This is a genomic window from Deltaproteobacteria bacterium (assembly GCA_016208165.1).
Taxonomy (GTDB): domain Bacteria; phylum Desulfobacterota; class Desulfarculia; order JACQYL01; family JACQYL01; genus JACQYL01.
Window position 1 is genome coordinate 1 of sequence record JACQYL010000027.1, and the last position, 50,704, is coordinate 50,704.

A 50,704-nucleotide genomic window follows, 5' to 3' on the forward strand; every position below is an offset into this window, starting at 1 on the left:
GACTCAAACAGATACAGAAATGGAGGCTTGCGGCTTATCTACGCCACGTACTCAAAGGCAGAAGGTTGGGTACAGTCTCACAAGCCTCCCCACCCGGGTAGCTAATCCGGATGGTTTAAATATAATATACAAGGTTGGGTTGAGCAAAGCGAAACCCAACAATTTCGAGCACATAGGCCGCTGGATGCCGTGTCATAGGACACGTTGGGTTACGCTCGCGTTGCTCGCTAACCCAAGGTTTTCTTGACTACCACCAGGAGATGTTCTTGTCGTTTTCAAAAACGAGGCGGATGATTTTTGTGTAGTCCGGCTCGCCCTCGTACATCTTTTCAACCGTGGTTTCGTTACCTTCGGAGACGGCGTCCATCAACTTTTGGGTGGTGTCATCCGGCTCCGACTTGAGTAGATGCAACAGTTTCATGAGGTCCCTCGTCTAGAACGGAATGATCAGGTCCATTTCTTTGAGCTTTTGGCCCAGTTCATCCATGGTGATGGGCTGGAAGCCGTTCTCGATGTTCTTGGGGTGATTCGAATAATAGACGCAATCCATGTCTTCGAGCCATTCGAGGTTCTCTTTCATGGCTTCCGTCATGTCCACTTCGTGATCCAGGACAAAGGTGTGCACCCAGAAATTCTCGACGGAGAGTCCCAGGCTCGAGCGAACGCCTTCCCAGTCGTTCTTCTTCTCCCGGATGATGAATGCTACGTGTTTGATGTCTTCCATTACATTCGTCCCCCGTCTACATCACGACATAGCGGTCGCATTCTTCGATCATGGCCCCATTTCTGGCTTGCGTGGCAAAGCCTGTTTCGGGGACCCCAGGGGCCGGTTTTCCTTTCAACCCCTGAGCTTCGTATCCTACGTTGCACAGCGACAGATTGGCTTTCGTCTTTGACAGTTCAATGAACTCGGGAACCTGGGTGAGCAAGACGCCGGTATGCGTCAGGAACACATTAACGTCGATACCTTCTTTTTCCGCCGCTTTGACCAGGCCGATGACGTGGCGCAAGTACTTGTCTGAACGGACGAGAATGCCCAATGTCTTGGCCATGCGATCCTCCTTAACCTACCTTGAGGTAAAAACGAATGAATCCCTCGTCCTCTTTGGTTCCCAGCAGTTGGTGCCCGCCCTTTTTCACGAATGCGGGTATGTCGTTTTTGGTACCGGGATCGGAGCTGAGGAGTTCCAGGATCTCTCCGGATTTCATCTTCTGCATGGCCTTTTTCGTTTTCAGAATCGGCATGGGGCAACTCAGCCCACGGCAGTCCAGCGTTTCGTTCGGCTTAATGTCTTCCGCCATTATGTGTACCTCCTAGTAAATGATCTATTTTGACCCGAAGAGGGTCCGGCATGGCAGCCCTGTTCTCACATGCGGACTTCGCCGCCGGGACCCGTTCATCCGACCGTTAGAAAACTGTAAATTTGTCCGTCTCCTCGTTCCAGGTGACCAGCAGATAATAAGCGATCACAACGGCCAGAAGGAGAAGAAAAGCCCATACATAACCCATGGATGCCGGCAGGAACACGGACAGTCCGATCCTGTTGACGAGCCCCGTGACGTTGAGAAACTTGGAAAAAAGCGAACCGACCAGGGTGAACGCGATCAGGGCGCACATGAGCTTTACGTGGCCTTCGCCGACCCGCCAAAGTGTTCCGCTGCCGCAGCCTCCGGCCACCACCATGCCGACGCCGAAAATGACGCCCCCAAGGAGTCCTCCGAGCCAGAAGCGGTTCATTATATAGGCGCTTTCCGGACGGAAGCCGTTCCACTTGATGAGAGCGAATCCGACGATGCTGATGAGGAGACTGACGGCGATGGCGCGTCCCATCACGCCTTCACCCGTCATGAACGGGTCTCGAAAGCCGCGAACAAAGCAAAACCGCGTCCGCTGAATCACCAGACCGAAGGCCATTCCGAACAGAAGCAGTCCTCCCAGGTTGATAAAGGCTCGTTTGGAGTACATGTAGGCCATGAAGATGCCTGCGGCGAACACGAGAACACCGATCCACGGTTGAGTCACTTTCCAGTCAAACTTGCCCTCCGTGGAGCCTTTGGAAACCGTCGCTCCGGATTTGGCCGGGAACTTCTCGAGTTCCCAGAGCAAGTACCTCAGACCGAGGTAGGCTCCGGCCAAGAGGCCCACCATCATGGCCAAGCCGCTGGCGGAAAAAGCGCTCACGGACGTATAGAATCCGCCCACGTTGCACCCGCCGGCAAGGCTGGCCCCTACGCCCATGAATGAACCGCCCACGAATCCCTTGATAATCTCGAGTCCGGGCGCCATGCGTATGGCGAACTGTTTCGAAAGCAATGCGGATCCCAAGGCGCCAAATACCAAACCGAAACTCAGGATGGATGAGGTCGATAAAACAGGATCCAGACCCGGCGTGCCGTACAGCCCGAGGGAGCTGAATACCCAGTCACCCCAAACGCGAATTCCGCCGAACACGCCCCAAGGCCTGTCCCACGCGAAACATAGCACGCTTAAAATCCCGATCCAGATGCCGCCTGTCATAGGAGGCCATTGTTCAGCAAAAACGAGATCGTATCCTTCTTTGAACTTCTGTTTCATAACACCCGACATGCGAGGCCTCCAGAGTTAACAACCTTCATCTTGACCAATCTTGAACTTGGGCGCCGGCTGGGGGGCAGCGGGAGGAGCGGCAGGCGGCTGAGGAGCAGCCGGAGCAGTCATGGTTTCCTTTTCCGACGCACCAGGCGCGAGAGCAGGAGTTTCGGCGGGCTGGGTCGGACGAACCATGTATTTGCCTTCTTTCTTCATCTGGTCCGCAGCAGCGTAAAACGAGGCCAGGTCGTACCAGTTCCATGGTTTCGGGTTGTATGGGTCCGTCTGCACGGCGGTCTGAAAGTAGTATTTCGCTTCCTCGTAGCGAGCGCGATCGAGGGCGTCTTTTCCATAGCGGATCAGCAGGGCGCATTTCTCTTTGTCCACCTTGTACGTTTCGGCCTCCTGGGCTCGAGCCTGGAATTCGAACAACACCGCTCCGCAGGCTAAGGTGAAGCAGAACAGAAGCACCAGCGCAACCTGTTTCTTCATAAGTGGTCCTCCCAAAAGATAAAAAGTGCGTTTTTCAAACAGTGAGTTACTATAAACATCGCCAGGGAGAATATCAAGAGGGGTTTGTGAAAATGGGAAAGCAAGAGGTTTTGGCGCGCGGAGACGTCAAACTTGAAATACCCAGGGGCGCGCCTGCCTTTGAGGCCGTCTCATAATTTCAGAAACGTCCTTCCGGACGAATGCAGCAAGATCCGGAGTCCAGGCGATCCCGGATCCTGGCTCGCGTCCCGTTTTGCGGGGCGTGGCCGGGATGACGAATTATGAAACAGTCTCGTTTGCCGGAAGCCCGGCCCAACGCCTGAATGAGCGGGTACTTGTTTCGATGCCGGTGCGAACGTCGGCGGCGCGTTCAAGCCTTGAGGCGGAGACTGAGATCTCCGCACAGCACTCGATGCTGCATTCCGCTCTCATCCTCGAGAATGAGGGCGCCTTCGTCGTCTATGGTGAGGGCCCTACCCAAAAGGGCCTGATCCGCCGAACGAACTTCCACCTGCCGTCCGATGACCGTAGAGTAGGAGTTCCAAAGCGCTTTCAGTCCGTGGTCTTCTCCCCGGATTAATCTGTCATACCACACGTCCATGCGGGACAGGATTTTTCCCAGGAGTTCGAGCCTGGAAACGGTATGGCCCACCTCGGCCCGGACGCTCGTGGCCACATTCCGGATCTCGGGATACTCTTCCGGATCCATGTTCACGTTCAGTCCGATGCCTACCACCACGTATTCCACGGCTTCTCCTGCGACGGAGAATTCCGTCAGCAGGCCGGCCAATTTTCTAGGGCCCAAGTATACATCGTTGGGCCATTTGATGCCGGGATCGAGTGAAGTCAGGTCGCGTACCGCCTCCACTATGGACACCGAGGCGGTCATGTTCAGCCGGAACACTCTCTGGGGAGGGATATTGGGTCTTAAGACCATCGAGAACAACAGGTTGGCGCCCTTGGGAGACAGCCAGGTGCGATTCAGCCTTCCGCGGCCTCCGGTTTGGCTTTCAGCAACGACCAGGGCGCCGTCCCGGGCTCCCTCGATGGCGGCCTCCTTGGCCGTAAGATTGGTCGAGTGGAGCGAATCGAAGTACCGGATGTCTCGGGCGAGGATACGCGTGTCGGAATGACGGCGAATCAGCGCCGGGAAGAGAAGGTCGGGCGTCCGAACGACGCGGTAGCCGCGCCTGGGCTCGGCCTCGATACCGTATCCCATCCGTATCAACTTCCGGATGGCCTTCCACACGGCGGTACGCGATATGCCCAAGGTCTCGGCCAAAACGTTGCCGGATACCGGCGCGGACCGATCCAGGAGGACCTCGATAATCTGCTCGTGTCGTTCCATATCTGGAATGCCTACTTGATTTGTTGAGTTCATATCAAGCCTTTTTGCGCGATCGGCGGGCTTCGTCGAGGGTGCATCCTGAAGTTTCCGCTATCGACACAGGATGCATTTTGCAACATCTCAAAAGGAATAAACATATGCCGTGTGAAAAAGTCCTTATAAAATTCATAGGTTGAGTCTTGATGAAGAAGCAGATTTTTTTGGCACATATGTTGCTCTGCCTGAGTGCGGCTCCGTTTCGGGAGCCTCAGGCGCTGGGACTGATGGGTATGAAATAACCCGTCCAGCGCCGGAATACGCCAAAAAGGCATAAAGGAGAAACGCCTATGCAAGGAAAAGTTGCAATACCTTCAATGGCGCCGGGGGGACTGGACGCCGTTCGTTCCGGACATTTTGGACACTGCGATGCCTTCACATTGGTTCACGTGGAAGGGGATTTCATCAAAGAAGTCCAGATCGTCGCCAACCAGGAGCACGTTCAGGGCGGATGCATGGTGCCCGTCAATCTGCTCGCTTCTTATAGTGTGAATGCGATCATCGTAGGCGGTATCGGTATGAGGCCCCTCATGGGGTTTCGTCAGGCGGGCATCCAGGTCTATTTTGATGCCGAAGAACCTAACATTCGGCCGGTGGTCGAGCAATGGATGAAGGGGATGCTGCCCGAAATCTCGGACCAGCAGGTCTGCGGCGCCCACTTATAGAGCCTTCTCTCGTCGCGGACGCGCCGTTTGTATCCTCGGGAGCGAAAAATTGGAATTGCAAACGCGGACATGAGGGGGTAGTTTTAGGTCCATGGGACTGATAGGTCTCGGCTGATTTCTCATAGGGACAAATGGATGGAAGAGTATGGAGAGTGCAAAGAAGATGGACCCTGATATGGCCCGAATGCTTTCGGAAACCGGCTATTCGGATAAAGCGATCCGATACCTCGAAGATACGCCGGGCCTGGGGATTTTGGAGAACGCGGATCACGTCACGGATCTGGTGGGACCCTGTGGAGACTCCATGAAATTGTCGCTGGACGTCGACGGGGGAATCATCCGTGACGCTCGAATTCAAGTTTTGGGATGTCCGGGAGCGATAGCGTCCGGATGCGCTCTGGTCAGCCTGGCCAAAGGCAGGTCCATGGAGGATGCGCGGAAATTGACCATAGAGGACCTTTACGCGGAAGTCGAGAGGTTGCCGGAGAAGAAGATCCACTGCGCGCGTCTGGTCCTGAAAACATTGCACAAGGCGGTAGACGAGTACGTACAAAAGCAAACCGATAAAGGTGAACGGAAATGAAAATCGCCGTATCGTCGAAGGGTCCGGATATCACATCCGAGGTAGATCCACGATTTGGCAGAGCGAAATACATACTCGTGGTGGAAACGGACTCCGGTGAAGTGGAAACGCTGGACAATTCGAAAAACGCCGATGCTCTCAGAGGGGCGGGTATTCAAACGGCCGCCTGGGTGGCGGATCGGGGCGCCACCGCACTGATCACGGGTCACTGCGGCCCCAATGCCTTCGAGGTGTTGAAAAAGGCGGGGATCAAAGTGGCCAACAATGCAAGCGGAACGGTCAAACAAACCATCGCTGATTTCCTGGACGGGAAGTTGCCCGTGGCCGATAAAGCGGACGTGGAAGGCGGATGGTAGCCGGCGACCCCGGTACATCCATGAGACCCCTCCCCTATCCGGATCGGACGCGGAGGGTATCAATCGGTCACAAGAGAATCCGCCGGCAAACTGCCGTATGCGAAAATCGGTTGACGAAATCGTTATGAAGAAAACTCCGGAGATTCGGGTTCTGGTAGTGGAACCGAATCGAGATATTGCGGACTGGATGATGCCCGTGCTGGAAGACCGCGGCTACGGGGTGGACTTCTGTACTCAGGCGGACGAAGCCGTTCAACGTATACGGAACAACAGGTACGACCTGGTGCTGGTTCACGATGAAGTCGAGATATGGCCGGGGAGAGATCTTGTGAAGGAAGTGGTCCGGGTTTCTCCTTTTACCTGTTGTGGTGTGATCACCGACATGGATGCGAACGAAATTCACGACCGTATGGAAAGCCTGGGCATCGTGGGCCACGTGGGGACGAAGCCGGACCCGGAGACGTTGAACACCCTTTTGGACGGTTTCGAGTCCATCTGGAAATTAACCGTTCCCACCGCGGGTTCGTTGGCTCGCTGAGACTGAATCCCTTCCGTATCACCCCCCTTCATTGTTTATGTTGATCTCGGCGATCCCGGGAATTTTCCTCTTGCTCCGCATACACCGCGCCGGGACGCAGTAACGGAAAGCCCCTTTTGAATCCCCTGCTAAGTATTTTCCACGCCAACCAACTTCCTTTTTTATAAGGATTCTGTGTCCGCGGGAACGAGCGGTGTGTTAGAATGTTTGATTATGCAGGATAAGACCGGAAGAATGCATTTCCAATGACTAAAAGGAGGGCGAGGCTCATGTCGGAGAAAGGCATGCCCAAGTGGTTCGACACCATACGGACAAGGCACAAAGCGTATATGGAAGCGGTTGAAGAACTAGGCAAGGCGGCGCACAAGGAAGGGCCCCTGAATGAGAAGACCGCCCACCTGATTCAACTGGGCGCTGCTACGGCCTTGCGATCCGAGGGCGCGGTCCACAGTCATGTCCGAAGGGCGCTCCAATCTGGAGCCTCCCCGGACGAAATCCGCCATGCCATTATTCTGGTGACCAGTACGATTGGATTTCCCACAGTGTCGGCTGCCTTGAGCTGGGCGGAGGATGTAATCACGTCTCAAGGAAACTGAGTCCAAAAGCCGAACTTGCGAAAGGCCGTTGTCGGTCGATTCGCAGGCCTCGCCTTGGGGCTGCGAGGGATCGCTTTCCCTCTTTTAATCAGGAAAAGGAAGAGATTTCATCCACTCTCGGACGCGCAGGCGGAGAGGTCTCATTCCGCCGAGGGAAGTCTTGAATGATCTCCCTTGGACCTTGTCCGGATTTCCTATTGAACCCCTTTCAGGTCGCCGCCGCTCCCCGAGCCGACTCCCGGGTGAGGGGTTTTCCGAAAAGGGTGGGGCGCCTCCCGCAGAGAGGTCGTACAGGCAGCTTTCGGAGGGGTGCTTCTCGCCTGCCGATCCATCGCCGTTCGTCACCGGTAACCTTCCGTTTTTGCATGTCTACCGATCCGATCCGGAGATCTGCCGCGAAGAACGATGGACAGGTGCGTGGCAAGAAATGAATGGCCATTCATGCCAAGTTCCGCTATAGTATGCATTTAAGTCTCGAAACATCCTCTCGAATTTGAAGATAGTGTTGAAGCGATGGTAAAGGAGGATTTAGTGAAAAAGAAGACAGATATAGTTTTGGTGTCGGGCGCGCGAACCCCCATAGGAAAGTTCGGCGGCGGCCTGGCCGCACTCCGTGCATTTGAATTGGCCGGATCCGGCATGCGAGAAGGCCCTCGGTCTCAACCGGGACATTGTCAATGTGAACGGTAGCGGAATCGGTCTCGGCCATCCAGTGGGATGCACCGGAGCGCGAATCATGATTTCGCTTCTTAGTGAAATGAGCAGAAGATCAAACCAATTGGGCCTGGACACGCTCTGCGTGGGAGGAGGCATGGGAGCGGCTGTTATCCTGGAGGCGGAATAGCACTGCACTCGACCGCAACGTGTTCGATGCAGCATCTGATGGAAACGTGGTCCGGTGAACCGGAGCACGTTTCAGGCGTCTCCGACGCCGAAGACGTCATCCTGGTTATTAGGAAAAGAGGATCGGGGAAGAAACGAGTAGCCTTCGAGTGAACGGCTTTCCTTCGCCGGGGGTTCACGTGAATACGTGCGACCTTTGCCTGCAGCGGCGGAGGCGTTCTTCCCTGTTCGTCGAAGGGGTGTTGAACATCCTCGAGTGAAGACAAAGGTTGTACTCGGTGAGATGAATGTCCTTCAACATGGTGAGAACCCGAGGAGGAGATCATGCAAGGAATGAAGGTGGATCTTGCAGGTAAGGTGGCTGTGGTGACAGGAGGAACCCGCGGTCTGGGAAAAGCCCTGGCGCTGGCCTTAGGCCGTTCGGGAGCCAAGGTGGCTGTTTTCGGTCGCAAACAGGAAAATGTGGACGCCGCCCTGGAGGAATTTCAAGCCGCGGGCATCGAGTCGATGGGCATGACGGCCAAGGTGGGGGACACCCAACAGATCTCGGAAGTGTTCGCGGCGGTTAGGGAGAGGTTACAAGGTATAGACATACTGGTTAACAATGTGGGAATGAACATTTTCACGCCCATGGTGTCGGAAGCGGACGAGAAGCTTTGGACCAAGACGATCGAGACGAATCTTACAGGCGTCTTCCTCTGCACCAAAGAGGCGGTAAAATCGATGAAGGAACGCGGGGGAGGCAAGATCGTCAATGTGTCCTCCATTGCCGGCCAGAGGGCCACATTCGGTCTCGGCATCTATTGCGTCGCCAAAGCGGGCGTGGATATGCTGACCAAGGTTTTGGCCAAGGAATTGGCCGCCTCGAATATACAGGTAAACGCCGTTGCCCCGAGCGTCATTCGGACGGATTTCAGCAAACCGATGTGGAGCAATGAAAACACCCTCAAACAGATACTGCAAACCCGCCCTCGCCCGCAGGCTGAACGAAAGCGGGCATGAAGTGCATATGCTCGCAAGCCGGTGGAAGTCCGAGGGTGAGAACATCCGCTTCCATCGTGTCGCGGCGCCCCGTGGACCGGCTTTTCTTCAGATTCTCTGGTTTGCGATGGCTTGTAAACGATTGACGTCCGGAAATGAGTATGACATTGTCCACAGCTTCGAGAGGACGTTGGGACAGGATGTCTACAGGGCGGGAGACGGGTGCCACAAAGAATGGCTGATTCAGAGGGCGAAAGCCGATCCTGCCCTGAAACGTGTCTCGTATGGATTTAATCCACTCCATCTGACCTATCTGTATTTGGAAAAAAGGCTTTTTTCCGAGCCGGCCCTAAAAAAGGTCATCGCGAACTCGAACCGGGGCAAGGCTGAGATTATGGCTCACTACGGAGTGGACACCCGCAGGATTCGGGTGATTCACAATGGTTTCAATCCCGACTTGTTGGACGCGCCCTCTGAACCTCTCTCCGTCGGAAACCCAGCGGATCGCTTCGCCTTGTTCGTGGGTTCCGGTTATGAACGAAAGGGCCTTGCCACGGCCATCCAATGTCTGGCTCTACTGGGGGATTCGCGAGTTAAGTTGCTGGTGGTGGGGAAAGATCGTCCCGGCAGATTTGAAAAGCTCGCTTCACGATCAGGAGTGGCGGACCGCGTGCTGTTTTGCGGACCTCAAAAGAACGTAGCGCCCTTTTACAGGCGCGCGAGGTGTTTCATTTTACCCACCCTCTATGAACCTTTCAGCAATGCTTGTCTCGAGGCGGCGGCCTTTGGGTTGCCGGTGGTGACCACCCGGATGAATGGTTTTTCCGAACTCATCAAAGAAGGCGTAAACGGGTACATACTCGAGAACCCGCTGGACATCGCGGCGGCGGCAACCGCACTCGAGAGCGCGATCGAGCAGGGTAGAGTGGCGCCGGGCGAGTTGCCTACGCTGGAGGAAAACGTCAGGAGCACGCTGGAAATTTACGAGGAGATCCTCGAAAGCACATGAAGACGCGTTCGGTCCGGGTGCCCATATTGTACTATCACCGTGTGGACGAGGGACTTCACCCGACCAAGGGAGTGTCTCCTTCGGCTTTCGCGGAACAGATGCGATGGTTGAGCATCCGCGGGTACCAAACAATATCCTTTCGCGAGTTGGCGGCGTTCTTTGACGAGCAAGGCGTTTTACCGCCCAAGCCCGTCATGGTCACGTTTGACGACGGTTATCTGGATAACTATCGAGTTGCCGCCCCCATTCTGAAACAAAACGGTCTTACCGCAACTATTTTTCTTGTTTCCGATTTTATCGGGGAAAGAAGCAGTTGGATTTCCGACCCCGACCAAGTGGTCCCTCTGATGAATCGGGACCAGGTTCGGGAGCTGCACAAGGAAGGTTTCTCCTTCGGTTCCCACACGTGCCGGCATAGTTGTCTGGTGCGCGTGCCTCCCGAGTCAGCGCGGGAAGAGATCTTCCGATCCAAGCAAGACATCGAGAACGTACTGCAGGCCGAAGTGGACGGCTTCTGTTATCCGTATGGCGATTATGACGAATCTTCGGTCGAAATGGTCCGTGATGCGGGCTACAAGGCCGCCCGTGTGGTACATACGGACAACCGGCATGCGAAAAAGGACCTGTTCACGCTTCATTGCGTTAAAGTCAACGGCGCGATCAAGTTGTTGAAATTCGCCTATTACCTTACCGAATGGTACCATCTGGAGAGTTGGCGGGAGCGACGTCGAAAAGGGTGCGCGTCATGAAACACGTCGCCATGATCGGACCCGAGCTGACCCCCATCCCCCCCATACGAGGCGGAGCTACGGAGAACTGGATAGAGAATGTGTGCCGGCGAATGGGCCGGTATCGTTGTACGGTGTACAGCCCCACCGATCCGGAGTTACCCCGTCGCGAAACCAGAAACGGAGTGGACTACGTCCGGATCGCTTCGGGACGACTGAGTCGCAGGGTGGCTGAGTTGTTTCACCGGCCGGACAACCGATACGTCAAACGAGTGTTGAACCATCTGGAGAAAACGAAGCCCGATCTGGTCCATGTTCAGAACAGACCCTTAATCGCGGCTCACCTGCGCCGTTACCTTCCCTCCCAAGTGCCCATCATTCTACAGATGCACAACCTGTACAATTACCTTGGCAAGTATGAACGTCCCGAGGGTGAGTGGTCCATTCCCGTCGATCTCTTTCTGGCGGTCAGCCGATTTGTTCTAGAGCGGGAGCGGGATCGGCTGGCAAGGGGTGCAAAGCGGTTAGCGGTCTTGCCCAACGGCGTTGACACGGACTGTTACTCGCCTTCCGGAAAAGAGGAGCGAGTTCGCGAACTGAGACGGAGGTACGGGCTCGATGGGAAACGGGTCATACTCTATACGGGGAAGCTGCGGGAAAACAAAGGAGTCAGCGTCCTGTTTCAAGCCATGCGAACCGTTTTCCAGAGCGATGCCTGCAAGGACGTGATGCTGCTGTTGGTGGGCGGCACGCATTTTGGCAGGAATCGAGCCGATCGTAAGACGGATTATTACAGGCGCCTGATGCAGATGATCTCGAACCATGAACATCGGGTCGTAATCACGGGGTTCGTCCGACCCGATGAAATGCATTTCTACTACGGCCTTGGAGACCTCTGCGTATGCCCTTCCCAGCTGGAAGAGGGATTTCCTTCGGTTCTGCTCGAAGCCATGGCGGCGCGACTGCCGGTCGTGACGACTCGTCTGGGAGGTATCCCGGAACTGGTCTCCCACGAAAGAACGGGCATACTCATGGACAGCGCCGACGATTCGAACGAACTGGCCGTGCGAATTTTGGAGTTGCTCGCACGCCGGGATGAATGCCTGCGTCTGGGCGCAAATGCGAGGGAAGAAGTGGTCCGGAATTTCTCATGGCCCGTGGTGGCTGAAAAAACGGAATCTACCTACGACGAATTGATGGAAAGCAAGAAGTGGGACTCTGGAACAAGACCGTTCTAGCGGGTACTCGAGCTTATTTCAAACGTCAAGTGAAGAAAAGGCCGCTGATTCCGCTCTCCTGTCGCAACTTGGATTCGATACGGCGAATTCTGCTCGTTTCGAATACCGCCATAGGGGATACTCTCCTTTCCACGCCTGCCATACGGGCCGTGAAGAAGTCCTATCCGGACCGCCATGTGGGACTGGTATGTGACGCGCGCTACCAGTCGCTCGTGCACCGTAATCCGCATATCGATCAGATTCATCTGTCCAGAAGCAAGTTTTACGGTATGAAAAGCCTGATCCGGGAACTGCGGGACGTCGGCTACGACGTCGCCGTAATTCTACACGGGAACGATCCGGAGTCCGTTCCCATGTGCTATCTCGCGGGAACGGAAACCATCATCGGTATGGGCACCAGCAAGTTCAGGTTTCTGACGTCCGACCCTGTCGATATCGTGGATCCGTTTCTGCACACCATCGAACGAAGGTTGGAACTGGTCCGACGCATAGGGGCGGAGGCTCACGGCGTCCACATGGATTTGGTGACTTCGCCGGAAACGGATGTCGCCGCCGCCGAGATCGTGAGACGTCACCTTGGGAACATAAAAGGACCGCTGGTTGGGCTTCATCCGGCCGGCTCCGGCTCCTACAAGTGGTGGCCCTGGAAACGGTTCGTCGAAATCGCCGACCGCTTGACGGCGGAATACGAGGCCGGCTTCATTGTATTCTGTGGCGCCCGGGAGGCCGATTTGGGCGACAGCATCGCTCGGGCCATTCGTGCTCCTTCTTTTGCCACCAACGGTCTCTATGACCTTTCCGTTGTAGCGGGAATGCTGAAACAGTGTGACTTGCTCGTAACCACCGACAGTGGGCCCATGCACATGGGGTTCTCTCTCGAGGTGCCTACCCTGGCCCTCATAGGCGCGGACCACCCTGCTCGCATCGGACCATACAGGGTTGGTCAGGTCGAAGTGTTGTATCGGAAAGAGGAGGTGTGCGCGGAACCCAAGTGTACGAATCGGAAGTGCCCGGACAACGTGTGCCTCAAGGCCATTGAAGTGGACGATGTGTGGGAACGGATTTCGACTCGTTTTCGAGCGATTCTGAACAATGGTCGGACGAAGGAGATTCTTTGATATCTTTTCCTTGATTTTCGAATCTCATTTGAATAGATAGGAGGGCGGTACAGGGAAACAGCATCAGGAGGTGAGTTTTGAGTTCGCCGCGCGTTCCGCCTCCGGCCAAGCTTGTGGCGAGTATCCTGGGGAACGCTGATGAAAACATACTGAAGGCCGGAGAGCAACTCGAAAAGGAATTCGGCCCTGCCGATTTCGTCAGCGATGTTGGTCCGTTTGAGTGGACGGATTATTATTCATCGGAAATGGGCGCCCCGCTGGTCCGAAGGTTTTTTTCTTTTGATCGGCTCGTGCAGGCGGATCGGCTGCCCGAAATTAAATGGCTGACGAACGATCTCGAACAAGCGCTTTCCCTTTCGGGAAGAAGGACCGTCAATATAGACCCGGGCCTATTGACGCAGGGAAGCTTGGTTTTGGCCACGGGCAAGGAACGCGCCCATAGGATTTATCTTGGCAGGAGCATTTTTGCGGATTTGACATTAATGTATCAGAGTAAATCATATCACCCTCTCCCTTGGACTTACCCCGATTACGCTCGCGAAGAGGTTATCACGTATATGAACCGCATCCGCAGAACGTACGGACAGCAGCTAAAGGCTCTGAGAACGGTTTCCGAATCATGAAAAGCATGACCGCGTTTTCACGAGAATCCGTTTTATTGGACGGAGTCGAGTACACACTCGAGATTCGTACGGTAAACGGTCGGTTTCGGGATATTTCAGTTCGTCTTCCTTTCCATTTGAGAGAGCTGGAGGACCAGATCCGGCAGGCGGTCAGCACGCGGATTGATCGCGGCAGGATTCAGCTTTCGCTGACCTCGGCAGGCCTGGAAACGAATAAACCAAATCTTCAGGTCAACTTGGGACTCGCCCGGCAGTATCTGGACGGATTCGCCCTGCTGAGAAAAGAATTGCAAATTCCGGGCGACATCGACCTTGCTTTGTTCGGGCGTCTGAAAGACATTTTGGTAGTGCAGCCCCCCGAAGAAGATTTGGAGAGGGTTTGGGAGAGCCTGTCCGAGGGTTTGAATCGGGCGCTGGACTCTATTAACCGGATGCGATTGCGGGAGGGGCAGACCATTTCCGAAGATCTGTCACACCGCGTGCAGATGATCTCGGACCTTACGGAGCACATCAAAGGGCGTTCGGAAGTAGTTACGCGTGTCTATGTCGAGAAAATGACCGAACGCATTAAAGAGCTTACCAGCGGTCTCGAGGCGGACAAGGACCGTATCATCCAGGAAGCGGCCTTTATGGCTGAAAAATGTGACATCACGGAGGAAGTGGTTCGAATCGGAAGTCATGTCCGCCAGTTCAAAACTCTGATGAATCGTGAAGAGCCCTCAGGGCGAAAACTCGAGTTTCTTATTCAGGAGTTGCATCGTGAAATCAACACGATCGGCTCGAAAGCCCAGGATGCGGAAATTGCTCATTGGGTCGTGGACGCTAAAAGTGAAATTGAGAAGTTACGCGAACAAATCCAGAATGTGGAATAGCTAGGAGGAATACGATGGCTGGCCGGCTTTTGAATATCGGTTTTGGAAATTCTGTTGTGGCGGATCGAGTTGTGGCTATAGTGGCGCCCGGTTCTGCGCCTATGAAGCGATTGAGAGAAGAGGCCAAGAAGGAGAAACGCCTGGTGGATGCGACCCAGGGACGAAAGACACGTTCCATTGTCATAACGGATTCGAATCATATCGTGCTTTCCGCCGTCCAGGCTGAAACCATTGCACAGAGGTTTAACAACGATCTGTTGAAGATGGCTGCGGAAGAGGACTAATGTCCCTCAAGGGCTGTCTATTTATCGTCTCGGCTCCCTCGGGAGCCGGGAAAACCACGTTGTGCCGCAGATTGATTGAGGCCGTGGACAAACTCGAGTATTCAATCTCGTATACTACACGAGAGAGGAGATCGGGAGAAGTCGAAGGGGTCGACTACCACTTCGTCTCAAAAGAGGAATTCGAGAAACTGATCAAAATGAATGCCATGGCGGAGTGGGCTTGCGTGTATGGCGAGCACTACGGAACACCCAAATCTGCCGTTGAAACGGTTCTTGACCAGGGAAAGGACCTCTTGGTGGACGTAGACGTTCAAGGAGGGGCTCAACTCAAACGGCTTTTCCCGGACGCGATTCGCGTTTTTGTGTTGCCTCCTTCCTTGGAAGAACTCGAGAATCGACTCAAAACTCGGGGACGAGACGATCCTGACGCTTTGGCCCAAAGGCTGGCTACGGCGAAGGAAGAAATTGAGGCCGCCCCTGAATACGATTATGCCGTGGTGAATGAACAGCTTCACGAAGCCTTGGGTTGTTTGGTCTCCATCGTTACAGCCTGCCGATGTCGAGCAAGAAGAAATCTGGATCTCATTTCCAGCCTGACCCGCTGAAGGAACCCTCTGAGACGGAGGAAGTCGTCTGCGGGTCCCACCCGGTATTGGAAGCGCTTCGCTCGGAATCAAACCGTCTTCAAAAAATATACATTGCGTATGGAAGGCAAGGCGCGAGCATATCGAGAATTCGCGCTCTGGCCAAGCAAGCCGGCGTGTTGGTGACGGAGAAAGATCCCGCCGAATTAAACCGACTGGCGACTGGACGGAGCCATCAGGGCGTGGTGGGAATAGTTCGCCCCTTTGAAGCGGCGTCGCTTGACGACATGCTCCGGCTGGCGAAGGCCAAATCCGAGCCGCCTTTGATCATCGTTATCGACCGCATTCACGATCCGCAGAATTTGGGATCCCTCATCAGGACGGCTAATGGCGCCGGGGCGCACGGAGTCATCGTGTCCCTGCGCGATTCGTGCCCCATTACCACGACAGTGAGCCGAGTTTCCGCAGGCGCACTGGAGCACACGCTGGTCGCCCAAGTGTCGAATCTGGTCAGATCGGTTGAGCGCTTGAAAGAATCGGGGCTTTGGGTGTACGGAGCTGCGCCCGAAGCCGACACCATCCTTTACGAAATAGACCTCGCATCACCGGTTGCTTTGGTCATTGGAAGTGAGGGAAAAGGGATTCGACCCCTTTTGAAGCGATCCTGCGACGCGCTTTTTCGGATTCCGATGTACGGTCGAGTGGCATCCCTGAATGCTTCGGTCAGCGGAGCCATCGTTTTGTTCGAGACTCAAAGGCAGAGATCGGCTTCACGAAAATCATCAACAACTCGTGCGTGATACCGAAACTGCGTTGGGATACCATATCCGCGGCAGGGACCGATGCGCGATCTGTTTCAGGCGCAAGAGCCGCCTAATGCCCATGACGGGTGCCCTTCCGACCTGCTTTCTGTAAGAGGCATAACGGACTGCAGGCGCACGCAATGCGCCTTTGAAGGATCCCTATGACAGCGAAGGTCTGGAGATATTGTTCAAAGTTCTATAGGGGTTCTCTCGGGGCCTTACTCTCGAGTATCGGCCTTTCAGTGATCCAGTCCATAATGGTGCTCCCCATCGCCTTCCTTGTTCGCCAGATATTTGATCGCATTATACCCTCAGGTGATATCGATAAGTTAGTGATTACAGGTGTGGGGGTTATGCTGCTGACGCTCGGGAGCGCTGCCGTCGACCTGATGACTCGATACACGTTTCTTCGCGTCACCAAAACGGCCATCCAACGGTTCCGCGACGAACTTCTGAAGCGGTTTTACACGTTTTCTCAACAGTACCACAGCAATGTCGATCGTAAGAAGCTGCACGCGTGTATCGTTCAGGATACCGAACGGCTGGACGCGATGGGCAATGCGGTCTTCGCAGAATTGCTGCCCGCGCTTACGGTCGCTCTCGTGCTGAGCGGAGTGTTGATCTATCTGAATTGGGTCCTGTTTTTGATGTTGGTCGGCGTCGGGCCATTTTTGCTTTACGCCAGCAAGGTTATGAGCAAGAAGCTCAAAAAGAGGGTTCGCGCTTTCCGTGAATCTTTTGAAACCTTCAGCAAAGGGATCCTGTTTGTGCTCCAGATGATGGTGCTCACTCGAATTCAGACAGCCGAAGAGTTTGAGCTGGATCGCCAGAAGCAGCATTTGGAGGAGTTAAGGCTCACGAGCAGCGCCATGGTTTGGCTGCGATCCGCCTATACCATAGTCCATCAATCCATGGTGGCCTCAACCGGGATTCTCGTGCTGATCGTGGGTGGATGCGCCGTGGCTTACGGGGCTATGACCCTCGGTGAATTGCTTTCCTTTTACGTGGCGGTGAGCTTGTTCAAGGGATATCTCAGAAGCATCCTGGCCGCCGTGCCCGCCATCATCGCGGGCAACGAATCACTGGTAACGCTCTACGAGCTTCTGCATCTGGACGATTATACGCCCTACCACGGCGCCAAGAAGATCGCGTTCAAGGGAAATGTCGTTCTGGATTCGGTCCATTTCAGGTACAAGAAGGCGCCCACCCTCCAGGATGTCAACCTATCCATTAATCCGGGAGAGATCGTGGCTCTGGCGGGCCCCAACGGGGCGGGCAAAAGCACTATTGTGAATCTGATTCTCGGGTTCTACCGTCCTGAAAAGGGGGCCGTTCTGGCGGATGGATATCCGTTGGACGAACTGGACATCGAACATTTGCGGCGCCATTTAGGCGTCGTAACGCAAAATCCATTGTTCTTTCCGGGGACGATATATGAAAATCTGACTTACGGGTGTCAGGACGTGGACGAGGGAGCACTCATCCAAGCGTCGAAACTGGCCACCTCGGACGGGTTTATTCAGAAACTTCCCGAGGGATACGATACGATGGTCGGGGAAAACGGATTGCTCATGTCCGGCGGTCAAAGCCAACGTATCGCCATCGCGCGCGCTCTATTGCGCCGGCCCAAGCTCCTCATCCTGGACGAACCCACCAATCATCTGGATGAATCCTCCATGCGTCAACTCCTGCACAATCTCAAAATGCTGGAAGGTCACCCTTCCATTCTGCTCATAAGCCAAAATGAAACCGTGATACGCGAAGCTCAAAAGGTCTATGCTTTAAAAGACCAGCATGTGGTCCTTGTGAACCAGGACGGACCCGCCAAAGAGTGCTTTTCCCTCTATCAGAGTTCTTCGGAACTTTAGCATTTGCTCGACCGAGCAGACGAGGACCTAGGTATTTGATGTCTTGATCTGTTCAGGAAGGCGTGAGGTTTACGTGGAACCGGTAAACGACATGGGAAATCTGTGGCCGACAGCAACGCAGGTGTTGCTGCTTCAAGCGTCACTTATGAAAGGGGAGAATGCCGTTGAGTCATGGGAGAAATGGAAGGCGAGCACGGATCTCAGGGATGTTGATGCAGGATCCCAGCGCCTGTTTCCTTTAGTATACTCCAACTTGGTTTCGCAGGGCCTCCGCGATCCGGTGTTGAGCGAATTCAAAGAAACTTGGTTGGGAACATGGTACGAAAACAGAATGATGCTCCAGCAATTAGCCGATCTTCTCCGCCTTTTTCACGGGGCGGGGATCAGGACGCTGGTACTCAAGGGAGCGGCCCTGACGGTCCTCTATTACGAGGATTACGGCGTTCGTCCCATGTGCGACGTCGATGTGCTGATTCCGACGGATAAGGCGGCTGTTGCCCTAAAACTCCTGAAACGGTCGGGCTGGACAGCGGAATCGAATCCGTCGGCGCCGGAACGACTGATACCGGTTCGACACTCGCTCGGTTTCAAGGGACCCACAGGTTTGAATGTGGACGTGCATTGGCACCTGTTGCTCGAGTGTAATCAAGCCGACGCGGATCTGTATTTTTGGCAAGATCCGAATGCAATACAAATTGACGGAGTGACCTCTTTTGCGCTAAATGCTACCTGTCAGCTTTTACATATTTGCGCGCATGGAGCTGCGTGGAGCAAGGTGCCGCCGCTTCGTTGGATAGCGGACGCCGTTACCGTGATGCGCAAGTCGCCAGTCGAAATCAAATGGAAGAGTTTAGTTCACTTGGCTCAGACACGATCCCTGGTTCTGCCGTTAAGAAAGACGTTGAAGTATTTGCGAGCCAATTTTGACGCACCCGTTCCTGTTTTTGTGATCGATCAACTGGAGGCTCTGCCCGTTTCGAGGCTGGAACGCATTGGGGCTAAGGTCAAGACACGTCCGCCGGACGACATCCATCCACTGCTCAGCTTTTGCTACAACTACCATCTGTTCTTGAGGTCGTCGAACCCCTCCGGATTTCATGACACATTCGTTGGGTTTACAAACTACCTCAAACATTTCTGGGCGCTGGATCGCCTCAGTCAGGTCCCTTTGCATGCGATTGGCAAAGGATTGAAACGAGCCTGGTCGAAAATGGTCTATCAAAGGGCTCAACGCAGGAGCCTCGACAGGCATGCATAGCTGTTTATTGCCGATATGACGCGTAGATGGAAGGTTTTCAGGCCGCGATTTTCCGGATTTCCCAAGAGATGGTTTTCTCAAGGTTGTGCGCCGTCACACCGCCCTGAAGTCGCGAATCTTTCGGATGGCTTCTTCCGCGGTGAAAGGGTGGTGTTGCTTCCGCCCGAGGATAGCGAGGATCTTGAGCAACCTGTCCCATTCGCACGCGTATCGTGTGATCCGTGTAACAAGAAAGGGGGCTTGTCCGATGGCTCGGAAGCGAGTTGACACCGTTCGGACGGGTAGTGAAACGGGAAGGATCTATATGGATGTGCGACTGATTGGAAGTATGGGAACCGAGTAACCGCCATGACCAAACCCCGGCTCTTTTTCGTCACATTGGAGGATTTTCAGAGAACTACGGGACAGTGTAGTCGATTGTTGTCCCTGCTGCCTCACCTATCCCGACATTTTCAAGTGACGTTGGTGGGCCGGAAGGGAGCCTCAATTAATGCCTTGAAAGAGGTTATCCACCGCCATATCGCTTTGCCCACTCCTGCGGGGATGAGACCTGCGCGGTATTTTTCCCATCCGTTCGGACCGATTCGGCTGGGATTGCTCGCATCGGCTCTGGCGCAATTGCCTTCGCAGGATTCTGTAATCTACGCCGATTCCATACTGTTGGCTCACATGGCTTCCTATTCGCCTCATCGCAGACTGGTTTGCGAGATCAACGGCATCATTTCGGAGGAATTTCGGATGAAGATGCCGATCCGCGGGGGCGCACTGCATCCGCTCATGTGTTATTGGGAGCGCAAAGGCATCCAGAGAGCGGACCATCTGGTGGTTGTGAGCCCCGGGATAGCCACCTATTTGTCTTCGCTGACCCCCGGAGTCGAAGAAAAGATTACTATTTTGGGGAACGGCGTAGACCCGCTTTTGTTCTCCCCAGCCGGCGACGGCAACGGAATGCGTATGGACTTAGGATGGGACGAGAATCCTGTTGGAGTCTTTGTTTCCACGTTTCAGGTTTGGCATGGTGCTGAGAATCTGCTAAAGGCGACTTCCTACGTGTTGAAGAAAAAACCTGATTTTCGGCTGTTGTTGGTGGGGGATGGTCCCGAAAGGAGACGTTCGGAACGACTCGCTCAGAGTCTGGGAATCCGGGAAGCCGTACACTTTACCGGAACCGTGGTCCCCGAATCGGTTCCCAAGTGGATCGCCGTGGCGGATGTGGGCCTGTATTTCCCTGTCTTTGTGAGGAATCGAGCCGGGTTCCTGTTCGATCCCATGAAATTTTATGAATACATGGCCATGGGGAAGCCCGTGGTGTCGATTCGTGTGCCCAAACTGGGGGATGCGGTTATCTCGGCACGCGCGGGAATTTTAACCGACCCGACGCCGGAAGCGTTCGCGAAGGGCTTGTTGAATGTATTGGACGATCCGGAGGCTTTGAAGGAAATGGGCCTTCGCGGCGCCGAGTTGGTGAGGAGGGATTTCTCGTGGTCTTCGATTGCCGATCGGATCGCGGAGGTGTGCTGATCTTGGCCGGAGGAAGCCGCATTGGGTTGGCGCAGGGTATGGGGCTCTCTCATGAGCGCGTTGGGGACTTCCCGGGCTGATGTAAAAAGAAGACGGATCAAGGTACAACGGACAGCGGGAATAAAACACGGAATAGAAGCGTTGACAGGATTGTCCTTTTTGAGGTATACTAGTATTATGTTTTTTGCTGCTAATAAAATAAATGAAAACTGGTGGTGGCCCTTCTGGTGAGGGCTGCTGCGCATAAATAAACAATATCGCCGCGGACGCCCTCACAGGGGTCCGCGGCTTCTTTTTTGAACCGCGGGCAAAAGCAACATTCCCCGCGGTTTTCGTTTTTAGACCTTCTGCCCGGGAGGAACATCACATGACCAATGTTATTCAGAGGCTGATTGAGGGCCGAAACTTGACGGAAGAAGAAACGTTCGAAGCGGTGACCGAGATGTTGGACGGAACAATGGGACAGGCTGCGGCTGGGGCGTTTCTTTACGCCCTTCGAACCAAGGGGGAAACGGACGACGAGTTGATTGGAGCGTTGAAGGCGTTCAGGCGGATCCTTCCGGAGGCGAAACCGGTTCCCCGTCTGCTCTCCATGGACCGACAGGAAATCCAACTGGAATCGGAGACGCGCTCTCGTGTGATGGAACATGAATCACGAACCCGCACGTTTAACGTGTCCACAGCTACGGCTTTCGTGGTGGCCGGATCCGGAATGCGGGTGTTGAAAAGCGGTATGGCCCCAGCCTCGGACTACTGCGGCAGTGAAAACGTACTGAAGGCCTTACGGATTAGCCTGAATGTGTCCATGAGTCAGGTGATCCGTTTCGTGGAAGACGTGGGGTTGGGTTTCCTGTACGCGGCTAACGGAAAGATGCGGCCCCTATACCGCCTGCTGGATCAATTGGGTTTCCGGACCGTATTCAACATCGTGGGACCTCTGGCCAATCCCGGAGGTGCGGAGACCTTATTTCTGGGAGTCTACGAGGCCGAACGTACTGAAAAGACCGCTTCTCTGTTACTGAAGCTGGGCGTTCAACGCGCGGGCATCGTTTACAGTGAGGATTCCCTGGACGAGATGAGCATATGCGGGGAAACACGGATTACGGAGCTGGAGAACGGACGGTTGCACACGTACACGGTAGTGCCGGAAGATTTCGGTCTCAAGAGGGCTCTCCCCACGAATGTTCAAGGCGGAGACGCCGGTGAAAACGCGCGTATCATTCGTTCGATCCTGGATGGGGTTCCCGGGGCGCCGGCGGATTTAGTGCTCCTGTCCTCGGGGTTCGCCTTGTACTTGGGAGGACGAGTCGGCGCCATCGAAGAAGGCATTGAATTGGCCCGAGAGGCGATTCGGACCGGTAGTGCGGCTAACGTCTTGGAAGCATTAATGAAAAAAACTGGGGAAGAAGGCTTCGTTCGAAAAGCGATTTAGGCTGAAACCGGTGAATCAAAGCTCGCGCCTGCGCAATGTATCACACAGTTGGCTCAGAACGTTAGCAAGAATGTAAACCGAGCAGCGCTTTTCGAAGTCATTCCACCAGGCGCATTGCTCTTCCTTGCATCCTTCGAATTCCTCCGGTCTGGAAATAACGGGGCACACTTTAATCATTGGTACGGTCCTTCTTGCGGTTCAACGTTGTAACGGCATCCTTTGCACTAAAGGCGGCATCGAGACCGGTCATCTCGCCCTCCCCTCCCCTCTCTTCGACTTCATTTCACAAGGAAGGGCGGGCGTTCGCACGATACTTGTCGTTGCGGTGATCTCCTACTTCCCGTCGTTCTTTCGAGGCCTGAACATGAGCCCAAGCGGATACCCGGCGTCCAACCCATGAAGACGTCCGCCGATTGTATTGGAACGATCCTCCACTTGGATCGTACACTCGCCACAAATAATAGGGAATGTACCCGAATTCTTGTTCAAACACAACCTGTTTGACCAAGCATCGCGGTTGTTCAGCCCCGGTCAACCTGAAACGATGCCCATTGGTCGACTTTAGGTCGATGCGTTTCCGGAATCCGAGATCCTGCCCGATTCCGGTCTGTAACGACGACTGCGAGGCCTGCACTTGAACCGATCTGAAAGCCTTCCGCTTTTAGCAAGCTTTCTGCTCCGGCTCAAGAACGATTTCGTTTCCTTCCGGCCCTGCTTGCGCAGTCGGCCTATTCGCTTCCATTCACCGTACTTTCCAAACCGGCCGCCCATGAATAACCATACCCTCTTCTTGCGAGCATATCGGCTTCGCTGTTGTGGGATCGCCTGCTCGGATACCCTTATTCAGCCTACTAATTAATACCTTCCGGCGCGAGTCAATTCAATTGGATCCTGTCGAAAAAAGTCGCTTCCAAGTGCAGGGAATCAAGGGCCTTCGATTCCGTCTCCGGAAATGCGCATTCACGAGTCAACGGAAGGCTCCGTTTAACTCCTTTCTGACCCCATTTTTTCTTCATGGTGTCTCCTTATTGCTTTCATAAGCTGATAAACCGGAACGGTTCATTGTTTTTTGACAAAAACAGATGCAGGGGAAAAACAGGATCGAGAAGTCCGCACCCGACGGAGCAGCTTCCGGAACTCAATTCCAACGGCGGCGGGCATGATATCGGTCCGGTAACCGGATCGTCGTCCGGCGGCTACCCTGGGTTAAGGGGAGCTTGAGTCGAAAAAGCAACCCGGAGGCTTGTCGTGAGGCCGAGGCGTCATAAAGTCGCAGGTCAAGAGTCCATCGGATACCGTCGATGAGCCTGTGCCGTGCGCAGATTCCTGTGTTTGAGGACAACCCCTATGAAAAAGCTCCTGAAATGTGGTATAAAAAAAGAAATCTTATCAAGAAAGGGGAACAGCCATGAGGAAGACGATTGTGTCATCGGTGTGTTTGTTTCTTCTGCTCTCCGTGCTGTACTGGCAACCCTCTACCTGCACTGCCTTCGAGATTGGCGCCAGGGGAAACTTCTGGATAGCGGATATAACCGGCAACCTTCAAGGCAACAACGGCGCCTCAGGCACGGTTCTCGACTTCTCGGACGATTTGGATATGGGGTTCCACGGAGTTCCGTTCGGAGAGGCTTTTGCCGGCCTGGGCCGCCATCGTTTCACACTGGGCGTCACCTACTATGACCAGGAGGGGTCCAAAGACGCCGGGAAGGATGTGGTCTTTGGCAAAACAACGTTTCCCGCCGGCACGGAATTGAGCACCAACTTCCAGTGGGCCATGTTGGAAATGGAATACGCTTTCACTTTGCTCGACCTGGAAAACGTTCTGGCGGGCTTTTCCGTGGACGCGTTCCTGGCCGGGCGTTACCAAACGGGCCAGATCAGCATAGAAGGCGGCGGGCAAAGGGCTACTCGCGCCATCTCCTGGTTCCGGCCGATGGGCGGCGTCGGCTTGCATCTGGGATTTCTCGCGGATATTCTTGAGTTTCGAATGAAAGCCGGCGGCATCTTGTTGTCTGAAGAGCATATGATCGATGCGCTCGGTGAGCTTTCACTGACGCCGTTTCCATTCATGGACATTGCTGTGGGTTACCGCTACCTCAGTATTAAAGTGGATTCGAACGGTCTGGAACAAGACTACGATCTCATGGGGCCCTATGCGGGCTTGACTTTGAGTTTCTGAGTCCCATTTGGCGTTTCAGGAAAGGTGTTTGATCATGAAGGTTAAGAAGTGGGTCTCTCTAGCTGTCCTGGTCTTTCTGACCACGATACTGTTCACCGGCGCGTCGGAAGCGGCTTTTGACGGGATATGGAAGAACGTTCGACCGGACACGCCGAACCCTACCATGAACTACTACATCCAGACCTATACGGAAGGGTCGGCCGTTGTCATTGTCACTCCCGACTTGAGCACCTTCTATGTATTCCTGGACGAAAACTATTCGGACGGAATCGATGTAGACAGCATGGAAGGAGCGGGCCACCATTTGGCGATCGTTTTTTTCGACCAGGGCGAGGGGCGCGCTACGCTCTCGATTTCGGGTGAGACTCCCGAATCGTCGTCCTCGATATTCAAATGGTACGGCAGTCCGGTGTCGGGGGGCCTGAACGGCATCTGGAAGGACGCGGAATTGAGTGAAGGCGGAGTTGTCAACATGTTCTTCCAGAACTACGACACAGGGTCCGCCATAGCGATCATTACATTCGATTTGGTGCGCTTCTACACGTTTATCGACGACACGTTCGTGAATGATTTCGCCGCACCGGACCTGTCCGGCTCAGGGGCATCGTTGACCATCACCTTCACGACCCCCACAGAGGCGGCTACGGTCTTGACGCTGCCCGCATCGGAAACGGGTAAGGCTCAGAGTGAGACGCTGTTCAAGTGGTTTGCCGCGCCGGGAGCCACCTTACTCCCGCCCGACGGCAATGTCGTCGGAGATCTGACCATACCGCAAGATTCCTTTGCGGACGAAGATACGAACGATCCTTTCCAACAGGGCGACAACGATTCCATTCCTTCGGCGCAGAGCATCTCGATTCCATCCACCGTGGGGGGGTGGGCGTCGGGTTTCGACGAGTTCCAGTTCGACGAAGACTACTACGGGCTCGGGCTCACGGGACAAGCCATTACGATTACGTTAGTCGTGTCGGCTCCGGAGAGCCTCAACCTGGACCTGTATCTTGTGGATGAGTCAGGAGAAAATATTACTCCGCCATCAACAGGCACTGGGAAGCTGGAACAAATCGTCACCGGCAATCAGACGGGAAATGCGTATATCAGGGTAACGCCCGCGGCAGGGGCCGGACTGTCGTCGAATTATACGCTGGTGGTGGGGCAATCCTCGAGCGCGAGCAAATCGGCCCCCATTCCGGCGGATGCCGAGTTCGTGCCCGGCGAGGCGGTAGTCCGTTTCAAGGAAGGCTATCTGCTCCAGGCGGCGATCGCGGGTCAGGCCGGTTTTCGGGTCAAGGCCGGCGCATTCGGCGCCGGTCCGCTCCTTGTCACGATAACCACCGTCAATACCGGCGAAAAGAAGCAATTGAGTTCTTTGGACAAGAATCGGGCCCGGGAGGAAACCATTGCAGCTATTTATCTGTTGCGCGCCCGAAAGGATCTGCTTTGGGCCGAGCCGAACTATATTCGCCGTCCGGCCTTCACTCCCGACGATTCTCTGTACGCACGCCAGTGGCACTATCCGCTGGTGAATCTTCAGGGTGCATGGAACACCACGAGAGGCAGCAATCAGGTCATTGTCGCCATCCTGGACACCGGCGTTCTCTCGGGCCATCCGGATTTCGATCCCCAGCGATTCGTCCAAGATCACGGTTATGACTTCATCAGCGACTCGGTTTCCGCCGGCGACGGGGATGGGTTGGATTCCGATCCTGAAGATCCGGGCGACAAAGACGGAAGCGGGGTCTCTTCTTTTCATGGCACGCACGTCGCCGGCACGGTAGGAGCCTGGACCGACAATGGCGTCGGCGTTTCCGGCGTGGATCATCGCTGCCTGCTGATGATCCTCCGTGTGCTGGGCAAAGAAGGGGGCACGGACTATGACATATACCAGGCCATGCGATACGCGGCTTCGCTGTCCAACGATTCAGGAAGCGTACCGGAGCAGCGCGCGGACGTCATCAACATGAGCCTGGGGGGACCGGGAATTTCTTTTCTGCTTCAAAGAGGCGTGAATGAGGTGCGCCAGGCCGGTGTGGTCGTTGTCGCGGCGGCCGGAAACCAGAATCAGGACGCCGACAACTTTGTTCCGGGCAGCCTGAACGGTGTCGTGTCCGTGTCCGCTGTTGACCTCAACAAAGAGAAAGCGTGGTACAGCAATTTTGGTGACTCGGTGGACGTTGCGGCGCCGGGGGGCGACACGTCCGTGGACATAGACGGTGACGGATATCCCGATGGCGTGCTTTCCACGCTGGGAGACGACTCGATATCCGGGTCCATCCGATACACGTACGCCTGGTATCAGGGGACTTCCATGGCCACTCCCCACGTGGCGGGGGTTCTTGCGCTGATGCAGGCCGCCTACATGGCCGCCCACGACGGGCAACGGTTTACACCAAGCGATTTCGATAATTGGCTTGCCGGAGGGCTCCTGTCGCTGGACCTGGGCGTCCCGGGGCACGATATGGTCTACGGGTATGGGCTCCTGGACGCTGCTAAGGCCGTGGAACACGCTTCAGGAGGCGGTGTCGCTTCTCCGCCGATCCCTGCAGCCAACCCATCCAGCCTCAACTTCAGCAATGACAAGACGGCTTTGCTGCTCACTGTGATCAATGTCGGCGGCAGCGACCCGTCCGGTCAGTTTAACTTCTCTGTGACGACCGACCCCACTACCTGGTTATCCGTCAGCAAATCGGAAGGAACGGCGGGTTCTTCAACACCCTCCGATGCGGAAGTCACGGTGACGGTGGATCGAGCACAGGTGTCGGATGGGACCTATACGGGAAAGGTGATCATCTCCGCCGACGCGCCGGCGGAGGGTGACGTTGAAGTGCCGGTGATCATGATAAAGCAGCAGGCCGCTTCGGCTCAAGGAGACGTCGGGCCGGTCTATGTGCTGGTGATCGACCCGAACTCCTTTACGACCTCCCATCAGCAGGTGGTCTTCAAGAAAGATGACTATTCGTACGCGTTCACCAGTATCCCGGCAGGCGCCTATTTGCTGGCGGCCGGCACCGATCGCAACGGAGACGGCTTCATCGATGACGAAGGAGAAGCCTTCGGATTTTTTCCGCTGTCTTCCTTGCCGGAGCTGGTGGTGATTGGAAACCATGAATCCACGCTCGCGAATTTCCCGGTCAACGAGCTGGTTGACTTGTCGGACGCTGCAGCGTCTGTATCCGAACACCCGGCGATCGATACGCCGGCCGGCTATAAGCGAGTCGGAGCTTCGCCGACAGGAACCGTCCAAGCGAATTAGAACCGGGAGCGAAGGAATGGGGAACAACGATTATCGGATCGATTCCCATGTGCATCTGGATCGAATATTAGAGGGAGACCCGGCACGCGTTGACTGGATGATCGAGAGAAACCTTGCACCCATCTCTTGGGCCTTCTCGGAGGGGCGCGACTCGTTTCAGGCGGTGCGATCCTATCTCGAGGAACAAAAGGAGTTGGTGCGGAGGCTGAACTTGCGGGGACTACGATGCTACCACGTTGTCGGCATTCACCCCCGATGTATCCCGCCTGAAGCGGGATGGGACCTTCCTCCGGAGGTATTTCTGACCGACCTGTTTCTGCGCTTCCGGGAAGATCCGTATTGTCTCGGTGTTGGAGAAATCGGGCTGGAGACCGGGTCGGACCTCGAAATCGCCGTGTTCAAAGCCCACCTGAAGGCCCTGAACTCTTACAGGGAAGGATGTGTTTGCGTTCACACGCCGCGAGAGGATAAGGTCCGAGTCATGCTTAAGGCGCTCGACATACTGGAACAGGCGGATCTGGATCCGAACCGGATAGTCGTCGACCACCTCACTCCCGAAACCGTGGGTTCCGCGTTGGAGAGGGGATTCTGGGCCGGGGTGACCATGTCTCCCATCAAGTGCGGCCCGGAGGATGTTCTTGCCATACTGGATCGTTTTCCCAAGGCCAGGGAAAGAGTCATGCTGAACACGGATTCCAACCACGATTTTTACGAAGATTTGTTTCGTTTTGTCCATAGCCGGTCAACACGCCAAGACTGGGCCTATCGGATCGGATTTGAAAATACGGCTCGCTTTTTCGGTATACTGGATCGATTTTGATATGACCGATTCGCTCAGAATCGCATTCGTGCATTTCGCACCCGAACATGGAAACAAGGAGAAGAATCTCGAGACCCTGCTGGCCCTGAACGCCGGGGCGGCGGAGAAGGGCGCCCGGATTCTCTTGAATACGGAGTTGGCCTGCAGCGGGTACACGTTCCGGAACCGCCAGGAGGTGGGATCGGTGACGGAGGAGATTCCAGGTTCGACAACGGACGCTTTCGCCGCGTTGGCCAGAAACTATGGCGCCTATGTGGCTTTCGGGATGCCTGAAACAACGGCTCTCACCAGGATGTATTACAATTCGGGCGTTATGCTGGATCCTGCAGGGAATTTGGCGCTGCGTTACCGAAAAATTAACACTGAGATCCGATGGGCCTGTCCGGGCTCTCCCTATCAGAAGAACGTGGTTCGAACGCCGTGGGGACGGATCGGCCTCCTGGTGTGCTCGGACGCCTACCACAGTCTGATTCCGCGAGTTACGGCCCTGCGTGGGGCTGATCTAGTTCTGGTCCCCGCCAATTGGCCGACGTCGGGCCTTGATCCGAGGCGCATCTGGAGGGCTCGGGCCCGAGAAAACGGCTTCTACCTGGCGGTCTGCAATCGGGGCGGTTACGAGCCTCATCTCGATGCTCGAAACTCGCACTCGGGTCTCTACACGCCGGAGGGCGAGGTCCTCATGGAGAACAGTGTGCCGGAATCCGGTGTGTTTCTCTGCGATCTTCCGCTGAAGCACGGACGCATCCGGCCCGGTGGCGTTAGAAAACTGAAACGAAAACGGAGGCCGGAACTGTACCATGACGTGTACCTGGACCTGAGATCCGTTCGCGACCTGACGTCTTTTTATGAACTGCCTGAACCCGGTCCGGTAACGTTTGCCGCGGTTCCTGTGCCGGGTTCGCTTGACCGATCCGAACTGTTGGAAATGGTTCACCGGAAACTGGGGGAGGTGTCCGGCAAAGTCGAAGTGGCCGTGCTGCCGGGGGCCCTCCTGCGATCGAGCCGTCTTTCGGAGACCTCGGAAATGTTCGACCGTTTCGAAGAAATGGCCGGCGAGTTCAACATGATGATCTGTTGGGGCCACGAGGAGACCCTGTCCGACGGCGTGCTACGATACGTGAACAAGGTTCGGCCCGGAGCCAAGACGGAGAGCCGCCGCGATTCACATTTTATAAAGGATGTTCGAAGGTCTCCGGGCTCGCTCTTGCCCGATCTGACGGATAACGGCGCCGCCAGAATAGGGGTCGGTTCCGTGGATGAATTCTTGCAACCGGAAGTATCCATATGCCTGTCTAAACTAGGAGCCGATTTCTTGCTCGGATGTGGAAACGGCTTCGACGCCGGTGATTTTGACATCTTGGCGACGCGTGCGTTCGATTACACCCATTTCGCGGCGGCCGGTTGGAATTGGGCTTTCGTGGCGTTGCCTCCGGTGGAACACACGACCTGGAGGACGGTGCTGGAAAAGGAGCGGCCCATCGTCGAGACTTTGGACACGAGCCAGGTGCGCGTGAAACGCTTTCAGGACCGCCTGGATGTGGGGCGGTTGCTCGAACCTTAACAGGCTGGTGAAGAACGCGATCTGCTGTCACGCCGACGGCGTGACGCTTCATCCCTCGTCACTGCGACGTACTCTATGTACGGCTCATTCCTCGGGATTTGCGCGCCTTGCATTTCATCGTTTTTCACCAGCCTGTAGCAACCAGACTTTTTCACGGGCTGTTAAAGGAGGCGATCGGAGAGTTGGCTAAAAACGTGATGTTTCTCGGAACCGGATCGGACGTGGGAAAATCCATTGTCACGGCGGCTTTCTGCCGTATTCTCAGGAACAGGGGATACAGCGTTGCGCCCTTCAAGGCGCAAAACATGTCCAATAATTCATTCGTCACAGTGGAGGGCGGGGAAATCGGACGCGCCCAAATCGTTCAGGCCGAAGCCGCCGGGGTGTTGCCTTCCGTCCACATGAACCCGGTTCTCCTGAAGCCTTCTTCGGGGCTGGGCGCACAGATCGTGCTTCAGGGGAAGGTGTTCGGCCAGATGGAGGCGGCGGATTATCACACGTACAAGAAAAAGCTCAAGGAAAAAGTACTTGAATCATATCATGCCCTGGCTTCTCAATACGAGGTTATCGTCATGGAGGGAGCGGGCAGTTGTTGCGAAATGAACCTGAAGCGCAACGACCTGGTGAATTTCGCCATGGCCCGAAAGGTTGACGCGCCATGCGTTCTTGTGGCGGATATCGATCGCGGCGGTGTGTTTGCTCAGGTGATCGGCAGCACCCTGCTGATGACCCCAACGGAGAAAAGGCTCACCATCGGTTACCTGATCAACAAATTCCGAGGGGACGCCTCGTTGTTTGAATCGGGCATGGAATACATCGAAAAAAAGACCAAGAAGCCCGTCCTGGGATTAGTCCCCTTTTTCACCGATATCTTCGTGGACTCGGAGGATTCGGTCGCCGTTCAATGGGACAAACGCCGTTCCGGACCGGTGGAGAAGGACAAAATCAACGTGGCCGTGATTCGCTTGCCGGGCATATCCAATTTCACGGATTTGGAAGTACTCGAGCAGGAACCCGACGTGCGGGTTCACTACCTTCACCATTCCAGGGACTTGCAGGATTTCGATCTGCTCGTTCTTCCGGGGACAAAGAACGTGGTGGAAGACGCCGTGTGGATGGATCGCGAGGGATTTTCGGACCGCGTGCGCCGATTCCAGGGACCTATATTAGGCCTTTGTGGGGGGTACCAACTGTTGGGCGCCGCCATCCTGGATCCGCTTGGCGTGGAATCGACCCGCAAGAGGGTGTCCGGGCTCGGTCTGTTGCCGCTGACCACCACGCTCGAAGGGAACAAAATCGTGCGGCGCGTGTTGGGAACACATCTGGATTTGGGGGAGGCTGTTCAGGGATACGAGATTCACATGGGACGAACCCGCCCTGATTCCGACGACGTACTCCCCATGTTGAGCATACGGGAGCCCGGAGGCGCCGGCGAATGGCGGGACGGATACATGTCCGGGGACGGCCGGATCCAAGGCTGCTACGTGCACGGTCTTCTGGATAAGCCCGGCTTCCGCGCGCGTTTTCTCAACAAACTGAGACGATGCAAAGGCCTGGCGGAGCGAAAACCGGGAAAAGGGCGTCTGGGCAGATTTCACCAATACGATCGACTGGCCCGTCACTTCGAAGCGCACTGCGACACGGACCGCATACTCGAGGCGATGGGATTGAGCTGAACGCCGGCCGGACCTTGTAAGGACGACATTATGAAGAGTTGTTCAACTCTCAAACAACGGTCAAGTGAATATGGTTTCCCAGCGAGAAGAAGAAGAAGGATGCACGGACGAGATCTGTGAGGTCCGCGCCGTAGATGTGGATCGGGTGCGACGCGCGAGAACGGCTCTGCCGACGGAAAATGAAACCGGGCGGCTGGCGGAAACCTTCAAGATCATGGGCGACCCCACCAGAATCAAGATCCTGATGGCGCTTTCCGGCGAGGAACTGTGCGTATGCGATCTTTCGGCCCTGCTGCGCATTTCCGAATCTGCGACCAGCCACCAGTTACGGTTGCTGAGAACGCTGCGGTTGGTACGAAACCGGAAAGAAGGCAAGATGGTTTATTATGCTCTTGATGACGACCATATTCTCGACTTGATTCAACAAGGCCTCATCCATGTGAGAGAATAGGGCGCATTTCGACCCGGATGTGCGGAAGCCCGTCACCCGGGTCTAAAGGCCCGCGGGATGAGTATCCCCTCAACCTCCCCCATGTCTGCATGGTCTGCCGGTGATCCGCCCTTGCCCGTACGCCCCCGAGTATGTGGACGCATCCTTTTTTCCTTGACGAGTCTCACGGCGGCTTTCAGTTGAATCGGCAGAGAACGCTAAAGAGAGATGTCATAAAGGTTACAGATCGAGTTTCCTCTTCAGTTTGGTAGCCACCTCGTTCAGGGGTCTACCCCCATCCAATTCCTGCATTGCTTTTCCCAGTACCTGTTCAACACTCCCAACGTCTCTGTTGACACTCATCCTACGTTTCGCGCCGGCTATCGTATACTTTTTTACCTCGAGGAGTTCTTTGATCTCCTTCAGGATCTCGACCTCTCTTGGGCCATACCGACGGTGTTTACCACTCGTCTCCTGGGTCGAAATGAAATCCGCGAACTCCTTTTCCCAATACCTCAACGTGCTCCGAGGGACGTTGAGCTGAGCGCTGACCTCGGATGATGTAAACTTCTTTTCCGGTTGGACGCGCAAGAGCAGGTGAATACCGGAAGTGAACATTCCACACCTCCCTGTGTAGCCAGACCATTCATCGACATCGGTCCAGTTCCGGCAAGCCCATTCTACGCCTCTTAGCTTATGACACTAAACCTCCTCATCAAGCATAGAAACGTGTACATGAGATTTACTAACTTCATCGGAATTGGGCCAAATAACTTTAGATTATTTTACACAAACCGTACCTTTTATGTCCATGTTGTTCAAAACACGAACAAGTTTGGCAGGAAGAAAGAAGGGATACCGCGGCTCACGAAATAATGCCGGCGCGCATTCAGCCGAAAGCCTTGGAAACTGTTCCTGAAATAGCGAAACGGTCTCGAAAGAACGATCTTGGGTCCTATTTGAATCGGTTTGCGAACTCTTTTCGCAGGCAGCCGCGCGGGGTGAGGAAATCGAGTAAGGGAAGGCGCGCCGCGCCCTACCTAGATCGAACGAACTCGCCCTTCTGAATGGAAAAAGATCCGATATCGCCTGAAGATCGGTAAATGGGCTGTTTGGCCTTGGGGCCGGGCGAAGGCGGCCGGGCTTAATGGGAAGGAGCGTACAATACCGCTAAAATGCGGGTGACTTCGCTCTGGTGGCATCTCACCAGATGGGGCACCGTGCTGTCGTAGTATATGCAGTCTCCAGGATACAGCACGTGCCTTTCGTCTCCCAAGAGCACTTCCATGGCGCCGTCCATCACAAATATAAATTCCTGGCCGTCGTGTGTGGACCGCTCTTCTTCCACATCCGCAGGTTCGAGTGTGACCAGAAACGGCTCCATGTGCCGGTCTTTTTTCCCGGGCGCCAGGGACTCGTATGCGTATCCATAACGTTTCCCTTTCTTGGAGGCGTAGCGGCTGACAGGGCGTCTTTCATGCTTTCGCAGGATGGTGTACGGCTTGGATTCACCGCCGGTGATCAGATAGCCCATCTTCATGTCGAGGGCTTTACTCAGCTTGATCAGTACGCCAAGAGGCGGGGAAACCAGCTCTTCTTCGATCTCTTTCAGCAATTCCGTGGTGTAACCTGTTCGTGAGGCCAAGTCCTCGAGCGTCAATCCTTTCTGCTCCCGGACCTGCTTCACTCGTTCGCCTACCCGTTCCGCACGTTCCGGTTCCGACTTCTGCTTCGCGTAGGCGCTGATGTCGTCTAGGAAATCCCGGACTTTTTGCGGCTCGGAATACTCGTCGTAAGCGTTCAGGAACTCACCGTACGTGGAATCTTTCTTTTTGTCCGTCATACCTAGCCGTCCCGTTTCGATCTGAGGAATCATTCCCGTTCCGTAGAAAAGAAACAGAAATCGATATCAAGATCCATAAGCTCCGCCACCATAAGCCGGCTGACGGTTTCCTTTTCAGTGCTGACGTACATTTTGTTCCGTTGGGTACGGTGCTCCACGAACTGAAACAAAAGCGTCTCCTCCAGAACGCCCACGAAGCGTCTTCCTTCCCCCGCAGGCATAGACACCGTGTATATCCGGTCGCTCTGTTCTCGATCGATTTCCTTGAGTTCTTCCGACCATTCCTGCTCCAATTGCTCCAAGAATTCTTCGCAATCGTTGATCCGCTTGCAGGTTAGGCAAAACCCATTGCATGGCCGTTCACCCAGTTTCTTTTCCCGATGTTCAGCCAGTGAGATAACCTTGGCGTGAACCTCTCTGGAAGGGACTGTTTCGTTGTTCTTCATATTAGGTTGTTGTCCTCATGTGATATGGTATGTTAAAACTATTTGGCACATTCTATCGCGTTTATATCGACCATGAAAGAAAAAATTAAAAATATACTGGAGAACCGGCCGTGGAGGCGCATTGACGGCTCGACGGCTTTAACGCCTGCCGCCGTTCTCATCCCGTTGTTCTGCAAGGAGGGCGCCGTGCACGCGCTCTTTACGAGGCGAACGGACACGGTCCGACACCACAAGGGGCAGATCTCCTTTCCCGGTGGCGCGGTTCATTCGGAGGATCGGGATCTGGCGGATACCGCCTTGCGTGAAACATACGAGGAGGTAGGCATAAAACCGGAAGATGTAGAGGTTCTCGGCAAACTGGACCAGAGTCGTACCATTACGGATTATGTCATTACTCCTTTTGTGGGCGTCATTCCTCATCCGTACCGTTACGTGGTGAGCCCCATCGAGGTCGATGAAATCATCGAGGTGCCTCTGTCGTTCATTTTTGATGAATCCAACCTGGATTTCGGACCCTTCAACTTCGAAGGGGTGACGCTTTACAGACAATATTATCGGTACGATGGAGCCGTCATCTGGGGAGCGACACTTCGAATCCTCGATCAGCTCAAGGAAAGCCTGGGTTCTCTGCTGACGAGAGACCAAACGTGTGTCCCCTGACACCTCGGGTCCCTCCTGCTTTGGCAGTATGGGTCTGTTATTCTTCCTCGAGCCGATAGCCGTCCGCCAGAGGGGCTCCGTCCAGGTACACGGCGCCGTTTTCGTCCAGGCCGAAGCGTCCTTGCGCGATCCAGAGGATGGTTTTGGGAAAAATCTCCCAATCACCGACCTCCTTCAGACGTTCCTGGTTTTCGGTCACGACTTTGTCCAACAGAGCTTCATCCTTTCGCAGTCTCTCGAGGTCGAGGGGTAACCGTACTTTTACCGGCCGAGATACGAGCAAAACAGGACCCGTGTCCACGCCCTCGTCCGTCCATAAGGTGGACGCCCTAAGAGCCGTTTCGCCCGCCAATATGGCGTCTCTGACAGCGTCGTCACCCACGAAACGTCTGGAACCGTGGGCGCTCTTGATGGTGAGATCAGCAGGATGGACATTGACGCACCGGGGCAACGTGATGTAACTCATGTAACCTCCAAGAGCGACAACGTCCACCTCGAAGGCCTCGACCAGTTTCTTGGCCGTCTCATCGTAAGCTTGCCGAGCCTCGAGTCCTTCGGAAGCGGCGACGCTGCGGCGCAGTCCCCGGATGGTATGAAAGCGCCGGATATCGTAGCTGAAATATGGAACACCGGCGGCAAGAGCGATTTTTTCGCCTTGAGATCCGCCATCGCTTCGGTCGCTGAATATGAACACCACTTCGAACGGGCATTCGTCCGTTTCGGCGCGCAATCTATGTTGCAGTCCCACTAACTTTGTGATGTTGGTGCCTGAACCGGACATAAAACCCGCTACGCGCATGGGCCTCTTTTGGGTCTTGGCGTCGAAAATGGGGGTTTGGGGCATAGGCGTGTCCTTTCCGTTCGAGACTGAGAAATCGGAGGCGGATGCCGAGCCGCCGTTTCTGCGTGGGGTCAGGCTTATCTGAACGCCCAATATAAAGAAAGGGATAAACGCTTTCAACCTCTTGACCGTCGTTTATAGTAAATAACACGGCTCGAGGGTTTCACGGACGACCCTCCCGGGCTCGATGTCGGAGCCGAGTCCTCCGTGGCTGAAAGACGGTGGCGCGATCAGGTTGAAGAACGGTTTGGTCGAATTCCTTTTCTAGCTGTCAGGACTCTCGGGAACGGCCATGGACTCGGCTTTCAGAAACGATGTATTCGAACTACGAAAAAATGCTGGGTAGACTGCCTACCTGGGTTTTGGTCTTAGCAGCGGGCGCCGTTCTGCTGGCATCGGCCTACACATTCGACATATCATGGACCGTGGTTATAATCTGCGGAGTCTTTGGACTCATGGGGCTGGGCTCGAGGTCCATTCTCCCGTGGATGCGCGAAGCGGGGGTCACACCCAATCAGCTCACCATCGCAGGGTCTCTGCTCTCGCTGGCGGCCGCGGTATGCTTTGCCGCCGGGTGGACGCCGGCGGGGTGCCTGTTAACAATTGCAGGCGCCGCACTTTGCGACGTTTGGGACGGTTTACTATCCCGAATGTACAATCTCGGAACTCGATTCGGGAGTGTACTGGATTCGGTTCTGGACCGATTGTCGGACGGTTTCATTTTTTCCGGCGTGGCGTTTCGTCTTCTGGCCGATGGCGAGTTCTTTTCCGGGATATTGGCCCTATACGCTACGGTGACGGCGCAGGTGGTGAGTTACTCGAGGGCTCGAGCCGAAACGCAAATCGCCTCGTGTGAGGTCAGTCTGTTGGGCGGGCGACCGGAACGACTGGCGTTGCTGATCTATTTCGGACTGATCGGACACTGGCTGCCGGGTCTGATGTTGATTTGCCTGTTTCAATCTCTGACCATCATCAGGAGGATGGTATTCACGTACCGACAGCTCAAGGCTGACATCAGAGCCAAGGAAAGGGCGACGAGATGCCCGCCGGAGTGGAAACCTACGGAATAAAAACGGTTCCCTGAGCGCCGGTGACCGTGGAACCCGATGGTGCGGCCAGGTTATGCGCCTCCGCGCATCGGGGTACGATGTCGACCGAATCGAGGCAGCGGTATTCTTTTTGTTGAGGGTCCGGATGCGGCTCACTTGACTTTTTCACTTGGTAAAACCAACATTAGTATGTATATTACTCGATGCAAGAAAATTTTTTCACAATCAAGGAGAACATCACATGCTGGATGCGGCATTAGCTATAGGCGGTTTGGGACTTCTGGCAGGCTTGGGACTCAGTGTCGCTTCGAAGCTCTTTTACGTATACGTGGATCCGAAGATTCTCGAAGTAGAAGAAGCCCTGCCAGGAGCTAACTGTGGAGGATGCGGCTCCGCCGGCTGCAGCTCCGCGGCCGTGGCTATGGTAAGCGGCACGCTGGCGCCCAACGCGTGCGTGGGAGGCGGACCGAATGTGGCTAAAGCGGTGGCGGCCATCCTCGGATTGGAAGTCTCTGCAAAGGAACCTGAAATCGCCGTCCCCGGATGTAAGTACGGTCTCGACAGGGCGGACCTCAGGTTCAAGTACAGCGGGGTCACGGACTGCAGGGCCGCCATTTTAATGGGCGGAGGCGCCAAGGAATGCACTATCGGTTGCCTCGGGCTAGGCACCTGCGCTCGCGAATGCCCTTTCGGAGCCATTACTATGAGCGAGTCGGGTCTGCCTGTTGTCAATCTGGACCTCTGCACGGGCTGCGGAACCTGCGAACGTGTCTGTCCCAAGCATATCATCAAACTGAGTTCGGGTTCCCGTCGCTTGAAACACCTGTATCAGACGGACGAATGCACGGCTCCGTGTCAACGGACGTGCCCGGCCGAGATCCGAATTCCCGATTACATCCAGGCCATAGCTCAGGGCGATTATCGGAAGGCCGTGGAAATCATCAAGTATAACAACCCGTTTCCGCTGGTGTGCGGGCGTATTTGCCCCCATCCGTGTGAATATCAGTGCCGCCGGGGACTGGCCGATCAACCGATCAGTATCAATCATTTGAAACGGTTTGCCGCGGAGTACGAAATGAACAGCGGCGAACGGATCGTCCCTGCGGGCCTACCGAGCACCGACAAACGGGTCGCCGTTATCGGCGGCGGCGCCGAGGGATTGAGCGCCGCGTACTTCTTGACGCGGTTGGGGCACAGCGCCACGGTATATGAGGCCCAACCACAACTCGGAGGCTTGCTCCGGACCGTGATCGCGGATTACAGGCTCCCCATGGATGTCCTGGACTGGGAAATCGAAGGAATTCTGCAATCCGGCGTGACAGCTAAAACGGGAGTCAAGATGGGACGGGATTTCGATTTGCCGGATCTGCTGAGAGAAGGTTATGACACCGTTGTCCTGGCTGCCGGCGGATGGGACAGCCTGATGCTGCGCGAAAAAACACATTTGGAAGAGATTGTTCCCGGAAACATGTTGCTGATGCCCTTGACGATGGCCCTGGCGGCCGGATCGCTTGACATACCCACAGGATCCAAAGTGGCGATCGTCGGTGACTCTCGCGCTTCCCTGAACATGGCCGTTATGCTGGCGCAAGACGGTAAGAATCAAATCACCATGATCTGCCGGAAAACCGAGGAAGAGTTGGCCTCTTTGGGGTTTGATCTGGCGGGGGCGACGAGCGCGGGAGTGAGGTTCGAATTCGCCGGCGTTCCCACCGGCCTGATAGGCGAAGGAGATGCTCTGACAGGATTGGAGATCATGAGGATACGGCCGGCCGACGAGGGAACTTCTCCGGATACGCGGCCTCGCCTGAAAGCGAGGTCGGAACGGGTCATCGAGACGAACCGGATCATAACGGCCATTGCTCGATATCCGGAACTGATCTTTGTTCGAACCGACGCCCCTGAAAAAGCAGATGGAGAGACTGAAGAAAAACCTTCGGACCGGCCCATTAAATGGCGTACCATAGACGCGTATAAAACGGCTTCGCCTCAAGGACAGATTGGAATGTTCGACACCGGCGCCACCGTCAGCGATTACAAATCGCTGGTCGAGGCTATCGGCGCCGGACGCAAGCTCGCGCGATCCGTGGATCGGTACTTAAAAGGTCTTCCGGTCGAATGGCCTGAACTGGCGATCAAGCCAAGTTCGTGTCTTCAGAACATACAGCAGTTACAAGACGTTCTACCGGCGCCTCGAAAGCGGCTTCCCGATTTGGGAGCTGAAGAGGATGGATTCAGTTTTACACATGAAGATCTCAAGTTGACCCAGGAGATGGCGAAAGAGGAAGCGAAGCTTTGCCTGAACTGTGGACTGATCTGTTACGAACGGAGTCGTGACGAAAACGAGATGGAGGCGGCCTGAACCGGGTCGAGCGGATATGAGCGAAGCAGCGGATATGAGTCAAACAAAGCAGGCGATCATAGCACGGGTCAAGCAGCTGTTGGAGGAGAAACGAATCCAGGCTTTCCTTGGTCTAAAAAACGACGAATATGGAAAAGTAGTGCCTTACTGGTTCCAGGACCCCTCGGAACTGGACGACCTGTCGCTCGGGGATCGGAATCGGGCAGGGGATGTCCGGTATCCGTTAAACCTGATCCTGAGAAGGTTTATGCGATCCCATCCGTTCGGCACGTTCGGCGTTCTGGTGAGGGGATGCGACGAGCGCGGGGTGCTTCGGCTTTTTCAAGCCAACCAGCTCGACCCGAAAAGGGTGATCATGATTGGAATCGCGTGTCCATCGGACTTGGCCGAGGCCTGCCGGTGCAATAAGCCTTACCCGGATGTGGTTTCCGAGGAAGAAGTGGTGGACGCCGGGGATTACTCGGACGATCCGTTGAAAGAGCTGAGTTTGAGCGAGCGGATGGCCTACTGGAGAAACGAGTTCAACCGGTGTATCAAGTGTTATGGCTGCCGCGAGATCTGCCCCATGTGCTTCTGCTACGAGTGCACGTTGGACTCGGATGAACATCTCTCGACGGGAGACATCCCGCCGGAAAACCCCTTCTGGCATATGACCCGGGCCATTCACATGGTGGATCTCTGCATTGAATGCGGCCTGTGTGAAGAAGTCTGCCCCGCAAACATTCCTTTGCGAACCTTCTATCGGGAAACCAAAGAAATGCTCAGTCAGCCCTTACGAAAGCAGGCCAGGGCCTAACGAGAACCGAAAGACACGTCGGGGAAATGAGTTCCCCGACGTGTCTTTGATATCGCGGTTTAAGGCTTCAATCTCGATGCCCGACTAGATCTGATGCGTCAGCTCTTTAACTCGGGCAGTTCCTTATAAAGATCCAACGCTTCCGGGTTGGCCAGTGCGTCTCGGTTGGTTACCGGCCGGCCGTGAATGACGTTTCGGACGGCCAGCTCCACTTTCTTCATGTTTATAGTGTAGGGGATGTCCGCGACCCGGATGATTTTGGCGGGTACGTGCCGGGGGCTCGTGTTGACACGAATGGCGGTTCTGATACGGGCGAGAAGCTTGTCATCGAGTTCGTAGCCCTTGTTCAATTTTACGAAGAGAACCACCCTTACATCGCTTTCCCAATCCTGTCCCACCACAATACTGTCAGCTACTTCCGGCATGGTCTCGATCACGCTGTAAATGTCCGCGGTGCCGATGCGGACGCCTCCAGGATTCAGGGTTGCATCGGAGCGGCCGTAAATAACGATTCCCCCCTGATCGGAGATTTCAATGAAGTCTCCGTGACACCAAACGCCGGGATACTGTCGGAAGTAAGCGTTCAAGTATTTCTCTCCTTCCGGATCGTCCCAAAAGTAGATGGGCATGGAGGGGAACGCCGCCGTGCAAACGAGTTCTCCTGTCCGGTTATACACCGGCCGGCCTTTTTCGTCGTAAGCGAAGACCTTCATGCCCAGGCAGCGGCACTGGATCTGTCCGGCATAGACCGGCCCAATGGGATTGCCGGCCACAAAACACCCGTTGATGTCGGTGCCGCCCGAGATGGAGGCCAAATGCACATCCGGTTTGATGTCCCTGTAAACGTACTCGAAGCCCTCGGCCGGCAGGGGAGATCCAGTGGAAATCACGGCTCGCACAGAAGAAAGGTCATATCTCTCGCCGGGTTTTATCCCCGCCTGGTCGATGGCGGTAAGATAGCGGGCGCTGGTGCCGAAGACCGTGATTTTTTCCTCCTCCGCCAGCTTCCAAAGTGTTTCGGGGTCGGGATGGAATGGGGAGCCGTCATAGAGCATGGCCGTGTTTCCAACGCCTAGGGAGCAGGCCACCCAGTTCCACATCATCCACCCGCAAGTGGTGAAATAGAAAAGGATATCTTCCCGCTTCAGGTCACAGTGAAGAATCTGTTCTTTGAGTTGGTTCAACAGGACTCCGCCCTGGCTCTGAACCATGCACTTCGGTTTTCCCGTGGTGCCGGATGAGTACATAACGTATAGCGGATGGCTGAAGGGCAGTTGTACGAAGTCGATTTCGAGACCTGCGTCCGGAGCTATGAAGTCGTTCCAGTTTATGGATCGCGGCAGGCCGCCGATGTCGGGCTCTTCGTTCACATAGGGGACCACCACCACTTTTTCCGTGGCGGGCAGTTCCTTCAGAATCCCGGACATGCGTTCGATCGAATCGAAGGTCTTGCCATTATAAAAGTACCCGTCAGCCGTGAAAAGGACTTTGGGTTCAATCTGGCCGAAACGGTCCAACACCCCTTTGATTCCAAAGTCCGGCGAGCAGGAGGACCACAGGGCGCCCATGCTGGTGGCGGCCAGCATGGCGACAACAGTTTCAGTCATGTTGGGCATGAATCCCGCGACCCGGTCGCCTTTCCGCACGCCGGCCTCCTTGAGGGACTTGGCCATGCGGGCCACCTGGTGGTAGAGTTCCCTGTAAGTGATGCTCGTTGAAGGCTTGGCCTCGCTTTTAAAAATCAGGGCAACTCGGTCATCACGGTAGCGTAATAGGTTCTCGGCGAAGTTCATCTCGGCGCCATCGAACCACCGGGCCCCCGGCATCTTGGCGACGTCGTCGACTACCCGGTCATGCTTGCGGGAATGTATGACGCCCAAGAACTCCCACCAGGCATCCCAGAATTCGGGAATGGCTTCCACGGACCACTGCCACAATTCCTCGTAGGTCTCTAGCTTCTTGCCGCAACGCTCGTTTACGAAACCGATGAAGCGGGTCATATTTGCCCGGGCAATCTGCTCTTCCGTGGGTGTCCACAACGGTTTGTCCATGACACTCGTCCTCGTTAGAAGGTTAGCGCTGTCGTGGCCAATCGGTCTTCCACTTCGCTCACCCCTTTGAAATTCCTGGCAATTTTGAGTACTTTTTCTTTCACCATCTTGTCGCCGACATGGCCTGTGATGACCATCACCGACGGCTTCGGGGAGGTTACCTCGATGGGCCGGTAAGCGTCCGCGCCCACTTCTTTCCGGATGGCGCTCTCAAGCAGCTTCGCCTGAGCCTGCCGTTGGAGAAAGGCTTTCACTTCGCTTCTATTGGGTGGCGGTATCATCATTTTTGCGGCGTGCTGAATCAGTTCCGCGCCTTGCTCGACGGTCATGGCCGCCGTGTTCAGCACCATGTCGTACAGGGACCAGTCCGAGAGGTCCCGGTGGTAGATCTGTTGGATCAGGGCGCGCCTCTGATGACCATACTTGTGGACGAAATCCTCGGCCTGTTCCCTTTTCATATTCTGATCTTTCGCGACTCTGTCCACCCGGATGTCGAGGGGGGCCACGACTCTCACCTTGACGACCCCGGGGACCCCGGACAATACGATTTGGGCCCCTCGCCCGAGGATGACGACATTGCCTCTCGCGGCCACGTCGTAGTTGAGCGACTCGAACAGGCTGGCGTAAGCCAGATTGTTGAGAAAGAAGCGTTCCCAAAAACTCTTGGGTATTTCCCGTTCGTACAGCCGGCAGGCGTCCTTGAAGTCCGGATCGCAGGCGTCGGCCAATTCGTGGGCCTTCTCCCGTCCGATAAGCTCGTAGTTCAACTTCTGGGCCGTCAAGGCGGCGATTTCATCGCCGTAGCTTCCCACCTGTCTGGATACAATCACTACTCCCATGAGTCCTCCTTGATGAATTCGGCTTCGGAAAACCCCCGGCGCTCTCGGGGTCGGTCGCCTCAGCCGGACCGGTATCAGCCGTGGTCGGGTTGCCCAAGGGGGTCGTCCGAACGGGATCCGTTACGGGTTCACCCCATCAGGAGCCTGGTGGTCCGGTGCTGATCCTCGCACCGGATGGGATCGTAACGAGATCGTTCTCGCATGTCCAGCCCGGAATGCACAAAAACTCGTCCCGAGGCGGCGGCAGGATGATCCCGGCCCGCAGCGCCCCTCAGGAGGCCTTTCCTCGGCAAGTCCGGAACGGTATTCTCTTCAGCAGGGGCGGGCCGGACGGTCGCCTCCAGGGAGTCGCGCCCTCTCGTCACTCGTTCCGGCCCGCTCCCGTTACGAGATTCTCATTTTATCAGCACCGATGGGAGCCAGGTGATGGTCTCCGGCCATATGACGACAATGATCAGCCCCACCTCCATGAGGTGCCAGAACGGGAAGGCGCCAAAATAGATTTCCGCCGTGGTCACTTCCGGCGGAGCTACGCCCTTCAGGTAGAACAGCGCATATCCGAAGGGAGGGGTCAGAAAAGAATCCTGCAACATCACGGCTACGGTTACAATGAACCATAGTTTGTCGAAACCCAGCTCCGCGGCGATGGGCAGGAAAATTGGGAAAGTGATGAGAACGATTCCGATCCAGTCAATGAACATGCCCAAGATGAAGTAAACGACCATCATCACAATGAAGGTGCCCCACTTGCCCAGGCCGAGGCCCAGGATCGTGTCCTTGACCACATCGCCTCCGCCGGTGCCGATGAAAACACCCGTGAAGCAACTGGCGCCGACCAGGATGATGATCACCATGGAGGTAGTGCGGGCCGTGTTGACCACGGCGTTATAAAGACCGCGCCACGAGAACTTGCCGTAAACGACCATCATCATGAAGGCCAAAGCGGCGCCCACTCCCGCGGCCTCGGTGGGCGTGGCCCATCCCAAGAACATGGATCCGAGCACCCCCAATATGAGAATCATGGGGGGAACCAGAGACTTGGTCACCATGAGGGCCAGCGTTTTTTTCGAAACCGCCGCTCGCTCTTCCCGGCTGACGGCCGGACCGGCCTCAGGCTTGAAATAGCATTTGATCAGGATGTAGAGGATGTATAGCGCCGACAAGATCAGGCCGGGGATAATGGCCCCGGCGAACAGCTTGCCTACGCTGACGGTCGGTACGCCGGACTGATCGGACATGACCACCAGCATGATACTGGGCGGGATCAGGATTCCCAGGGTGCCTCCGGCGCAAATGAGGCCGGCCGCCATCTTGTGCTCGTAGCCGTATTTGAGCATGACCGGCATGCCCAGGAGCCCCATGGTCACCACCGAGGCGCCGATGATGCCGGTGCAGGCCCCAAAAAGGGTGGAAACGACCACCACGGCGATGCCGATGCCTCCCCGCACCGGGCCGAACAGGTGGCGCATGGTATCGAAAAGATCTTCGGCCACCCCCGATTGATCCAGGAATTGGGCCATGAAGATAAACAGGGGGATGGCCACCAGAATATAGCCGTCCATAACATCGTACGTACGGTTGATGAACATGTAGAAGGACGCCGATCCCCATCCGAAGTAACCGAACACGACCGCCAGGCCGCCCAGAACAAAGGCCAGAGGGTGCCCCATGAAAAGGCCGATCAGCAACCCCGCGAACATTCCTATGGCAATAACTTCGGGTTCCATTATTCCTCCCCTCTGACCGCGAGCATGACACTTCGAAGGAAAGTGGCCAGACCTTGCAGCAACAGCATACCGGCCGTGACCGGGATCACCGACTTGATATACGGGACAATCGGCAAGGCGGCCGAGCCGCTGGTTTCATTCTGTGCCCAGGATGTGGCGGCATAGATCCATCCTTGCTGCAGCATAATGAAACAAAAGGGAAAGAAAAAGATCAGATAGGTGATGATGTCCAGGATTCCCCTGACCCGAGGCGAAAACCGGCCGTACACCAAATCGATGCGCACATGCCCATGATGGAGAAGGGTGTAGGCGGCCACCAGCATGAAATGGGGACCGAAGAAGAGCATGGTGATTTCCGGCGCCCAGATGTGGGGAGATCTTAAGAAATACCTCGCTATGACTTCGTACACCACCATGACGGTGAGCGGTACGATCAGCCAAATGAACAGTCTGCCGCTCCACTCGCTCAATCCGTCGATCATCCGCAGAATCTTTTGCAAGGCCAGCATGTTTATATCTTCCCTGTTTATTTGTGCCGGGGCCTCGCCGGTAAAACTTCGAGGCCCCAATCCGGTTATTTGCCCATTTATTTCAGTGCGTCCAGAACCTTGTCCACGTAGGCCGGGTGACGGCCGAAACCGAACTCGCCGGACATATCCCGCCAATCTTTGTATTGCTTGAGGTAGAGCATTTGAGATTTAAGGATCTTGGCGTAGGCCTCGGACTCTTTGGCTGCTGAAATGCAATACTGGCCGGCCAGATCTTCCAGCTTCTTGATGCTGGCGTCGTCCAGGGTGACAATCTCGATGCCTTTCTGTCTGAATTTCTCGATCGCCCGGGCGGAGTCGGCCTCGTAAAAGGCCGTGGCCTTGACTGCGGCCGCCTGGCAGGCGTACTTGAATATGGCCTGGTATTCCTTGGGCAGCGCATTGAAGGCCTCGAGATTGACCATCACACCCAGCTCGGAAGAAGGCTGGAACCAGCAAGGCACGCTCCAGTATTTGGTGATCTCGGCAAAGCCCATCTCCCAGTCGATACCCGGACTGCTGAATTCGGCCCCATCGAGCACGCCCCTCTCCATGGCCAGATAGATCTCGCCGCCGGCCATCTTAACCGGTGCTGCGCCGAGTTGCTCGAGGATCCAGATGGTGGCCCTTGACGGCGTCCGGAGCTTGAGTCCTTTGTAATCGTCTATGGTTTTGATGGGACCCGTTTTCGTGGTGGTGCGGAAGCCCGATTCCATGGGGGTGGCGCCCAGGCAGAAATAGGTCATTCCGTACTTGCCGAACAGCTCTTGCACCAGCTCGAGACCATCGAATTGATACAGCCAGATGATATAGTCCATGTTGGTGAAGCCGAAGGGAAAGGAGCCCAGAAAGTCAAAGGCCGGATCCTTGCTCGCCCAGTACGACGGCCAGTCTCCGGCCGCCTGCACGGTGCCCTTGGAGCAGGCGTCAAACACTTCGAAGGCTCCCATCAAAGATCCGCCGGGGAAGTACTGGATATCGAAATTGCCCTCGGTCATCTCTTTGACATACTTGACGAGTTCCTTCTCTCCATAATAGAGGTTGATAGCAGGAGACCAGGTCGAGGTCATCTTCCACTTGATCTTGTCGGCCGCGAAGGACGTGCCCAATGCGCCAAAAATCAAGCTCCCTGCCAGCACCACGATGAACAGCATGCACCAAATACTCTTCTTCATGCGTTGCTCCCCCTTTCACATAGAGGTATGATTTGGGTTAATGTGCATCAAAGGGTATTGACAGCCTTTCACCTCCTTTCAGCCGCTTTCTTTTCCAGTTCTCGGTTCCGTAAATCCCTTCTTTTGATCTTACCGGTGGCCGTTGTGGGCAGTTCGTCTACGAATTCCAGTTCGCGCGGATATTCGTGAGCCGCCAACCGCGTTTTGACAAACCGCTTGATCTCCTCGGCCAATTCCGGGTTCGGGTGAACACCCGATTGGGGAAGGATAAAGGCTTTGACGATTTCGCCCCGAACCTCATCGGGAGCTCCGATTACCGCGGCCATGGCCACGGCCGGATGTTTGATAAGACATTCCTCGATCTCGGCCGGCCCGATGCGGTATCCGCTGCTCGTGATCAAATCGTCCGATCGGCCCACGAACCACAGGTAGCCGTCCTTGTCTTTCCGGGCCAGATCGCCGGAGAGATACCATTCCCCTCTGAACTTCCCCTGGGTGGCTTCGGGATTACGCCAGTACTCCAAGAACATGACGGGATCGGGCCTTTTTACGGCGATTTCGCCCACCTGATCCGGCGGCATCGGGTTGCCCTGTTCGTCGATGACTTCCACCGCGTGGCCCGGAATGGGCAGACCCATGGAACCGGCGCGGACCTCCATGATGTCGGCGCAGTTACCCACCACCAGGTTTACTTCGGTCATGCCGTAGAATTCGTTGATGGTGAGGCCCATGGTCTCACGTCCCCACTCGAGGAGCTCTTCTCCCATAGGTTCTCCTCCCGAGCCGATGGTTCGCATGTCGTACTCGTGACGTTGGCGGGGGTGAGATACCTGCCGCATCATTTTCAGGGCGGTGGGGGGCAGGAAGGAGTTGCGAACGCCGTACTTGGCGATGATATGAAAGGCATACTCGGGGTCGAACTTTCGCGCACGGTGGGCTACTACCGGAATTCCGAAATGCCACGAGGGCAGCAAAACGTCCAGAAGCCCTCCGGCCCAAGCCCAGTCGGCCGGTGTCCAGAACAGGTCCCCTTTCCGGGGGAAGAAATTGTGGGGGAACTCGACGCCCGGCAGGTGCCCGAGAAGAGTTCTGTTAGCGTGCAACGCTCCCTTGGGGGGCCCGGTGGTTCCGGATGTGTAGATCAGCAGGGCCGGGTCCTCGGCTCTGGTTACCACCGGATCGAATCGGCTCGAGGCCTTCTCCAGGGAGCCCCAGAAGTCCAAGACGCCGTCCGGGATTTCTCCTCCGGACTGGATGATTACCTTTAGACCGGGGAGTTTGTCTCTGATGCCTGAAAGCTTCTCGGCGTTGACTGCATCGGTGATGACTGCTTTGGTTTCACTGTTGCCCAATCTGTACTCGAGGGCTTCCGGGCCGAACAGGGTGAAGAGCGGGACCGCGATGGCTCCGAGCTTGTATACCGCGATGTGCGCCAGTCCGGTTTCGGGGCGCTGGGGAAGCAGGATGCCGACCCGGTCCCCGCGTTCTATGCCGTGGGCCTTCAGCACGTTGGCCAATCGGTTGGACAGGAGCTGCAGGTCCCAAAAGCTGTACTTGTCCACCGCCCCCGTTTCGTCCTCGTAAATCAAGGCCAACCTGTAGCGTTCTTCGGCCCACTTGTCGCAGACATCGACGCCGATGTTGTAGAATTCGGGCATCCCCCACCGGAAAGCGCTGTAGACCTCTTCGTACGTGTTGGCTGGCTTAAGCACGATGTCTCCTTTGGAAGCAAGCTCTGAGAAATGTTGGTTGAACAGTCCTCCCCTATCTCCAAGTTAGGCCGGCTCGGCGGCTAACGCATAATGAAATGACGCCGACCCGAACTTTTGCTCATTCACGGTACGGTTCAGGACGGAAGCGGGCTCTGCGTAGGTGCTTCTTGAATCTTACTCCCTCGGGGACTCGCTGACAACGCTATTGATACAAGGGATACGGCTCTGATAGTCAGGCTTCCCGGCTTCTCAAATAGTATTTATTATCTTCCGTTCTCACGATAATTCCAACGGATACCAAGGACTTCAACGCGTTACGACGGTAGTCCTTGAGCCCGAATCTCAACCAGGCCGCATGTGCGTAAGGAAGTTCCGTGGCTGAAAAGAGATCCAAGGCCCGCTTTTCTTTCAGCTCTTCGATAATGGAAGTTGCGGCCTTGTGCTGCCGGCGCGCCGTGGCCAAGCGGGTGAGAAAGTAAACCAGGATGAGAAAAACGAACGCTAATACGAGCTTGACGGATTCCATCATGTCTCGATCTTTCCGGTATGCCGGGGGCTCCCCCACTTCACCCTTTGCGGAACGGGCGGATGAAACAGCCGGGCTTCAGGCGCGTCCGAACGTCCCGGCTCGCGGTCCGTAACTATTGGCCCGGCGGCCTGGCCTCGCAATACGTGAGCACCATGCCCCCATCGAACAGCAAATCGCCGCCCACAAGGTATTTGGCAAATCTGGAAAAGCCGAACATGAACAGATTCGCCACTTCGATGGGGCTCATCATTTCCTTCAATCGGGAGCTTCCCATCATGACATCCCGTACCACCTGTTCATGGCTAATGCCGCGTTTTTTCGCCTGTGCGGGTATTTGATTGAGGGCCAAGGCCGTTCTCACAAATCCGGTGCTCACCGTAAATGAGCGGACTCGTCCATCACCTTCCGCGGAAATGGACTGGGCCAGCGCTCTAAGTCCGAACTTGGTAATATTATACGACGATTTGCAGATCGTGGATATGTGAGCATGCACCGAGGCCATGTGTCCGATGACCCCGCGCCCGTCCTTCGATCGTTTCATGTGAGGAATGGTTAATTTGGAAAGATAGAATGGAGCGCGCACCATGATGCTTTGCATGAGATCGTATTTTTCAATCGGGAAATCTTCGACATAATCGATGTGCTGTATGCCCGCCACATTGACCAGATACCTGATTGTACCCATTTTGGCCGCCTCGGCAACAGCGTACTCCATTTCTGAATCTTTGGTGAGATCCGTTTTGATGAAGATCATCTGCCCGCCCATTTCCCGGGCCATCTTGACGGTGTTGTTTCCTTCTTCCTCGTTAACATCCAGTCCGACGGTCATCAGATTGTTGGCGGCCGCGGCAATGCACGCGGCTCGACCGATTCCGCCGGCCGCCCCCGTTATGATGCATACATGGTCGGGATTGAAGTCCGGGTCATCGAGAAAGAGGATGTCTTCCCTTGCAATCGTCGGCTCGGCAATCTCCATGGTGGGGCTCCTTTGCTCGAAATTGGCTGGAAGGACGTGACGCTATAAGAGTAAGCAAATGTCGTTCCAGTCCGGGTCTTTTCTGTACTTTTCCTCGTGATCCCGAAGCAGGAGACATGTAAGAAACCGAAATCACGGTTAAAACGGTTTTGTGTTTCACGTGCGGGGGATCCGTTTATCCTTGCCTCCGCCGATACGGAGCTGGTAGAATATGCTACCAAATTGGCTACATGTATCATAATTCATACAAATCCGGGAGGACGCGAATGACCCGAGAGCCACAACAATTGCCCCCCGTGCCCGAGCCCATCATAGAACAGGACGAGACAACCACCCCCATCGAGCAACAACTCCTGCAACGGCTCAAAATGTCCGACCTCATTCTCAACAGCATTTACAACGGCGTGATTGTTACCGATGCCGAAGGATACGTCACCCACTTCAACGAGCCGTACGGGCGGTTCTTAGGAGTGGATCCAAAAGAACAGGTCGGTAGGCATGCTACCGAAGTGATCGAAAACACTCGCATGCACATTGTGGCCAAAACCGGTAAACCGGAAATAAACGTCACCCAGCGGATCAAGGGACGAGACATGGTCGTGCAGCGCATTCCCATTAAGGAGAAAGGAAAAGTCATCGCCGTGTACGGCCAGGTGATGTTCAAAAATGTCCGAGACGTCCGGAATCTGGCCCGCAAGCTGAAACTTCTGGAATCCAAAGTCAAACTGTATGAAAAGGAACTCAGCTCACTGCGTTCCACGCGCTATACGTTTGAAAGCATAAAAGGAATCAGTCCGGCCATCGTTGGGTTGAAGAGGCAGGCGCTCAAGGCGGCGGACACGAACCTGCCCGTGTTGATCAGCGGCGAGTCGGGCACTGGCAAGGAATTGTTCGGCCAAGCCATCCA

Annotated in this window: 50 protein-coding genes and 1 pseudogene; 31 read left to right on the top strand and 20 right to left on the bottom strand. The window is 55.4% G+C overall.

What is annotated here, in order from left to right; genetic code table 11:
* Positions 1–247 precede the first annotated feature (247 nt).
* The 7 genes from HY788_05655 to HY788_05685 all read right to left on the bottom strand — a co-directional run bounded on the left by HY788_05655 (position 248) and on the right by HY788_05685 (position 4,409).
* A complete protein-coding gene (locus HY788_05655; GenBank protein MBI4773655.1) occupies positions 248–421 on the bottom strand; it encodes a hypothetical protein in 174 nt (57 codons plus the stop codon).
* A 12-nt stretch (positions 422–433) separates the two neighbouring features.
* Positions 434–724 carry a hypothetical protein gene (locus HY788_05660; protein ID MBI4773656.1) on the bottom strand — a complete coding sequence of 97 codons (291 nt, stop codon included), beginning with the start codon at positions 722–724 and terminating at the stop codon, positions 434–436.
* 16 nt (positions 725–740) lie between these two features.
* Positions 741–1,052 carry a hypothetical protein gene (locus HY788_05665; protein MBI4773657.1) on the bottom strand — a complete coding sequence of 104 codons (312 nt, stop codon included), beginning with the start codon at positions 1,050–1,052 and terminating at the stop codon, positions 741–743.
* 10 nt (positions 1,053–1,062) lie between these two features.
* Positions 1,063–1,302: a sulfurtransferase TusA family protein gene (locus tag HY788_05670; GenBank protein ID MBI4773658.1), complete on the bottom strand. Its 240-nt coding sequence runs from the start codon at positions 1,300–1,302 to the stop codon at positions 1,063–1,065.
* A gap of 106 nt (positions 1,303–1,408) precedes the next feature.
* Complete coding sequence (locus HY788_05675; GenBank protein ID MBI4773659.1) at positions 1,409–2,587, bottom strand: YeeE/YedE family protein; 1,179 nt, start codon at positions 2,585–2,587, stop codon at positions 1,409–1,411.
* 15 nt (positions 2,588–2,602) lie between these two features.
* Positions 2,603–3,061 (bottom strand): hypothetical protein, encoded by a 459-nt coding sequence (locus HY788_05680; GenBank protein ID MBI4773660.1) that lies wholly within the window; start codon positions 3,059–3,061, stop codon positions 2,603–2,605.
* Positions 3,062–3,431: 370 nt separating this feature from the next.
* Complete coding sequence (locus HY788_05685; GenBank protein MBI4773661.1) at positions 3,432–4,409, bottom strand: biotin--[acetyl-CoA-carboxylase] ligase; 978 nt, start codon at positions 4,407–4,409, stop codon at positions 3,432–3,434.
* 353 nt (positions 4,410–4,762) lie between these two features.
* Here HY788_05685 and HY788_05690 point away from each other — a divergent pair, with 353 nt between their 5' ends.
* The 26 genes and pseudogenes from HY788_05690 to HY788_05815 all read left to right on the top strand — a co-directional run bounded on the left by HY788_05690 (position 4,763) and on the right by HY788_05815 (position 32,285).
* Positions 4,763–5,110, top strand: coding sequence for a dinitrogenase iron-molybdenum cofactor biosynthesis protein (locus tag HY788_05690; GenBank protein MBI4773662.1), 348 nt, complete (start codon positions 4,763–4,765; stop codon positions 5,108–5,110).
* 145 nt (positions 5,111–5,255) lie between these two features.
* A complete protein-coding gene (locus HY788_05695) occupies positions 5,256–5,693 on the top strand; it encodes an iron-sulfur cluster assembly scaffold protein (protein ID MBI4773663.1) in 438 nt (145 codons plus the stop codon).
* Positions 5,690–6,049, top strand: a complete 360-nt coding sequence (locus tag HY788_05700) for a NifB/NifX family molybdenum-iron cluster-binding protein (GenBank protein MBI4773664.1) — start codon at positions 5,690–5,692, stop codon at positions 6,047–6,049. The genes HY788_05695 and HY788_05700 overlap by 4 nt, the downstream gene beginning before the upstream one ends.
* 124 nt (positions 6,050–6,173) lie before the next feature.
* Positions 6,174–6,587 (top strand): response regulator, encoded by a 414-nt coding sequence (locus tag HY788_05705; protein MBI4773665.1) that lies wholly within the window; start codon positions 6,174–6,176, stop codon positions 6,585–6,587.
* Between the two features lie 269 nt (positions 6,588–6,856).
* A complete protein-coding gene (locus HY788_05710) occupies positions 6,857–7,183 on the top strand; it encodes a carboxymuconolactone decarboxylase family protein (GenBank protein ID MBI4773666.1) in 327 nt (108 codons plus the stop codon).
* Positions 7,184–7,820: 637 nt separating this feature from the next.
* Positions 7,821–8,027 (top strand): annotated as a pseudogene (locus tag HY788_05715) (acetyl-CoA C-acyltransferase).
* A 323-nt stretch (positions 8,028–8,350) separates the two neighbouring features.
* The gene (locus HY788_05720; GenBank protein ID MBI4773667.1) at positions 8,351–9,028 is read left to right on the top strand and encodes an SDR family oxidoreductase; all 678 of its coding nucleotides are present in this window, start codon (positions 8,351–8,353) and stop codon (positions 9,026–9,028) included.
* Positions 8,961–10,016, top strand: coding sequence for a glycosyltransferase (locus HY788_05725; protein MBI4773668.1), 1,056 nt, complete (start codon positions 8,961–8,963; stop codon positions 10,014–10,016). The genes HY788_05720 and HY788_05725 overlap by 68 nt, the downstream gene beginning before the upstream one ends.
* Positions 10,013–10,765: a polysaccharide deacetylase family protein gene (locus tag HY788_05730; GenBank protein ID MBI4773669.1), complete on the top strand. Its 753-nt coding sequence runs from the start codon at positions 10,013–10,015 to the stop codon at positions 10,763–10,765. Before HY788_05725 ends, HY788_05730 begins: the two co-directional genes overlap by 4 nt.
* A complete protein-coding gene (locus HY788_05735) occupies positions 10,762–11,982 on the top strand; it encodes a glycosyltransferase family 4 protein (protein MBI4773670.1) in 1,221 nt (406 codons plus the stop codon). Before HY788_05730 ends, HY788_05735 begins: the two co-directional genes overlap by 4 nt.
* Positions 11,955–13,100, top strand: coding sequence for a glycosyltransferase family 9 protein (locus HY788_05740; protein ID MBI4773671.1), 1,146 nt, complete (start codon positions 11,955–11,957; stop codon positions 13,098–13,100). Before HY788_05735 ends, HY788_05740 begins: the two co-directional genes overlap by 28 nt.
* A 77-nt stretch (positions 13,101–13,177) precedes the next feature.
* Entirely contained in the window at positions 13,178–13,723 is a 546-nt protein-coding gene (locus HY788_05745) for a DUF4416 family protein (protein MBI4773672.1), read from the top strand.
* The gene (locus tag HY788_05750) at positions 13,720–14,595 is read left to right on the top strand and encodes a YicC family protein (protein ID MBI4773673.1); all 876 of its coding nucleotides are present in this window, start codon (positions 13,720–13,722) and stop codon (positions 14,593–14,595) included. Before HY788_05745 ends, HY788_05750 begins: the two co-directional genes overlap by 4 nt.
* Before the next feature lie 14 nt (positions 14,596–14,609).
* On the top strand, positions 14,610–14,879 hold the full coding sequence (locus tag HY788_05755) for a DUF370 domain-containing protein (protein MBI4773674.1): 270 nt from the start codon (positions 14,610–14,612) through the stop codon (positions 14,877–14,879).
* On the top strand, positions 14,879–15,484 hold the full coding sequence (gmk, locus tag HY788_05760) for a guanylate kinase (GenBank protein ID MBI4773675.1): 606 nt from the start codon (positions 14,879–14,881) through the stop codon (positions 15,482–15,484). The genes HY788_05755 and gmk overlap by 1 nt, the downstream gene beginning before the upstream one ends.
* Entirely contained in the window at positions 15,406–16,263 is an 858-nt protein-coding gene (gene rlmB / locus HY788_05765; GenBank protein MBI4773676.1) for a 23S rRNA (guanosine(2251)-2'-O)-methyltransferase RlmB, read from the top strand. Before gmk ends, rlmB begins: the two co-directional genes overlap by 79 nt.
* A 164-nt stretch (positions 16,264–16,427) precedes the next feature.
* Positions 16,428–18,134 (top strand): ABC transporter ATP-binding protein, encoded by a 1,707-nt coding sequence (locus HY788_05770; protein ID MBI4773677.1) that lies wholly within the window; start codon positions 16,428–16,430, stop codon positions 18,132–18,134.
* A gap of 73 nt (positions 18,135–18,207) precedes the next feature.
* Complete coding sequence (locus HY788_05775; GenBank protein MBI4773678.1) at positions 18,208–19,392, top strand: nucleotidyltransferase family protein; 1,185 nt, start codon at positions 18,208–18,210, stop codon at positions 19,390–19,392.
* Between the two features lie 348 nt (positions 19,393–19,740).
* Positions 19,741–20,913: a glycosyltransferase family 4 protein gene (locus tag HY788_05780; GenBank protein MBI4773679.1), complete on the top strand. Its 1,173-nt coding sequence runs from the start codon at positions 19,741–19,743 to the stop codon at positions 20,911–20,913.
* Between the two features lie 367 nt (positions 20,914–21,280).
* Entirely contained in the window at positions 21,281–22,345 is a 1,065-nt protein-coding gene (trpD, locus tag HY788_05785) for an anthranilate phosphoribosyltransferase (protein MBI4773680.1), read from the top strand.
* A gap of 1,408 nt (positions 22,346–23,753) precedes the next feature.
* Entirely contained in the window at positions 23,754–24,524 is a 771-nt protein-coding gene (locus HY788_05790; protein MBI4773681.1) for a hypothetical protein, read from the top strand.
* 34 nt (positions 24,525–24,558) lie between these two features.
* The gene (locus HY788_05795) at positions 24,559–27,777 is read left to right on the top strand and encodes a S8 family serine peptidase (GenBank protein ID MBI4773682.1); all 3,219 of its coding nucleotides are present in this window, start codon (positions 24,559–24,561) and stop codon (positions 27,775–27,777) included.
* Positions 27,778–27,793: 16 nt separating this feature from the next.
* Positions 27,794–28,597, top strand: coding sequence for a TatD family hydrolase (locus HY788_05800; GenBank protein MBI4773683.1), 804 nt, complete (start codon positions 27,794–27,796; stop codon positions 28,595–28,597).
* Position 28,598: 1 nt separating this feature from the next.
* Positions 28,599–30,158 carry a carbon-nitrogen hydrolase family protein gene (locus tag HY788_05805; protein MBI4773684.1) on the top strand — a complete coding sequence of 520 codons (1,560 nt, stop codon included), beginning with the start codon at positions 28,599–28,601 and terminating at the stop codon, positions 30,156–30,158.
* Between the two features lie 182 nt (positions 30,159–30,340).
* Entirely contained in the window at positions 30,341–31,834 is a 1,494-nt protein-coding gene (locus HY788_05810) for a cobyric acid synthase (GenBank protein MBI4773685.1), read from the top strand.
* A gap of 70 nt (positions 31,835–31,904) precedes the next feature.
* Entirely contained in the window at positions 31,905–32,285 is a 381-nt protein-coding gene (locus HY788_05815; protein MBI4773686.1) for a helix-turn-helix transcriptional regulator, read from the top strand.
* A gap of 219 nt (positions 32,286–32,504) precedes the next feature.
* Here HY788_05815 and HY788_05820 read toward each other — a convergent pair whose 3' ends face one another.
* The 3 genes from HY788_05820 to HY788_05830 all read right to left on the bottom strand — a co-directional run bounded on the left by HY788_05820 (position 32,505) and on the right by HY788_05830 (position 34,553).
* Positions 32,505–32,882: a MerR family transcriptional regulator gene (locus HY788_05820; GenBank protein ID MBI4773687.1), complete on the bottom strand. Its 378-nt coding sequence runs from the start codon at positions 32,880–32,882 to the stop codon at positions 32,505–32,507.
* A 526-nt stretch (positions 32,883–33,408) separates the two neighbouring features.
* On the bottom strand, positions 33,409–34,107 hold the full coding sequence (locus HY788_05825; protein ID MBI4773688.1) for a helix-turn-helix transcriptional regulator: 699 nt from the start codon (positions 34,105–34,107) through the stop codon (positions 33,409–33,411).
* Positions 34,108–34,136: 29 nt separating this feature from the next.
* Positions 34,137–34,553, bottom strand: a complete 417-nt coding sequence (locus HY788_05830) for a hypothetical protein (GenBank protein MBI4773689.1) — start codon at positions 34,551–34,553, stop codon at positions 34,137–34,139.
* Positions 34,554–34,625: 72 nt separating this feature from the next.
* On the opposite strand from HY788_05830, the gene HY788_05835 reads away from it, so the two are divergent.
* Entirely contained in the window at positions 34,626–35,213 is a 588-nt protein-coding gene (locus tag HY788_05835; protein ID MBI4773690.1) for a CoA pyrophosphatase, read from the top strand.
* A 37-nt stretch (positions 35,214–35,250) separates the two neighbouring features.
* On the opposite strand, the gene HY788_05840 is transcribed toward HY788_05835, so the two are convergent.
* Positions 35,251–36,057, bottom strand: a complete 807-nt coding sequence (locus HY788_05840; protein ID MBI4773691.1) for a formyl transferase — start codon at positions 36,055–36,057, stop codon at positions 35,251–35,253.
* A 311-nt stretch (positions 36,058–36,368) separates the two neighbouring features.
* On the opposite strand from HY788_05840, the gene HY788_05845 reads away from it, so the two are divergent.
* The 3 genes from HY788_05845 to HY788_05855 all read left to right on the top strand — a co-directional run bounded on the left by HY788_05845 (position 36,369) and on the right by HY788_05855 (position 40,261).
* Positions 36,369–37,124 (top strand): CDP-alcohol phosphatidyltransferase family protein, encoded by a 756-nt coding sequence (locus HY788_05845; protein ID MBI4773692.1) that lies wholly within the window; start codon positions 36,369–36,371, stop codon positions 37,122–37,124.
* 220 nt (positions 37,125–37,344) lie between these two features.
* Entirely contained in the window at positions 37,345–39,465 is a 2,121-nt protein-coding gene (locus tag HY788_05850) for an FAD-dependent oxidoreductase (GenBank protein MBI4773693.1), read from the top strand.
* 34 nt (positions 39,466–39,499) lie between these two features.
* A complete protein-coding gene (locus HY788_05855) occupies positions 39,500–40,261 on the top strand; it encodes a 4Fe-4S binding protein (protein ID MBI4773694.1) in 762 nt (253 codons plus the stop codon).
* Positions 40,262–40,359: 98 nt separating this feature from the next.
* On the opposite strand, the gene HY788_05860 is transcribed toward HY788_05855, so the two are convergent.
* From HY788_05860 to HY788_05900, 9 genes are all read right to left on the bottom strand, one after another.
* Positions 40,360–42,312, bottom strand: a complete 1,953-nt coding sequence (locus HY788_05860) for an acetoacetate--CoA ligase (protein ID MBI4773695.1) — start codon at positions 42,310–42,312, stop codon at positions 40,360–40,362.
* A 14-nt stretch (positions 42,313–42,326) separates the two neighbouring features.
* A complete protein-coding gene (locus HY788_05865; GenBank protein ID MBI4773696.1) occupies positions 42,327–43,151 on the bottom strand; it encodes a cytidylate kinase family protein in 825 nt (274 codons plus the stop codon).
* Between the two features lie 128 nt (positions 43,152–43,279).
* Entirely contained in the window at positions 43,280–43,516 is a 237-nt protein-coding gene (locus HY788_05870) for a hypothetical protein (protein MBI4773697.1), read from the bottom strand.
* A 30-nt stretch (positions 43,517–43,546) separates the two neighbouring features.
* Positions 43,547–44,878 carry a TRAP transporter large permease subunit gene (locus HY788_05875; GenBank protein ID MBI4773698.1) on the bottom strand — a complete coding sequence of 444 codons (1,332 nt, stop codon included), beginning with the start codon at positions 44,876–44,878 and terminating at the stop codon, positions 43,547–43,549.
* On the bottom strand, positions 44,878–45,387 hold the full coding sequence (locus tag HY788_05880) for a TRAP transporter small permease subunit (GenBank protein ID MBI4773699.1): 510 nt from the start codon (positions 45,385–45,387) through the stop codon (positions 44,878–44,880). The genes HY788_05875 and HY788_05880 overlap by 1 nt, the downstream gene beginning before the upstream one ends.
* 77 nt (positions 45,388–45,464) lie before the next feature.
* Positions 45,465–46,580 (bottom strand): TRAP transporter substrate-binding protein DctP, encoded by a 1,116-nt coding sequence (dctP, locus tag HY788_05885; GenBank protein ID MBI4773700.1) that lies wholly within the window; start codon positions 46,578–46,580, stop codon positions 45,465–45,467.
* A gap of 68 nt (positions 46,581–46,648) precedes the next feature.
* The gene (locus HY788_05890; protein MBI4773701.1) at positions 46,649–48,292 is read right to left on the bottom strand and encodes an acyl-CoA synthetase; all 1,644 of its coding nucleotides are present in this window, start codon (positions 48,290–48,292) and stop codon (positions 46,649–46,651) included.
* 232 nt (positions 48,293–48,524) lie between these two features.
* On the bottom strand, positions 48,525–48,821 hold the full coding sequence (locus tag HY788_05895) for a hypothetical protein (GenBank protein MBI4773702.1): 297 nt from the start codon (positions 48,819–48,821) through the stop codon (positions 48,525–48,527).
* 112 nt (positions 48,822–48,933) lie between these two features.
* The gene (locus HY788_05900; GenBank protein MBI4773703.1) at positions 48,934–49,797 is read right to left on the bottom strand and encodes an SDR family NAD(P)-dependent oxidoreductase; all 864 of its coding nucleotides are present in this window, start codon (positions 49,795–49,797) and stop codon (positions 48,934–48,936) included.
* A gap of 266 nt (positions 49,798–50,063) precedes the next feature.
* Between HY788_05900 and HY788_05905 the strand changes: the two genes are divergently transcribed.
* On the top strand, positions 50,064–50,704 hold a 641-nt coding region (locus tag HY788_05905; GenBank protein ID MBI4773704.1), incomplete at its 3' end, for a PAS domain-containing protein.

Coding starts and splice junctions, on each gene's coding strand:
- HY788_05655 (MBI4773655.1), bottom strand. CDS start 421: ATGAAACTGTTGCATCTACTCAAGTCGGAGCCGGATGACACCACCCAA.
- HY788_05660 (MBI4773656.1), bottom strand. CDS start 724: ATGGAAGACATCAAACACGTAGCATTCATCATCCGGGAGAAGAAGAAC.
- HY788_05665 (MBI4773657.1), bottom strand. CDS start 1,052: ATGGCCAAGACATTGGGCATTCTCGTCCGTTCAGACAAGTACTTGCGC.
- HY788_05670 (MBI4773658.1), bottom strand. CDS start 1,302: ATGGCGGAAGACATTAAGCCGAACGAAACGCTGGACTGCCGTGGGCTG.
- HY788_05675 (MBI4773659.1), bottom strand. CDS start 2,587: ATGTCGGGTGTTATGAAACAGAAGTTCAAAGAAGGATACGATCTCGTT.
- HY788_05680 (MBI4773660.1), bottom strand. CDS start 3,061: ATGAAGAAACAGGTTGCGCTGGTGCTTCTGTTCTGCTTCACCTTAGCC.
- HY788_05685 (MBI4773661.1), bottom strand. CDS start 4,409: ATGGAACGACACGAGCAGATTATCGAGGTCCTCCTGGATCGGTCCGCG.
- HY788_05690 (MBI4773662.1), top strand. CDS start 4,763: ATGGCGCCGGGGGGACTGGACGCCGTTCGTTCCGGACATTTTGGACAC.
- HY788_05695 (MBI4773663.1), top strand. CDS start 5,256: ATGGAGAGTGCAAAGAAGATGGACCCTGATATGGCCCGAATGCTTTCG.
- HY788_05700 (MBI4773664.1), top strand. CDS start 5,690: ATGAAAATCGCCGTATCGTCGAAGGGTCCGGATATCACATCCGAGGTA.
- HY788_05705 (MBI4773665.1), top strand. CDS start 6,174: ATGAAGAAAACTCCGGAGATTCGGGTTCTGGTAGTGGAACCGAATCGA.
- HY788_05710 (MBI4773666.1), top strand. CDS start 6,857: ATGTCGGAGAAAGGCATGCCCAAGTGGTTCGACACCATACGGACAAGG.
- HY788_05720 (MBI4773667.1), top strand. CDS start 8,351: ATGCAAGGAATGAAGGTGGATCTTGCAGGTAAGGTGGCTGTGGTGACA.
- HY788_05725 (MBI4773668.1), top strand. CDS start 8,961: ATGAAAACACCCTCAAACAGATACTGCAAACCCGCCCTCGCCCGCAGG.
- HY788_05730 (MBI4773669.1), top strand. CDS start 10,013: ATGAAGACGCGTTCGGTCCGGGTGCCCATATTGTACTATCACCGTGTG.
- HY788_05735 (MBI4773670.1), top strand. CDS start 10,762: ATGAAACACGTCGCCATGATCGGACCCGAGCTGACCCCCATCCCCCCC.
- HY788_05750 (MBI4773673.1), top strand. CDS start 13,720: ATGAAAAGCATGACCGCGTTTTCACGAGAATCCGTTTTATTGGACGGA.
- HY788_05755 (MBI4773674.1), top strand. CDS start 14,610: ATGGCTGGCCGGCTTTTGAATATCGGTTTTGGAAATTCTGTTGTGGCG.
- gmk (MBI4773675.1), top strand. CDS start 14,879: ATGTCCCTCAAGGGCTGTCTATTTATCGTCTCGGCTCCCTCGGGAGCC.
- HY788_05770 (MBI4773677.1), top strand. CDS start 16,428: ATGACAGCGAAGGTCTGGAGATATTGTTCAAAGTTCTATAGGGGTTCT.
- HY788_05780 (MBI4773679.1), top strand. CDS start 19,741: ATGACCAAACCCCGGCTCTTTTTCGTCACATTGGAGGATTTTCAGAGA.
- trpD (MBI4773680.1), top strand. CDS start 21,281: ATGACCAATGTTATTCAGAGGCTGATTGAGGGCCGAAACTTGACGGAA.
- HY788_05790 (MBI4773681.1), top strand. CDS start 23,754: ATGAGGAAGACGATTGTGTCATCGGTGTGTTTGTTTCTTCTGCTCTCC.
- HY788_05795 (MBI4773682.1), top strand. CDS start 24,559: ATGAAGGTTAAGAAGTGGGTCTCTCTAGCTGTCCTGGTCTTTCTGACC.
- HY788_05800 (MBI4773683.1), top strand. CDS start 27,794: ATGGGGAACAACGATTATCGGATCGATTCCCATGTGCATCTGGATCGA.
- HY788_05805 (MBI4773684.1), top strand. CDS start 28,599: ATGACCGATTCGCTCAGAATCGCATTCGTGCATTTCGCACCCGAACAT.
- HY788_05815 (MBI4773686.1), top strand. CDS start 31,905: ATGGTTTCCCAGCGAGAAGAAGAAGAAGGATGCACGGACGAGATCTGT.
- HY788_05820 (MBI4773687.1), bottom strand. CDS start 32,882: ATGTTCACTTCCGGTATTCACCTGCTCTTGCGCGTCCAACCGGAAAAG.
- HY788_05825 (MBI4773688.1), bottom strand. CDS start 34,107: ATGACGGACAAAAAGAAAGATTCCACGTACGGTGAGTTCCTGAACGCT.
- HY788_05830 (MBI4773689.1), bottom strand. CDS start 34,553: ATGAAGAACAACGAAACAGTCCCTTCCAGAGAGGTTCACGCCAAGGTT.
- HY788_05835 (MBI4773690.1), top strand. CDS start 34,626: ATGAAAGAAAAAATTAAAAATATACTGGAGAACCGGCCGTGGAGGCGC.
- HY788_05840 (MBI4773691.1), bottom strand. CDS start 36,057: ATGCCCCAAACCCCCATTTTCGACGCCAAGACCCAAAAGAGGCCCATG.
- HY788_05845 (MBI4773692.1), top strand. CDS start 36,369: ATGTATTCGAACTACGAAAAAATGCTGGGTAGACTGCCTACCTGGGTT.
- HY788_05850 (MBI4773693.1), top strand. CDS start 37,345: ATGCTGGATGCGGCATTAGCTATAGGCGGTTTGGGACTTCTGGCAGGC.
- HY788_05855 (MBI4773694.1), top strand. CDS start 39,500: ATGAGTCAAACAAAGCAGGCGATCATAGCACGGGTCAAGCAGCTGTTG.
- HY788_05860 (MBI4773695.1), bottom strand. CDS start 42,312: ATGGACAAACCGTTGTGGACACCCACGGAAGAGCAGATTGCCCGGGCA.
- HY788_05865 (MBI4773696.1), bottom strand. CDS start 43,151: ATGGGAGTAGTGATTGTATCCAGACAGGTGGGAAGCTACGGCGATGAA.
- HY788_05875 (MBI4773698.1), bottom strand. CDS start 44,878: ATGGAACCCGAAGTTATTGCCATAGGAATGTTCGCGGGGTTGCTGATC.
- HY788_05880 (MBI4773699.1), bottom strand. CDS start 45,387: ATGCTGGCCTTGCAAAAGATTCTGCGGATGATCGACGGATTGAGCGAG.
- dctP (MBI4773700.1), bottom strand. CDS start 46,580: ATGAAGAAGAGTATTTGGTGCATGCTGTTCATCGTGGTGCTGGCAGGG.
- HY788_05895 (MBI4773702.1), bottom strand. CDS start 48,821: ATGATGGAATCCGTCAAGCTCGTATTAGCGTTCGTTTTTCTCATCCTG.
- HY788_05900 (MBI4773703.1), bottom strand. CDS start 49,797: ATGGAGATTGCCGAGCCGACGATTGCAAGGGAAGACATCCTCTTTCTC.